Origin of the sequence: Pseudarthrobacter chlorophenolicus, assembly GCF_000962805.1 — a bacterium.
GTDB classification, from domain to species: Bacteria; Actinomycetota; Actinomycetes; order Actinomycetales; family Micrococcaceae; genus Arthrobacter; species Arthrobacter chlorophenolicus_A.
In genome coordinates, this window is sequence record NZ_JZTW01000015.1 from 55,690 (window position 1) to 111,011 (window position 55,322).

Consider the following 55,322-nt stretch of genomic DNA (forward strand, 5'->3'; position numbering starts at 1 on the left):
GTCAAGCGCGTGGCCCTGAACCTGGCGCACGGCACCGTGGCCCTGCTGGACACCTCTGACGACTCCGCGTGGAAGGTGCGCATCGTCCGGGAGATTCCAGCCAGCTGAAGCTGCCCCACCCAGCCTTGGCATTCGAGGCACCACCATTAAGGCGAACGACGCCGGCACATCCCTTGTGGGGCGTGCCGGCGTCGTTCTGTGGTCAACGGAATTTGTCTATCGCCGACCGGTTTTAGGGCCCGCTAGGCGGGGAGCTGGAGTACCTGTCCTTCGAACACCAGGTTGGGGTCCGAGATGGTGTCCAGGTTGGCGTCGGCAAGGTGCTGCCAACCGCCTGCAATACCCAGCTTATCGGCGACGATGCTCAGGGTGTCGCCGGCTTCCAGGGTGTAGGTCTCGCCGCTGAGAGCTACGGAGGTAGCGTGCCGGGCGGGTGCCTGGGCGGCAGGTGCGGCTTCGACGGCCGCGGCCTGGACGGGGGCGGCCTGGACCGGAGCCTGCTGCACTGGTGCCTGCTGGACCGGGGCGCCGCCCCCGCCGTTCAGGCCAAGCTGGGATGAGCAGGAAGGCCACGCGCCCCAGCCCTGGGAGGCCTGGACCCGTTCAGCCACGGCGATCTGCTGTTCGCGGCTGGCGTCTGCCGGAGAACCGGAACCACCGTAGGCCTGCCAGGTGCTGGACGTGAACTGGAGGCCGCCGGAGAATCCGTTGCCCGTGTTGGTGGACCAGTTGCCGCCGCTCTCACACTGGGCCAGCGAGTCCCACGTTGAGGTGGGGGTGGCTGCGTTGGCAGCGCCGGTGGACAGGGCGATGCCCGCTACGGAAAGAGCCGCCACGGTGGCTCCACGGCGCGCAACAGTACGGAAAGAGGATTTATTCATGGTGGTGATGCTCCTGAAGGCCACCCGCGCTGGCTCCGTCCCCGAAGATCGTCGCGCTACTGCCCGCCCCTGACAAATAGAGGTCAACGTCGGTGGCTGCCGCTGGGCAGTTCTGGTGAAGGCAGCACCTGGCATTCATGCGCCCGCCGGACGGGCATGCATTTCACGCTAAAACATAGCCTTGGCGTTATCAAATCGAGATAGGCGCTGACTTTGGGGAACCGGCACCGCCAGTTGCAGGGGCTGTGGACGGCGACGGCGGCCGCCACCCGGGTGCGCGGCTCCCAGGCCCGGGCAGGCGGGAATCCTCATGGGGGATTATCCTGACCGGATGGAAAACTTTGAGGGTGAGCCCGCTGCGCCCGAAACCGGAGTGTCAGAATCCAACGCCGCTGTCCCGGCCCGGCTCCTGCCGGTCGCTGAACTGCACCTGCACATCGAAGGCACCCTGCAGCCTGAATTGATCTTTGCCCTCGCCGAACGCAACGGCATCACCCTCCCGTACGCGGACCTTGACGAGCTGCGCCAGCGGTACGAATTCACGGACCTTCAGTCCTTCCTGGATCTGTACTACGCCAACATGGCCGTACTGCAGACCGAAGAAGACTTCGCGGCCATGACCCACGCCTACCTGGAACGTGCGGCGGCCGCCGGCGTCCGGCACGCCGAGATCATGCTGGACCCGCAGGCCCACCTGTCCCGCGGCATCTCGCTGGAGACCTGCGTCAACGGCGTGGCATCCGTGCTGGCCACCTCGATGGAGGACTTTGGGATGTCCACCATCCTGATTGCCGCCTTCCTGCGTGACCTCCCCGAAGAGTCGGCCCTCGATGTGCTGGACGCCCTGCTGGCCATGGACGCACCGATCGGTGCCATCGGCCTGGATTCTGCGGAGGTGGGCAACCCGCCCGCAAAATTTGAGCGCCTCTATGCCAAAGCCCGCGAAGCGGGACTTCGGCTGACGGCCCACGCAGGCGAGGAGGGCCCGGCGTCGTACGTTGTGGAAGCCCTGGACGTCCTGGGTGTGGAACGCATCGACCACGGCATCCGCTGCATGGACGACACCGACCTGGTGGAGCGCCTGGTGGACGAGCGGATCCCGCTCACGGTCTGCCCCTTGTCCAACGTCCGGCTCCGCACGGTGGATACCTTGGCTGACCACCCGCTGCCGGCCATGCTGGCCGCCGGACTCAATGTGTCCGTGAACTCTGACGATCCCGCCTATTTCGGCGGCTACGTGGATGACAACTTTGCCCAGCTGGAGGCCGTGTTCGAGCTGTCTGAATTCGACAAGGCGAGGCTCGCGGCCAACTCCATCCACTCGTCATTTGCCTCCGAAGAACGCAAGGCAGAACTGCTGGAGGAACTGAACAGCGGGGAGCTGGCGCACTGACCGGGGCCTCGCGCGTCGCGGCTGCCCAATCTCCGGCTAAACTTGGTCCCGCAGGCGGGTCAGGGACGTGCGGGAAAAATCCCGCGCCAGCGCAAGAAATGGTCGAGCAGCCGGCCTTACCCGAGACCGCCGCCTCAGTTGTTGTGACCTGCGCTTCATAGTCAGTCACGACACGCAGAGTTAACCAATTAAAGTCGCGCGATTTAACGGGCACTTGGCAAGATGCTCTCATCGGATCGCTCTCACACTAGGGGAATCATGGCCAAGTCCACCGCAGAAAACACCTTCCTTCGACTCAAGACCGTGCTGGATGTCCTGACCGAAGGCGTGTGGTCCGGTGATTCGCTGAATGCGGGCCAGGTCCTGGCGGAGTCCACCGCACGCGTGCCGTTCAACGAGCACGAGGCCGAGCTGCTCAGCGGCGGGATTCCCCGCGGACACAAGACCCTGACCTCGGCCACCGCCAAGCTGGTCAAGGCCGGCTGGCTGGTCAAGGGCCGCTCGGGCTGGACCATCACCGACGACGGCATGCGCGCCACTGTCGCCTACCCGGATGCAGTCTCCTTCGCTTCCGCGCTCGACGCAGGCACTCCCGTTCCTGCCGACACCCCGGTTCCGGAGGCGCCCGCCGGGTTCGTCCGTCCGGTGTCCGCCGCTGCCGCCACCCTTGAGGTGCCGGCCAAGGATGACGCCAAGACGGCCAAGAAGGCCCCCGCGAAGAAGGCGCCCGCCAAGAAGGCCGCCTCAGTTGTGGAAAAGGCTGCCAAGGCGATCGAAGACGCCGTCGAGCCTGTGGTGAAGGCCGTGCGCAAGAAGGCTCCGGCGAAGGCCGAAGCCGCAGCGCCCGCCGCAGCCGAGCCGTTCGAAGGCCCGGACGTGGAGACCCACCCGCAGCCCGAAGCTGTGGCTGTGGCCGGCGATTTCAACACCATCCTGGGTGCCCCCGAGAACTGGGCACCGCAGTACGACGAGGCCCAGATGGAGTTCGACTTCCTGGACCAGCTGTGGAAGAAGAGTGCCGAACTGCCGGCCGGCCACTACACCTTCAAGATCGCGCTCAACCGTTCGTGGACCGAGAACTACGGCGCATTCGGAACGTTCGATGGCCCCAACCACGAACTGCACCACTCCGGCGGCACCGTGACCATCCGCTACAACCACTCCACGCGAGACATCACCATCAACTAAGCTCCCTTTCCCCAACTGGGTAGCAGCAGATGTCGTTATGAGGGCTCATAACGACATCAGCTGCGACCCAGTTGGGAGGGCGGCTGCCGAGGAGGCCCACCCATGGCACGCCACACGGAACCAACCGCTGACGGGCCGTCGGCTGGCCAGGTGCGCTTGAGCGCCCGCGTGTTCGGCGTGGTGCAGGGTGTCGGCTTCCGGTACCGGACCATGGGCGAAGCCGAGGAGCTGGGCCTGACCGGAGAAGTGAAAAACCTCGCGGACGGTTCGGTAGCCGTGGTTGCCGAAGGCACCGGAGAGCAGGTGGAGAAGCTCCTGGATTGGCTGAACTCGGACCGCGCCCCCGGCCGGGTGGAGCGGGTGGATCACTCCATGTCTGCTGCCCAGGGATCCTTTAGGGACTTCCGGGCACGCTGAGCCCGATAAAAGCGCCCAGTTCCTCCAGCGCGGCAGGCTTGTGCGGCATGTAGTTCGTGAGCTCCGGGGAGCGGACGATGACTGCCCGCCACTGGCCACGTGACACGGCCACGTTGATCCGGTTCCGGTTCAGGATGAATTCGGCACCCCGCGGAGCCTCCGCCACCGCAGAACACGCCATCGATACCAGCACCACCGGTGCTTCCTGGCCCTGGAACTTGTCTACCGTTCCCACTCTGACGTCCGGCAGGCCGGCGTCTGCCAGTTCCTTGCGGATGAGGTGGACCTGGGCGTTGTAGGCGGCCACCACCAGCAGGTCCTGCTGCTCCAGCGGCCGGGCTGCGGCTTCCGGCCCCGGCGTCCATTTAAGGCCCAAGTGCCGGTGTGCCTGCCGGACCACCTCCGAAGCTTCCTCTGCCGAGCTGGTGGAATTGCCGGTGTGCTGTACCAACACAGTCTCAACGCCCGGCGGCACGGTTTCCAGCTCACGCAGGGATGCGGCCGGTGCGGACTGGAGCTTACTTTCGTAGCTGAGTCTCGACACTGCAGCGCACAGGGCCGGATGCATCCGCCAGCTGTCCGCCAGGAAATATCCCAACCGTGCCGGCAGGGTGGCGTGACCGGCCGCCAGCCAGCCGAGGGCGGAATCATCCACCGGCTCCGGATGGGCGCCCTGCGTCACCTGGGGGAGCTGCTGGGGGTCTCCCAGTAACAGGAGCCGCTTCGCTGCGCGGGAAACGGCCAGGGTGTTGGCCAATGAGAACTGTCCGGCCTCATCGATCACCAGGAGGTCCAGGGAACCGGCCGGAACTTCCTTGCCGGTCATGGTCCAGGCCGTACCGCCCACCAGGCCGCCGCCGGCAGACTCCAGCAGCCGTGCGACATCGCCGTCGGCTGTGGCTTTCCACGGAACCTCGTGGGGTGCGGAGAGCTTCTTCGCTACCAGCGACGGGTCCACCCCGCCCTTGTCGATGGCCCGGCACAGCAGGTTCTCCACCACGTTGTGCGACTGGGCCACCACGCCCACCTTCCAGCCTTCGCCGACGAGTTGGCCGATTACGTTCGCGCCAACGTAGGTCTTGCCCGTGCCAGGCGGCCCCTGCACGGCCAGGTAGGACCGGTCCAGGTCCCGCAGGGATGTTGCAATGGCGCCTGCGTAGTCGGCGCCGCCGTCGGCCCCGTACTGCACCTCCGCCGGGCCGGGCAGCGTGCCGAACCGCGGCGGCAGCTTGCGGAGGATGTCCAGGCCGGGTTGGGCCGGCAGTGACGGAACCGACAGACCCACAGCCCTGGCAAGCTCCGCCAGCGCGGCCTCGACGCTTGCCGTCGTCAGCGGCTGGTCCTCGGTGAGGGCGACGGGCAGGTGCGGGTACGCGGCCACCTTGCCGGACTCGCGTTCGGCGATGGTGATCAGGGTGTAGGCAGGATCGTCCGGTGCAGGCACCAGTTCGCTGATGCGGGTCCCAAAGCTGTACGCCCGGGCGCCGGGCGCTGCATCCGGGGCCGCCATGCCCTCCGGCGGCGGGGAATCGTAGAGGCGGCACCAGGTGGAATCCGCGCGGAAGTCCGAACCTTCGGTCATGGTGCCCCGCAGCTTCAACACCCGGGTCCGCATTCGCTCCCGCGGCTTCGCCAGAGCCCAGTCGGAAGAAATCTCGGCAGACTCCACCACGAATACATTGCGCTGATCGGACCAGTTCTCCAGGGGAGCCTCCACCCGGTCGAAGTGCTGCCACCAGAACTGTTTGCGTTCGCGGCGGTGGTATCCGGTGGCGGCAGCCACCATGGCGACGGCCCGTTCATCGTCCGTCCAGGGACGGTTGTCCGGGAGGCCGGTGAGGTACCCGTGAAGCCGGCTTTCCTCCGGGGATTCGTCCTGCGCGTCCCCGCGTCTCGTGGTGGCAGCGCCAGGCTCATCGGCTCCGGACCCCGTTTTCTCCTGTGCTTCTGCCGGAACCTCTCCGGCTTCAGCCTGCGGCTGGATGTCCAGCAGCCAGTCGCGCAGGCGCAGCGTGGAGAGGCAGTCGTACTGGTTGTAGTCGGAAATGGAGGCAAGGACGGCGTCTGCCTCTGCCTGGTGACCGGCGTCGCGGGCGGCGCAGAACGCCGCGTAGGCCACAACGGACGCCCCGGCGTCCTTCACGTCACCGGAGCGCAGGTTGTCACCCATGTACAGCGGTTCCAGCTTCTTGATGGAGTAGGACGCCTCGGAGATGCGCAGCGAATGCTTCACGGTGGCGTAGAGGTCCACCAGGAGGCCCTTCCGCAACCAGTCATCCACGGTGTCTTCACCCGCCTGGTGGGCCAAGGACAGGTTCCGGAGCGCCGTTTTCTCGTAGGCGGCGTAGTGGTAGACGTGCATGTCCGGATACTGCCTGCGGCGGTTCTCCACGTACTCAAGGAAATCCAGGAAGGCTTTCCGTTCCCCGGACCGGGAGTGGGCCCAGAAGGGCCGGAACACCGGATCGCCCCCGGCACCGGCGACGGGGGCTTCGATCACGCCGAACAGGTACTCGATGCCCCAGACCCCTGTTGCCGGGTCCTGCCAGAGCGGATCGCCCTCAAAGTCGAAGAAAATGTCCCCGGCGCTCGGGGCCGGCAGCGTGCTGATGGTGTGCTCCGGCAGGACGCTGTAGGAGACAGTGTGCGGCTCGCCGTCCTTGGTGAACGTCCGGGATCCGGCGGCGGCATCCAGGCCCAGCTGCATCCGTGCCTGGGCGCGGAGCCTGGCCACGGAGTTCTTTGCGTCAGCCGCAGGCATGGCAGCGAGTTCGTCGATGCTGGTGATGCCGGCCGCGTGGAGTTTCCGGCGCTGGACCACCGACATCCCGGCGACCATGAGAAGGTCGCGATGCACCTGGACCTGTTCGGCGCAGTAGTCGCACCGGCCGCAGTGGACGATGCCCGGCTGCTGCCACTGGACGGCCCCGCCAGCCTGCCGGTGTTCGGCAGTGAGCTGGCGGAAGCGCCGGCGCCGTTCGCGGAAAACGGGCAGGAGGTCCGGAAGGGAATGGCTGCTGCGCAACCAGTCGTCGCCCACGCGGGTACCCAACACGAGCGTGACGACGGGGGAGGGGTCCAGCCCCATCCCGAGGAGTTGGTCACCGTAGGCCGCGAGCTGCAGCAGGGCGCCTACTTTGGCGTGCCGGGCGAGCTTGGTGTCCCAGACCTCATACCGGCCCGGCTGCCCGGTTCCGGCGGCCTCGTTGACCAGGAAGTCGGCATAGCCGAGGAACTCGCCGTCGAAGAAGGTGGCCTGGAAGACGACGTCGGCCCCGGAACGGAGCGCGAGCTCGGTTTCGGCGTGCTTTGCCTGGAGCTCCCCGCGGACGGTGTTGCCGCGTTCAAGGGAGTAGACGCCAGCGCCGCGGCTGGCATCCCATTCGCCGTACTTTGCCACCAGGCTGTCCAGGACGGTCTGCTCGTGCCGGTCGCCCAGCTCGCCGGCCCGGACCCGCATCTCGTCGGCAGGGAACTCGGCCTTGGAGGCACGGCCCAGTTTCTCGTCCAGTACGCGGAGGGTGCGGTATTCACACTCGCTGGCAGCTACGAGGTCACTGGCCGAGAACACCAGGTCCGGCGCAGCGCCGGGACCGGCACTGGCATCGGCTTCGAGCAGGAACACGGGGCCTCCCCATTGGACAGCCGGGCCGGAGGACGGTTCCCCAGGCCCTGGTTTGCAGCTGTTTCAAACGTAGCAAGCGGGGCCGACAATCAGTGCTCAGGCGAGTCGGGCAACGCTGCGGCGGGTGGGACGGCGGGCCGAGCCGTCGGAAAAGAGTTCGGGAGTGGCTTCCTGGATCCGCTGCACGTCCTCGAAGACTCCGCGCAGGTGAAGGCGGAGGCAGTTGTCGGCGTCGGGAACGTCATTGGCTTCGAGGGCATTCACCACAGCGGTGTGCTGCTCAATCAGTGTGGCTACCGGCCGGGTTTCCAGCAGGCTCATCCGGCGCGCCCGGTCAAGGTGCGCCTTGGCGGAGTTGACCGCGCTCCAGGCGGATTCATGTCCCGCGAGGCGCAGGAGTTCGCGGTGGAAGTCCTCGTCCAGCCGGAAGAATTCCTCGATGTCACCGCCGGCATCAGCAGCGGACTGGGCCGCAAGGATCTCACGAAGGCCGGCGATCCCGGGCCCGTCCACGATCAGGTCGCGCAAAGACGCGCATTCGATGGCTTCGCGGACAAACTGGGCTTCGGATACCCGGCTGAGGTCCACCAGCGAGACGAAGGAGCCGATCTGCGGAAAGACCTGCACCAGGCCTTCCTCCCGCAAAAGGATCAGGCTCTCGCGGACAGGGGTGCGGCTGACGCCGAGTTCCTGCGCCAGTTCGTTCTCGGACAGGGGCTCGCCAGGGGGCAGTTGCAGCGAGATAATCCGGCGGCGCAGCGTCTCCAGGGTCTGGTCCCTGACCGAAAGCCGGGGCGCTGAGCTTCTCTTGTCCGATGCCATGACCCAAGTTTAGCCTGTTGACACACTAGAATGGTAGTGCTTGTATGGTAGTAGAAATCGAGCCGCTGCCAGCCCGTATCTCCTGGTTTCCGGCGGTTCCCTTCCCTTCCCGGCAGCCGCCAGCTGCCATATCCCCAACTGCTTGACCCCTTCGAACGCATCGCCTGCAAAGGAGCAACAGATGACCGAGAGCATCGCGCCCCCAAACACCAAGAAAGAGTCCCGCTCCACCCGGGACCTGGCCAAGGTGGCCGTGTCCGGATGGCTGGGAACCGCCATGGAGTTCATGGATTTCCAGCTGTACTCCCTGGCCGCGGCCATTGTCTTCAATAAGATCTTCTTCCCCGACGTCAGCCCGGTCATTGGGCTTATCGCCGCCATGGCAACGTACGGCGTGGGATACGTGGCGCGACTGGTGGGTGCCGTGTACTTCGGCCGCATGGGGGACAGGATTGGCCGCAAGAAAGTCCTGTTCATCACTATCGCGCTCATGGGGGCATCCACCACGCTGATCGGCGTGCTGCCCACGTACGCCATGATCGGCATCTGGGCACCCATCCTCTTGGTGGCACTGCGCCTGATCCAGGGCTTCGGAGCCGGCGCTGAAATCGCCGGCGCCACTGTGATGCTGGCCGAATACGCCCCCACCCGTTGTCGCGGCCTGATCTCTTCGCTGGTGAGCCTGGGCACCAACTCGGGAACGCTCGCAGCCTCAGCCCTCTGGGCCATCCTGGTGGCAGTCCTGTCCGAGGAACAGCTGCTGAGCTGGGGCTGGCGCCTCCCGTTCCTGGCCAGCTTCCTGCTGATGATCTTCGCAGTGTGGATCCGCCGGTCCCTCAAGGAAAGCCCGGTCTTCGAGCAGCGCGCCGACGTGGTGGACGGCGTCGCCCTCTCCAAGGACGAAATCGCCGGACAGGACGCCAAACACCAGGCGGCCGCGGCGGCAGCAACCGGGACCAGCACCATCGAGGCCGCACTGCACCAGAAGAAGGGCAAGTCCTTCCTGATCGCCCTCGGCCTCCGCTTTGGCCAGGCCGGCAACTCCGGACTCATCCAGACATTCCTCATCGGTTACCTGGCAACAGTGTTGCTCATGGACAAGACCATCGGCACCACCGCCATCATGTACGGCTCCATCCTCGGCTTCGCCACCATTCCGCTGATTGGCATCCTGGGTGACCGGTTCGGGCGCCGACCCCTGTACCTGGTCCTTAGCTCCCTCACGGCCCTGTTCGCCATCCCCATGATGATGATGGTCACCAGCGGCAACCCCACGCTGGTCATGGTTGCCGTCATCGTCGGCCTGAACCTCGGCGTCCTGAGCCTCTTCTCGATGGAGAGCGTCACCATGGCGGAGTTCTTCGGCGCCCGCACCCGCTTTACCCAGCTGGCCCTGGCCAAGGAAATCGGCGGCATCCTCGCCACCGCCATCGGCCCCATCCTCGCCGCCACGCTCACCGCCGTCACCGGCCACTGGTGGCCGCTGGCCGCGATGCTCATTGGTTACTCGCTGATCACCCTCGTCTCCGCTGCAGTCGGTCCCGAGGTCCGCGGCCGTGACATGGTCCGCCTGGAGGACGCCGTATGAAAGCAGTAGTGGTCCACGGCGCCAACGATCTCCGCATCGACGAACGTCCGGAGCCGGTGGCCGGTCCCGGTGAAGTAGTACTCGACGTCGAATGGGGCGGGATCTGCGGATCCGACCTTTCGTATTGGCGCCACGGAGCCTCCGGGACGGCAGCGCTGAAGTCACCGCTGGTCCTGGGCCACGAGGTGGCCGGACGGATCGCCCAGCTTGGAGCCGGCGTCGAGAACCTGGAAATAGGGCAGCCCGTCACCGTGCACCCGGCCGAACTGGTGGGCGATGGCGTCATGCCCGGCCGCCTCAGCGGACGGACCAACCTCTACCCGCAGATCCGCTACTTCGGCTCGGCGGCGTTCGATCCCCACACGGATGGCGGGTTCAGCGAGCGGAAAGTTGCAAAGGCCTTCCAGGTCCGCCCGCTTCCCGACGGCGTGGACACCCTCCGCGGGGCGCTGGCCGAACCGTTGGCGGTCGCCATGCACGCGGTCAGCCGGGCAGGGAACCTCGAGGGCCGGGACATCCTGGTCAACGGCGCCGGGCCGATCGGTTCCCTCGTGATCGCGGCGGCTAAGTATGCCGGCGCCAGGAACATCATCGCCACGGACATCAACGACGCTTCGCTGCGGATCGCCAAGGCCATGGGCGCCGACGACGTCCTGAACGTCTCCGGCAACAGCCTTCCTGCGGATGTGGAGCTCGTGTTCGAAGCTACAGGCATCCCGGCGGTGCTGGGCGGAGTCCTGCGCGCCACCGCCCGCGGCGGCACCATCGTCCAGGTGGGCAACCTGCCCGGAACGGCCGCCGCCGCAGCCCTGGGGGACCTTGGCACCCGGGAGATCACATGGATCGGCTCCTACCGGTTCGTCGACGAGATCACCGATGCACTGGAAGCCATGGCCAACGGACTGGACGTCTCCCCGGTCATCACCCATAAGTTCGGCATCGACGACGCCGAAACGGCCATGCGGACCGCCGTGGATCCTGCCGCGGACAGCAGCAAGGTCATGCTCCGCCTCAGCTTCAGCTGACCCCCCACCCAACTAAGTAGCAGTAAGTGCTGTTCTGAACCCCCAAAACGGCACTTACTGCGACCTACATTCTCTGCCCCACCAAACTTTTGAAGGACCACCAGTGAAGATCACCGATGCACGGGTTGTGGTTTCGTCGCCCGGACGAAACTACGTGACGCTCGTTATTGAAACCGAGGACGGCATCACCGGCATCGGCGATGCGACCCTCAACGGCCGCGAACTGGCCGTCGCGTCCTACCTCAGCGACCACCTCTGCCCGCTGCTGATCGGCCGAGACGCCCGCCGTATCGAGGACGCCTGGCAGTACTTCTACAAGGGCGCTTACTGGCGCCGCGGCCCGGTGACCATGACCGCGATCGCGGCCATCGACGTCGCGCTCTGGGACATCAAGGGCAAAGCCGCCGGGATGCCCGTCTACGAGTTGCTCGGCGGTGCCGCGCGTGAAGGCGTGATGGTCTACGGCCACGCTAGCGGCACCACCCTGGATGACCTCAGCAAGGACTTCCAGCACCACCTGGATCTCGGCTACAAGGCCATCCGCGCCCAGGCCGCCGTGCCGGGGCTGGATAAGACTTACGGCATCGCCCCGGTGGACGGAAAGCTGTACGAGCCCGCCAGCGGCAACGTGCCGCAGGAAGACACCTGGGAAACCACGTCCTACCTGGACTTCGCACCAAAGATGATGGCCCACGTCCGCGAACAGTTCGGCTACGGTGTCCACGTCCTGCATGATGTCCACCACCGCCTGACCCCCATCGAAGCCGGCCGGCTGGGCGCCTCGCTGGAACAGTACCGGCCGTTCTGGATCGAGGACCCGACGCCGGCCGAGGACCAGTCCGCGTTCCGCCTCATCCGCCAGCACACCACCACGCCCATCGCCGTGGGTGAAGTGTTCAACTCGATCTGGGACTGCCAGCAACTGATCACGGAACGGCTGATCGACTACATCCGCACCTCCGTTTCGCACGCCGGCGGCATCACCCACCTGCGCCGCATCTTCTCCCTCGCAGACCTCTACGGAGTCCGCTCCGGCTCGCACGGCGCCGGTGACCTTTCCCCGGTGTCCTTCGCCGCAGCCCTGCACGTTGACATGTCCATCCCCAACTTCGGGGTCCAGGAATACATGGGCCACCGCGATCCCGCCAACGAAGTCTTCAGCACCTCCTACAGCTTCGCGGACGGCTACATGCACCCCGGGGATGCTCCGGGCCTGGGCGTAGAGTTCAACGAGGAAGCCGCCGCGCGCTTTCCCTTCGACCCCAAATATCTGCCGGTGAACCGGCGCCTCGACGGATCGGTGCACGACTGGTGAACAACATCCACAACACCTTCGACGTGGTGGTGATGGGGGAGATCCTCGTCGAGGTCGCCACCGACCAGCCGTTCGGCCACGGCGTTCCGGCGCAGCTGGGCATCTCGGGTGACGCCCTCAACGTCGCCGCAGCCGCAGCGTCTGCCGGTGCCACGGTGGGGCTGCTGGCAGTCCTCACCGACGACGACCTGGGCCAGGCCATCGCCGCCCGGATCGCCGAGCTGGGCATCTCCACTGACCTCCTGAAGTTCCGCAAGGGACAGCAGGGCGTCTACCTCGTGCACAGCGACCCCCACGGCGAACGCGAGTTCTCTTACGCCCGCAGCGGCAGCGTTGGGTCCACTTTGGGACCGGACGACGTCGAGCCTCACGTTTTCGCCGCGGCCGGGGCCGTGGTGGCGGGCGGCATTGCCTGCGCCATCTCCGCGACGTCCCGCGCCGCCGTCGTCAAAGCCGCCTCACTGGCTAAGCGCTTCGTGTTCGATCCCAACTACCGGCCCCGCCTCACCTCGGTGGAAGACGCCACGGCGGCACTCACTGAACTTGCTCCGCAGGCCTTCCTGGTCACGCCGTCGTTCCCCGGCGAGACGGATGCGCTGCTGGGCGCCGGGACGGCTGAGGAAGCCGCCGCGAAGCTCCGCTCCCTGGGCACCGCCAACGTTGCCGTCACCTGCGGCGCCAAGGGCGTCCAGCTCGAGGCCGACGGCGTCTCCGCCTGGATTCCCGCCATCCCGGCCCCGGCCGTTGTGGACCAGACAGGCGCCGGCGACGCGTTCGTCGGCACGCTCACTGCACGGCTGGTGCTCGGAGACGACTTCCCGACGGCGGCCCGGTACGGCGCCGCCGCATCCTCCCTGGTGGTGGGCGGCAAGGGCGGCACGGGCCTCATTCCCACGTTCGAACAGACCCGTGCGCATGCCGCCGGCAGCCTGGAAGGAACAGCGCCATCGAACGCCTGAGCCTCACCGCCCTGGCAAGCGCCGGCCACAAGGTTGCCCTGGAGCGGGAGAAGCTGCAGCCCGGCATCGTCCACTTGGGCCTCGGTGCCTTCGCCCGTGCCCACACCGCCGTCTTCACCGAGGACGCCATGCTCGCGGCCAACGATCCGCAGTGGGGGATTGTCGGGGTCACCCAGCGTTCGGACGCCGTGGCCCGGCAGCTCGCTCCGCAGGATGGCCTCTTTACGGTGGCCGAACGCGGCGACGGCGCTGCCCCGGCCCGTATCGTCTCTGGCATCGTTGAAGCCATTTCCGGGCGGGACAACCCGGAGCTGGTGGTGGACCGGATCGGCGCCGCTGCCGCGAAGATTGTCACCCTCACCATCACCGAAAAGGGCTACCGGTTCAACCCGCAAACCCGCACCCTCGACCTGGACGACGCGGAGACCATCGCAGACCTCGGCGGCAGGCCGCCGCTGACCGCGATCGGACAGATCACCCGTGGGCTGCAGCAGCGCTGCCGGACCGGAGCGGGACCCGTCACCGTGGTGTCCTGCGACAACCTGCCAGGTAACGGTGAACTGACCGGCACACTGGTCCGGAACTTCGCCGAAGCCCTCCCCGCCCGGGAAAGCGACGACCTGCTGGTCTGGATCGCGGCGAACGTAGCGTTCCCGTCCACCATGGTGGACCGGATGGTGCCCGCCACCACCGATGCCGACCTGGCCGCCGTCGAACGTGAACTGGGCCTGCGGGACGAAGCCGCCGTCGTCGCCGAGCCGTTCAAGCAGTGGGTCATTGAGGACAATTTCGCTGCCGGCAGGCCGCGCTGGGAGGATGCCGGTGCGCTGTTCAGCAACGACGTCGCCGCGTGGGAATCCGCCAAGCTGCGGCTACTGAACGCCAGCCACTCCATGCTCGCCTACCTCGGCCTGGCCGCGGGCAAGGCGACCATCGCAGACGCCGTGGGCGTGGACGCGTTCCGCACCGCTTGCCGGCGCATGATGCTGGAGGAAGCCCTGCCCAGCATCACCCTGCCTGCCGGGCTGGATGGCGGACAGTACTGCGACGAGGTGCTCCGCCGGTTCGCCAACCCCGCACTCGGCCACACCACCGCGAAGGTGGGCAGCGACGGTTCGCAAAAAATCGGACTGCGCCTGCTGGCCACCGTCCGGGGAACGCTCGACGCCGGGCGCGAACCGAAGTGGGCCGCCCTCGCCGTCGCCGCGTGGATGCACCACGTGGCTGGCACCCCGGCGACGGACCTGAACGATCCCTTGGCGAAAGAGCTGCAGGCGGTCCTGCCCGAAGACCGCACTGCGGACACCGTGGTGCCTGCCCTGCTCGGGTTCCGGCCCGTCGTCGAGGCCTACCTGGCCGGGCACGAAGAATTCCGGAACCTGCTCCTGCACTGGTACCGCATCATCGACAACAACAAGGCTTCCGACAGCAGGCTGGCAAGCCTGGGAAATGAGATCAACCATGGCTGACGCATCCGGCGTCCTCGGCGCTTCACCGGTCATCCCGGTAGTCACCATCGACGATCCCCAGGACGCCGTGCCCCTGGCCCGCGCGCTGGTGGACGGCGGCGTGAAGATCATCGAACTCACCCTCCGGACCCCCTCGGCGCTCACCTCCCTGAAGCTCATCGCCGAGGAAGTGCCGGAGATCCTGGTGGGCGCCGGCACCATCCTCACCCCACAGCAGGCCGACGGCGCCGTGACCGCAGGTGCCCAGTTCCTGGTCAGCCCCGGGGTCACCCCCGCCCTGCTCACCGCAATGCTCTCCACCGGCGTTCCTGTCCTGCCCGGGGTGGCAACGGTGGGTGAGGTCCTGGCCGTGCTGGAACAGGGGCTGGACACGATGAAGTTCTTCCCGGCAGGCCCCGCCGGCGGCCCGAAATACCTCGCGGCCATCGGCGCGCCCGTCCCACAGGTGCGGTTCTGCCCCACGGGCGGCATCAGCCTGGCCACCGCGCCGGACTACCTGAAACTGCCCAATGTGGCCTGCGTAGGGGGAAGCTGGCTCACCCCGGCAGACGCCGTCGAAGCCAAGGACTGGGCCCGCATCACGGAACTGGCGGGCGGCGCAGCAGCCCTCCAGCCCTGACCCATCCCAACTAGGTAGCAGTAAGTGCCGTTTTGGACTCCCAAAACGGCACTTCGCGCGACCTAGTTGGGTGACGGGGGTCAGGCTTGCGCGTCTGCACGCACCTGGGCCTTGTCGTGCTCGTCGTGGGCCTTGCGGATCAGGGCCAGGAACTCGGTTTCGTTCCGGACCAGGCGCTTGTACTTCTCCGGGAGTTTGCGGATCTGGTCCTCCTCGCGGACCATCTTGGCGAAGATCTTGTCCCGCTCCGCCATGTCCGTTTCGTAGTTCAGGTCCACGTACTCAGTGGCGTGCCGCCGCGCCCCGGAAACGGCATTCTTGGCCTTGCCCTTGGGGCTGAAGATCGACGCCAGGATGGTGAGCACCAGCACGCCGAGGATCACACTGAGCGACAACCCGGTGCTGACCTCCACCACATTGACGTGCTTGCCGTCGTTGATGAAGGGCAGCGTGTTCTCGTGCAGGGCGTGCAGGATGAGCTTGACGCCGATGAAGCCCAGAATCACGGCCAGGCCATAGGAGAGGAAGATCAGCCGGTCCAGCAGTCCGTCGATCAGGAAGAACAGCTGCCGCAGGCCCATCAGCGAGAACGCAGTGGCGGTGAAGACGATGAACACGTTCTGGGTCAGGCCGAAGATCGCCGGGATGGAGTCCAGGGCAAACAGGATGTCCGTGCCGCCGATGGCCACCATCACCAGCAGCATGGGCGTCAGCACCTTTTTGCCGTTCTCCACGGTGAAGAGCTTGTCGCCGTCGTAATGCTCCGACGCCGGCAGGAACTTCTTGGCGAGCCGGACCACGAAACCTTCGGAGTCGTCGTCGTGGTTGTCCGGCTTGAGCAGGTTGCCGGCCGTGATCAGCAGGATCAGCCCGAAGATGTAGAAGACCCACGCGAAGCTGTTGATCAGTGCTGCGCCCAGGAAGATGAAGGCCGTGCGGGCAATCAGGGAGAAGACAATGCCGAACAGCAGCACCTTCTGCTGGTCCGCGCGCGGCACCTTGAAGCTTGCCATGACGATCAGGAACACGAAGAGGTTGTCCACGGACAGGGCCTTCTCCGTGACGTAGCCGGCGAAGTATTCGGTGCCCATGGTGGGCCCGCCGAAGAGCAGCACACCCAGCCCGAACAGCAGCGCGATGCCCACGTAGATGGCCGACCAGATGGACGATTCCTTCAGCGTGGGGGTGTGCGCCTTGCGGACATGGAAGAAGAAGTCGAAGGCCAGCAGCCCCACGATTCCCGCGATGGTCAGGGTCCAGACATAAAGAGGAACTTCCACGCGGCGGCCTTTCGTTGGAACGTGTCCCTGAAGCTTACTAAGCAGGCTTCAGGAGTTTATGCTCCAGCACGGCCGAACGCGACAGGGTTTTGTAGCCCTCCTGCTCGAACAGCACGGTGATCACGTCGTCCTCGTGCCGCATCACCAGGCCCTGGCCCCACTCCTTGTGGACCACCGCGGACTGCAGCGGAAACGGATCGTCGGCCGCCGCGGGACCCGGCCCGCCGCCGTCGTCCTTCTTCTTTCCCTTCTTGCCGCCCCCGTTTCCGGAGCCGGGCGCCGCGGATTCGTCCGGACGGCGTGCAGCCTCGGCGCAGGCGTCGCAGTTGTTGCACGGCGCCGGCAGGTCCTCGCCGAAATAGTTCAGCAGGAACTGGCGCCGGCACCCGTCCGTCTCGGCGTAGCCGCGCATCATGGTCAGGCGGGACTGCTCCACGCGCTGCCGGGCCTCGGCGCGTTCGACGGCGGCCGCCGCCAACGCGGGCAGCTTGGTTTTGGCGGCGAGGCGTATCCCGCGCTTGCCTGTGGTGACCGAACCCACCTCCTCGAGCTGGTTCACCAAACCCGTAACCCGGCGGGCCGGGAACCCGGTCAGCTCCGCCAGCGACGACTTGGGCACAGGCCCGCCGGCATCCTTGAGGACCTTCAGCACCTTGAGCAACTTCTCCGGATCCGGGGTGCTGGTGCTGAAGAACTTCCGCAGGCCCAGATCCTCGGAACGATACTGCAGCACCGCGGCGGCAGGTTTGCCGTCCCGGCCGCCACGGCCGATTTCCTGGTAGTACGCGTCCAGGGACTCCGGGATGTCTGCGTGCACCACGAAACGGACCGTGGGTTTGTCGATGCCCATGCCGAAAGCCGTGGTGGCCACCACCACGTCCAGCCCGTCCGCCAGGAAAAGTTCGTGGATGCGTTCCCGTTCCGCGGCGGCCAGTCCGGCGTGATAAGCCTCCGCCCTGAGTCCTTCAGCGGCGAGTTTGGCGGCGTACTTTTCGGTGTCCTTGCGGGTGGCGGCGTACACCAGGCCCTGCCCGTCGCGGGCCAGCTCAGCCACCTGGTGGAGGACGGCGCGGCGCTTGTCCCTGTCCTCCTGGTGGCGGACCACGTCCAGGCTGATGTTGTGGCGGTCAAAGCCGTGAACCAGCACCAGCGGGTCCTTCATGCCCAGCCGTTCCACGATTTCGTCCCGTACCGGGGGCGAAGCTGTGGCGGTCAGCGCTGCGGCGGGCGGGTTGCCCAGCCGTTCCCGCACGGCACCCAGGCCCAAGTAGTCGGGCCGGAAGTCGTGGCCCCAGGAGGAGACACAGTGGGCCTCGTCCACCACGAACAGCGAGACCCCCATGCGCGCCAGGCGCTCCACCGTCACGTCCTTGGCCAGCTGCTCCGGCGCCAGGTAGAGGAACGCTGCCGTCCCGGACTCGGCCGCCTCCCACGCGGCCTCCACCTCGGCGTCACTGTGGGATGAGTTGATGGCGACGGCGGCCCCCTCGCCGAGGTCTGTGGCCAGGCCGTCCAGCTGGTCCTCCTGTAGGGCGATCAGCGGTGAAACCACGACGGCGGGATGTCCCGTTGCGTTGTGGAGGTACCGGGCGGCCACCTGGTAGATGGCGGATTTGCCGTAGCCGGTGGGCATTACGGCCAGGACGTCGCGGCCTTCAACCAGCGCGGACATCCCTGCAAGCTGGCCGTCCCGAAGGTCCGGGAGGGAAAAGGACGAAGCCGCAAGGGCGGCAAGGGCAAGATCGTCGGACATGTAAAACGGGCTCCGCACACCAGAAACCAACGGCCGCTTGCTTCAGCCGTGGTGCCCAGCCTACGCCAGCCCGGTGCCGCCGTCGTGCATCCCTTGACTTCAGCGGATGGCTGAACAAGTGTGGAACGAGCGGAAACCGCCGAAGCAGCCGGTGGTGGCCCGGATCGGCGAGGACGCAAGGAGAACCCATCGTGGTGCGCGAGAATCCCAAGGTTGAAGAGCCAGACGAATCCCAGCTTGAAGTCACCGGACATCCCAAGGCCTGGGCCGCCGGCGTTCCGGGTGTGTACCACTCGATGAAGCCGGCGCTGGAGCACATGGGTGTGGAACGGTCCCGGAAGACGCTTTTGGCGCTGAACCAGAAGGACGGGTTCGACTGCATGAGCTGCGCCTGGCCGGATCCGGGCCACCGCAAGATGTTCGAGTTCTGCGAGAACGGGGCCAAGGCCGTCACCTGGGAAGCTACCCCGGTGGTGGTCAGCAGCGATTTCTGGGCCGAACACCCTGTCAGCGAGCTGCGGCGGCGGTCCGAGTACTGGCTGGGAATGCAGGGCCGCCTGACCGAGCCGGTGTACAAGCCGGCGGGGGAGGACCACTACCGCCCGGTCAGCTGGGAACAGGCGTTCGGGATCCTGGCGGACAAGCTGAAGTCCCTGCCCGATCCCAACCAGGCCACTTTCTACACCAGCGGCCGCACCTCCAACGAGGCCGCGTTTCTCTACCAGCTCTTCATCAGGGCTTACGGCACCAACAACCTCCCGGACTGTTCCAACATGTGCCACGAGTCCTCCGGGTGGGGCATGGGCCAGACCATCGGCGTGGGCAAGGCAACGGTCTCGTACAACGACTTCGAAAAAGCCGACCTGATCATCATCATGGGCCAGAACCCGGGCACCAACCATCCGCGCATGCTCACCGCGCTGGAGGAGGCCAAGGAAGCCGGCTGCAAGATCGTGGCCGTCAATCCGCTGCCCGAAGCCGGGCTGATGCGCTACAAGAACCCGCAAAAGGTGAAGGGCATCATCGGCCACGGCACGGATTTGGCGGACCAGTTCCTGCAAGTGCGGATCGGCGGGGACATGGCGCTGCTGCAGGCGGTGTCCAAACGGGTGCTCGACGCCGAGGCCGCCAACCCGGGCACGGTCCTGGACCACGCGTTCCTTGAGGAGCACTGCGAGGGGCTCGAGGAGCTCCGGGCGCACCTGGCGCAGCTCGATGAGGGTGCCGTCCTGGCGGCCACCGGCCTGCGCCCCGAGGAGATCGACGAACTCGCCGCGCGCTACCTTGCGGCGGACCGCGTAATCATCACCTGGGCCATGGGCATCACGCAGCAGAAGAAGGGCGTGGCCACCATCAAGGAGATCATCAACCTGCTCCTGTTGCGCGGCAACATCGGCAAACCGGGCGCCGGAGCTTCCCCCATCCGCGGCCACAGCAACGTCCAGGGCGACCGCACCATGGGCATCTGGGAGCAGATGCCGCCCGCGTTCCTTGACGCGCTGGGCCAGGAGTTCGCGTTCGAGCCGCCGCGGGAGCACGGCCTGGACGCCGTCCAGACCGTCCGCGGAATGCGCGACGGCGGGATCAAGGTTTTCGTGGGCCTCGGCGGCAACTTCGTGGGAGCCATTTCGGACACCGCGGTGGCCGAGGAAGCCATGGAGAACACAGAGCTTTCTGTCCAGATCTCCACCAAGCTCAACCACTCCCACGCGGTCACCGGTGCCGAGGCTCTGATCCTGCCCACCATGGGCCGGACCGAAATCGATCGGCAGGAAAGCGGGCCGCAGTTCGTCTCGGTGGAGGATACGGTCTGCGCGGTGCACGCCTCCCACGGCACCGTGGAACCAGTGGCCCGGGGCCTGCTGTCCGAGGTGGCGATCATCTGCCGCCTGGCCGCCGCCGTGGTGCAGGACCGGAGCTCCGCGGACTGGGCCGGGTTCGAGAAGAACTACGACCTCATCCGCGACCACATCTCCCACGTGGTCAACGGCTGTGAGGACTACAACCGCAAGATCCGGCAGGACGGCGGCTTCATCCTGCCCAACGGCCCGCGCGATTCCCGGACCTTCCACACCCCCACCGGCAAGGCCATGCTCACGGTCAACGAACTCGAACACGTGGACCGGCCCGAGGGCACGCTGATCCTGCAGAGCATGCGCTCGCACGACCAGTTCAACACCACCATCTATGGCAACAACGACCGCTACCGGGGGATCAAGAAGGGCCGCGAGGTGGTGTTCGTGAACCCGGTGGACCTTGCCGAGCTGGGCTTAGAAGACGGCCAGCGCGTGGATATCCACGGCGTGTACGCGGACAACGTGGAGCGGGTGCTGCGGAACTACCGGCTGGTCTCCTACCCATCCGCCAGGGGCTGCGCGGCCGCCTACTACCCGGAGGCAAACGTCCTGGTACCGCTGGACAGCGTGGCAGAGGGCAGCCAGACGCCGGCATCAAAGGCAGTTATCGTGCGCCTCGAGCCGGCGGTTGTGCTGGAAGAGGAACCCACCGCCGGGGGCTAACCGCTGCCAGGCGCCGGGAGTAACACGCCCCTGGCCCGCACGGACGGCCCTGACCCGCACAACCGGCGCGGACCAGCACCGGTTGTGCGGGCCAGGGCCGGTTTTGTGCCTCCGGGGCTGTCCGGCTACTGAGCGGTGTCGGCCCAGCCTTTGCTGGCCGGGCCGCCGTCGTGCCCGTCCTCGCACAGCTGGAACGCCACCTTCGCAGCCTTATCAACGGCGGCTGCCGCGGCGTCCTTGTTGCCTGCGCTGCCGGTGCCGGCGTGCAGCCCGGCGGCGTAGCCCACCATGAATGTGGTGACCGGCGCGGCGGCGTGGATTACCGAATCGGCGGATTTCCGGGCCAGGTCCAGGAGCAGCTCCTGGTCTACCTTGAGGTCGAGGATCTGTAATGCCTGTGCCAGCCGGTGGCTCCACTGGTCCAGGACCTGAGCCTCGTCGTCGTTGACTGCCATGGTTCTCCTTGCGTCAGTTATCGATGGTGGACATGTTGGGGTAGCGGGCGCCAGCCGTGGATCCTGCCGGTGCCAGCCGGTCCAGCAGCTGGAGGTCCTCCTGGCTGAGCTCGACGTCAACGGCGCCCAGGTTCTCGCGAAGCCGCTCGCGTTTCTTCGTTCCGGGAATCGGCACGATGTGCTCACCCTGCGCGAGCAGCCAGGCGAGGGCCAGTTGCCCGGGTGTGCACTGTTTACCCTCGGCGAGTTCACGGACGCGGTCCACCAGCTCAAGGTTCTTGGTGAAGTTATCGCCCTGGAACCGGGGTGAGTGCCTGCGGAAATCGTCCGCTGCGAAATCCTCTTCGCTGCGGATCTGGCCTGTCAGGAAGCCGCGGCCCAGCGGGCTGTAAGGGACGAAGCCAATCCCGAGCTCCTCGAGGACGGGGAACACCTTGGTTTCCGGCTCGCGTTCCCACAGGGAGTACTCGGTCTGCAGTGCCGTGATCGGGTGCACGGCGTGGGCCCTTCGGATGGTCTCGGCGGAGGCCTCGGACAGGCCCAGATGGCGTACCTTGCCGGCCTTCACCAGCTCGGCCATGGCCCCCACGGTCTCCTCGATGGGAACCGTCTTGTCCACCCGGTGCTGGTAGTAGAGGTCGATGTGGTCCACGCCCAGCCGCTCCAGGCTGGCGTCGCAGGCCCGCCGCACGTAGTCCGGGTGGCCGTTGATGCCAACCCACGAACCGTCCTCGCGGCGTTCGTTGCCGAACTTGGTGGCGATCACCACGGCATCGCGGCGGCCGGCGACGGCCCGGCCCACCAGGCGTTCGTTGGTGAAGGGGCCGTACATGTCCGCCGTGTCCAGCAGGGTGCCGCCGGCGTCCAGGAATTCGTGGATGGTGGCAAGCGACTCCTGCTCGTCGCCCTCGCCGTAAAACTCGCTCATGCCCATGCAGCCAAGTCCCAGGGCAGAGACACTTAGTGATCCGATGGTGCGGGTCTTCATTCGGTTCTCCTCAGCGGTAGAACGTGCTCCGCACCCACCGTGGCAGGGGTGCAAAAGCCCTTGGGTGCAGCGTACGCCCCACTGGCAAGTCCCCAGAAGTGTGCCGTCCCAAACATAGGGTCCGTACCCCTAGACCAGCCCAGCGGGCCTGCCTAGACTGGGCGGACCCCCACCCAGGAACCCGCAGCGACTGGCGCTTCCGGCAAGGAAAGAACGTCCCGGCACGAACGTTCCGGAGACCGAACACACGCCGGGGAGCGCACGATTTCGGTCGGGCCGGGTCCCCGCCTGCGGGGTGCATCACCTATCCAACCATCACGGCCGCCGTACCCGGCAGGCCTGACAACAGGAGAACAGATGACAGGGAACAAAGCCGTTGCCTACAAGGAACCCGGCAAGGTCGAGGTAATCGACGTTGACTATCCCACCTTCGAACTCAAGGACGGCCCGGGCGTTAACCCGGCCAACGTGGGACGTGCGGTCAACCACGGGGTGATCCTCAAGACTGTGGCCACCAATATCTGCGGCTCGGACCAGCACATGGTGCGCGGCCGCACCACAGCACCGCCGAACCTGGTGCTGGGGCACGAAATCACCGGTGAAGTGGTGGAGGTGGGCCGCGACGTCGAGTTCATCAAGGTGGGAGATATCTGCTCCGTGCCGTTCAACATCGCCTGCGGTCGGTGCCGGAACTGCAAGGAGCGGAAGACCGGCATTTGCCTGAATGTGAATCCGGACCGTCCAGGCAGCGCCTACGGCTACGTGGACATGGGCGGCTGGGTGGGTGGCCAGGCCAACTACGTGCTGGTGCCGTACGCGGACTGGAACCTGCTCAAGTTCCCGGACCGGGACCAGGCCCTGGAGAAGATGCTCGACCTGACCATGCTTTCGGACATCTTCCCCACGGGATTCCACGGTGCCGTGACCGCCGGGGTGGGCGTCGGCTCCACGGTGTACGTGGCGGGCGCCGGGCCTGTTGGCTTGGCAGCGGCAACCAGCGCGCACTTGCTGGGTGCCGCCGTCGTGATTGTGGGCGACATGAACGCCGACCGCCTGGCCCAGGCCAAGAGCTTTGGCTGCGAGACCGTGGACCTGAGCAAGGGCGGCCCGGCTGAGCAGATCGAACAGATCCTGGGTGTCCCGGAGGTGGACTGCGGCGTGGACGCCGTGGGGTTCGAGGCGCGCGGGCACGGCAGCAACGCGTCAGAGGCGCCGGCCACGGTGCTGAACTCCCTGATGGAGATCACCGCCGCCGGCGGAGCCCTGGGCATCCCGGGGCTCTACGTCACAGGGGATCCGGGCGGCATTGACGAGGCCGCCAAGAAGGGCGCACTGAGCCTGAGCCTCGGCACGGGCTGGGCCAAATCGCTGAGCTTCACCACCGGCCAATGTCCGGTGATGAAGTACAACCGAGGCCTGATGATGGCGATCCTGCATGACAAGGTCCACATCGCCAAGAACGTCAACGCCAAAGCGATCGCCCTGGAGGACGCGCCAAAGGGCTACGCCGAGTTCGACGCCGGCGCCGCCACCAAGTACGTGCTGAACCCGAACGGCTACCTCAGCTAGGAAGGAGTTTCGGACGGCGGGCGGGCGGCTTCCGGGCCGGCCGCCCGCCTTTTGCGGAAATAAGGCCCCCCTGTTGCGGGTTACGCTTCACAGGTCTTGAACTGCAACGAAGGAGATTTCCCTTGAGCGACACCACTGTCCGTCATAACCCCGAGCGTGAACGTTTCGAGATCCTCGTGGCCGGCCACGTCATCGGCAAGGCCGTCTACAAGGAGTACGACGGCGGGGCCTCGCCGCAGCGGATTTTCTACCACACGGTGATCAACGAGGAGTACGGCGGGCAGGGCCTTGCCGGCAAGCTTGCCACGGTGGCGCTGGATGAGACGGCCGAAGCCGGGATCGGCATCGTTCCGGTGTGCCCGTTCATCAAGAAGTTCATCGGCAAGCACCCGGAGTACGTCGGCAGCGCCGTTGCCATTACCCCGGCCCACTTGGAGTTCCTGGATAACGCGCTCGCCGCCCGGACCCGGGGCTGACGGTCCGCTCACCGGATTTCGACGCAGGACGCCGTCCTCGACGCGCAGCTTCGTTGGCGCACCCTGTATCCGCGGTGCACCGGCGAACCTGCGACTCGGGGACGGTTTTGCGTGTCGGGAGCGCTGGGAATCGCGCTGTCGCCACCCGGTGCAGCAGACTGTTACCGTGAGCAACAACCCCCGGACTGGCCTGGCCGTCGCCGGGCTCAGCCTGGGCACGGCACTGAACCCCCTCAACTCCTCCATGATCGCCGTGGCCCTGGTGGTGCTGCGGGCCGACTTCGGACTGGACGTCGCCGCCGTCACCTGGGTGGTGACGTCCTTCTACCTGGCGTCCGCCGCCGGCCAGCCGGTCATGGGCAGGCTGGCGGACAGGTTCGGCCCGCGCCGGATGTTCATGCTGGGCATGGCACTGGTGGCCGTCACCTGCGCGCTGGCTCCACTTGCACCCAACTTCGCTTTGTTGTGTGTGGCCCGGGCCGTGATGGCGCTGGGGACGGCCACCGCCTATCCCAGCGCTGTGGTGATGGTGGGGGCCATCGCGCACCGCGCGAAGGTGGAGTCGGCCCGCCCGCTGGGCCGGCTGCAAATGGCGAACACGTCCGCCGCCGCCGTAGGTCCCGTCGTCGGCGGCCTGCTGGTGAGCCTGGTGGGCTGGGAGGCGCTGTTCCTGATCAACGTGCCCCTCGCCTTGGCGGCACTGCTGATCGTGAAACAGGCGGCCCCGCCGGACGAGGTCCGGGAACGCGGCAGCGTGGCAGAACTGCTCCGAGACTCGGACATCCCCGGGATCCTGGCGTTCGTCGGGGCATTGCTGTTGGTGATGATGGCCGCCCTGAACGTGGCCCCCGGTTACCGCTGGTGGATGCTGGCCGCGGGCACCGCTGTCGCCGCCCTGTTCGCCTGGCGGGAACTGCGGTTTGCCAGGCCGTTCCTGGACCTGCGGCTGCTGGGCCGCAACAGGCCGCTGCTGCTGGTGTACCTGGCTTTCGCCGTGTTCAGCAGCGTCTACTACTTCGTCTTCTTTGGCCTGCCCCAGCTGCTGCAGGAATCCGGCGGGTACGATCCCGGCCTGGTGGGCCTGCTGATGCTCCCGCTCGCGGCCATGTCAGTGGTGGCAACCCCATGGGCCGTGAAAGCCATGGGGCGGTTTGGCGTCCGGCGGGTGCTGTTGGCAGGAGTCCTGGTCCTGACCGTGGCGGCCGCCCTGATGTGGCTCCTGACCGGCACCCTGGCCATCCCGCTGGTGGTGGTGATGACCGCGCTGATGGGCATCCCCTACGGCACCGTCAGCATCGCCACCAACCAGGGCATGTTCGTTTCCACCCGGCCGCAGGACCGGGGTGTGGCGGCAGGCATCTACCAGACGTGCAGGTACGTTGGCGCGATTACCGCCACGGTGATGATCGGGGTGTTTGCGTCCGGCGGGGTGCACCAGGACAGCTGGGCGCGGATGGTGGTGGCCATGCTGGTGCTCTGCGCCGTGACGTTCGGCGTGAGCCTGTTCTGGCGGCAGCGGACGGAATAGCCTGTCCTGATGGGACACATGACGACCATCGGGAACGCCGAAACCTCCGTCCAGGCCTACGTCTGCGAACCGGCCGCCGGCCGTTTCCAGGAAAAGCCGAAGGGCGGCCTGCTGCTGATCTCCGAAATCTGGGGGATGGTGGACCACATCAAAGACGTGGCAGACAGGTTCGCCGCCGAGGGCTATCTGGTGCTGGCACCGGACCTCCTGACCGATATCGGCATGACACCGGGGGTAGCGGCTGAAGTACTGGAGGGGCTCGCCGATCCTGATCCGGAACAGCGCAGCAAAGTCCAGCCGCGGCTCCGCGAGCTGACCTCGCCGCTGCATTCGCCGGAGTTCGCGGAGAAGGCGGTGGCTGCCCTCCGTGCCTGCTTCGACCACCTGGAGGGCGTGCCCGCACTGGCCGGCCGGGTGGCGGTGGCGGGGTTCTGCTTCGGCGGCACCTACAGCTTCACCCTGGCCACCAAGGAGCCGCGGCTGCGGGCCGCCGTGCCCTTTTACGGCACGTGCGACTTCAGCGAGGAAGAACTCGGCCGGATCACCTGCCCCGTCCTGGCCTTTTACGGCGAGGAGGACAGGAACCTGGTGGACAAACTGCCGCTGGTGAAAGCCAGGATGTCCGGCGCCGGGGTGGACTTTGAATCCGTGGTGTACCCGGGAACCGGGCACGCGTTCTTCAACGACAGCACCCCCATCCGGTACGACGCCGATGCTGCCACAGACTCCTGGCAGCGCACCCTGGCGTTCCTGGAGCGGAGCCTCAAAGAATAGGGGTTCCCAGCGCTTTGAGCTGCGCCGTTCCAGCTATGCGTCCTCAGTCGCGGCGCAACCACACCGCGTTGTCCGGCTGCAGCCAGCCCTCCCTCTCAAGCGGGAAGGCGCTGAAGAGTACGACGCCGGCCGGCAGCTTCACCGGACTGCTCCCCATGGCGACGGCCACCAGGAAGCCGGGGCTGCGTTCGCAGAGCAGGAGGTTCCCTTCCCGCACGTGCCAGGTGCCGCCGTCGTCCGCGGTGAACGTGCCGTCCGCCCACAGCTGCCGGCGCAGCGCGATGGCCCGGGTGGCCAGCGCCAGCATGGAGCCGGGGTCCTGCTGCTGCAGTTCGACGGCGTGGCCGCCCCAGGCGTCCGGAACGGGCAGCCACGGGTCCGCCGGACGCGCTGGATCCGCAGGGGGCAGCGAGAATCCGTGGGTCCAAGCAGGGTCTTCGGTCCAGGGGAGCGGGACCCGGGTGCCGTCGCGCGTGATGCCGCCGCGCGCCCACATCGGGTCCACGCGGGAGTCCACCGGAACGTCCACCTCGGGAAGCCCAAGTTCCTGGCCCTGGTACAGGTAGGCCGAACCCGGCAGGCCGAGAAGCGCCACCAGCGCGGCCCGGGCACGCCTGGCACCGGTATCACCGCCACCGAAACGGGTGGCTGAGCGGACGATGTCGTGGTTCTCGAGAGCCCAGGTGGGTGCCGCGCCGTGCAGCTTCCGGGCGTCCTCCAAGTCGGTGCCGGCAGCCGCCCAGGCCACGGGATCCCAGCCCAGTTTCACGAACGCGAAAGCGAAGGCCTGGTGCATCTCGTCCCTGCGGGTGTAGCGGGCGGCCCGGGCAGGCTCCAGGTTGACCTCGCCCACCAGGAGCCGGTGCGGCTGGTACTTTTCCGCCAGCCGCCGCCACCGCCGGTAGACCTCGTGGACGTCCTCCTGGTCCGAGACCAGCGGGTTGGCACGCAATCCGTCCACCACCGCTTCGGCAGACGGGGCGTCCGGCAGGCCGTCGGCCTTGAAGAGCCCGTGGGCGACGTCGATCCGGAGGCCGTCCACGCCTTTGTCGAACCAGAAGCGCAGGACATTTTCGAAGTAGTCGCCCACAGCGGGGTTGCGCCAGTTCCAGTCCGGCTGTCCGGCCGAGAACAGGTGCAGGTACCACTCGGTGTCGCTTTCGGATCCGGGGTTGGCCCGGGACCAGGCGCGGCCGCCGAACACGCTCTGCCAGTTGTTGGGCGGCAGGTCGCTGGTCACGCCAGGGGACGAGCTGCGGCCCTCCACAAAGTGGAACATGTCCCGCTCCGGGCTGCCCGGCCCTGCCGCGAGGGCCCGCTGGAACAGCGGGTGGGCGGAGGAGCAGTGGTTGGGGACGACGTCGAGCAGGACCCGCAGCCCCAGCGCGTGGGCCTGCTCCAGCAGGGCGTCGAAGTCGGCCATGGTGCCGAACAGGGGGTCCACGCCGCAGTAGTCGCTGACGTCGTAGCCCTGGTCCACCTGCGGGGAGGGCTGGAACGGGGTCAGCCAGATTCCGTCCACGCCCAGCGCGGCGATGTACGGCAGCCGCTCCAGCAGCCCGGGGAGGTCGCCCACGCCGTCGCCGTTCCCGTCTGCAAATGACCGCGGATACACCTGATAGATGACGGCGGACTCCCACCAGGAAGCGGTGACCGGAACTGCCTGGCCGGGGCCGCCGTCGTGCGTCATTTGCCGGCCCCCGCCGTGAGGCCCTCGACGATGCGGCGCTGGAACACCAGCACCATGATCACCAGCGGAACAGTGACGATCACGCCGGCGGCCATCTGTTCGCCGAACGGTGCCTGGAATTCGGTGGCGCCGGTGAACTTGGAAATGGCCACGGTGGCGGTCTGGATCTTCGGATCGTTGATCATGGACAGCGCAATGATGAACTCGTTCCAGCTGTGGATGAACGTCAGGATCGCGGTGGTGAAGACGCCCGGCGCGGCGAGGGGAAGCAGGACCTTCCGGAACGCCTGCCACTTGCTGCAGCCGTCGATCATGGCGGCTTCCTCGAGGTCGAACGGCAGCTGCTTCATGAAGGTGGTGAGGTTCCAGACGGCGAGCGGGATGGCGAAGGACAGGTTGGGGATGATCATGGCCTGGTAGGTGTTGATCCAACCAAGGTCGGTGAAGAACCGCAGCAGCGGCACCACCACGGAGATCCCGGGGAACGTGGACGTGGCAATAATAACGCCGAGGATCACGGACTTGAACCGGAACTCCAGCCGCGAGATGGCGTACGCGGCGAAGATGCCCAGCACCAGGGCGGCCACGGTGGTCACTCCCGCCACGATCAGGCTGTTGAGCAGCGCCTGGCCGAACATGGTGGAACCGTCAAACACCTTGGCATAGTTCTCGAGCGAGAAAGGCTGCGGGAGGAGGGTGTTGTCGAAAATGTCAGCGGTGCGGCGCAGGCTGGAGACCACCATCCAGTAGAACGGCGCCAGGCAGTAGACGATGATCAGCGCCAGCCCCGCGTATACGGACCGGGAGCGCCAGCTGCTCTTGGGCTTGCTGGCCCGCGTTCCGGCGCCACCCGCGGCGGGAGTTTCCGCGGCGAGGCCGCGGAGGTCGGTGATGGTCATCGGGTGGCCCCTGTCTTCTCGGTGGTGTCTGCCGCGCGTGCCTTGCGTTTGGCGCCCAGTTGCCGTGCCCCGGTCACGTCGGCGCCCAGGACCTTGACGAACACGATGGCGACGGCGGCGACGTACAGGAACAGGACGACGGCGAACGCTGAGGCGGACCCGTAGCGGAGCTGGTTCGATTCATCCCAGGCGAGCATGGACAGGGTTTCCACGGATTCCTTGCCCGGACCGATCAGGACGAACGGGAGGTCGAACATCCGCAGGGCGTCGAGCATGCGGAACAGCACGGCCACCAGCAGGGTGGGCTTCACGAGCGGCAGGGTGATGGAGCCAAGCTGCCGCCACCAGCCCGCGCCGTCGATCTTTGCGGCCTCGTACACTTCCCCGGGGATGATCTGCATGCCCGCCAGGACCAGCAGCCCGATGAAGGGTGCCGTCTTCCAGACCTCGGCGATGATCACGGCCAGCTTGGACGCGGTGCCCTCGGCGGTCCAGAGGATCTCGCTGCCCAGCAAGGAGTTGGCGATGCCGTCCGACTGGAAGATCCAGCGCCACAGCAGGCCGGACACGGCGGTGGGTACGGCCCAGGGGACCAGGATGCTGGCCCGCAGGAAGGACCGGCCCTTGAAGGCCCGGTTCATGGCCAGCGCCAGGGCAAGGCCAAGGATGGTTTCCAGCAGAACCGTGGTGACGGTAAAGAACGTGGTGTTGCCGAACGCGTTCAGGAACCGCTGGCCGGACTCGCCGGCAAGCAGGTCCGCGTAATTGGCCAGGCCCACGAACGCCTCGCCCTCGGTGACGTAGCCGTCCGCGTCCAGGCCGGACTGTGCCCGGTACAAGGACTGGTGGATGGCCGAGATGAGCGGGTAGGCGATCACCAGGGCCAGGACCAGGAGGGTGGGGGAGAGCAGCAGGGCGGCCATCCGGCCTTCGCCGGGGGTGCGGCCCGGGGACGGCGGGCCGTGGCCGGCCGGTGGTTTGGCCGGGCGGCGGTGGAGTGTTGCGGTGCCGGTCATTTGGCGGTGATCTCTTCGAGCTTGGCCTGCATGGCCCCCAGTGCGGCGTCCGTGTCCTTCTCGCCGGTGAGTGCGGCGTACGCCTCTTCCTGGATGGCTTTGGTGGTGGTGCCGTACTGGACCACCTTGGGGCGGGGCTGGGCGTTCTGCAGGGATTCGAGCAGCGTGGGGAAGAAGGGCCGCTTGGCGACGACGGCGGGGTCCTCGTAGAGGTCGGCGTAGGCGGGTGCGCGGCTGCTCAGTTCCAGGCGCTTCTTGGCCTGTTCCTCGCTGGTGAAGAACTTAATGAACTCCAAAGCGGTGGCCTTGTTGGGCGTGAACGGGGAGACCGCCAGGTTGCGGCCGCCGAGGGTGGAGACGCCGGTGCCGTCAACGCCCGGGATGGAGGTGACGCCGAACTTGCCGGCCACCTTGCTGGAGCCGTCCGTGGCGCTCAGCGAGGAGTAGAGGAACGGCCAGTTGCGCAGGAATACCACTTTGCCGTCCTGGAAGGCGCGGCGGCCCTGCTCTTCGAGGTAGGTGATCGCGTCGGAGGGGAAGAGGCCTTCCTTGAAGCCGTCCACCAGGAGGGACAGCCCTTCCCTGGCCTCTGGGGTGTCCACGGTGGGCTTGCCGTCGGCGTCCACCACGGTGCCGCCCGCGGAGGCCACGGCCTCGGAGAAGTTCACCGTGAGGGCCTCGTTCTTGTCGAACTGGCCGGTGTAGCAGGACATGCCGGCGGCCTCGGGGAGGGCCAGGATCTTTGTGCAGGCGTCCTTCATCTCGTCCCAGGTCTTCGGCGGGGCGGCGATGCCGGCGGCCGTGAGCAGGTCCTGGCGGAAGTAGAACAGGGCGCCGTCGGTGTAGTACGGGGCGCCCACCAAATTGTCCCGGTACGTGGCGGCATCCACCGTGGCCGGGATCATCTTGTCGGTGGGGACGGCGTCCGCCGGCAGGGGCAGGACCCATTTGTTGGCCGCGAACTCTGAGTTCCACACGACGTCCAGGTTCAGGACGCTGAACGTGTCGGACTTGATTTGCGCGTTCTGGATGAGCTGCTGGCGCTGCTGGTCCGCCGAATCCGGCAGTTCGATGAAGGTGACCTTTTCATCCGGGTGGGCGGCGTTCCATTCCTCGATGCTCTTGTTCGCCGCGCCGGAGGAGTCGCGGGAGGAGACGTAGTTGATGGGGCCCTTGCCTTCGAAGGCGGCCGCGCTGGCGCTCGCCTTCGTGCCGGCGCCGGTGCCGCCGCAGCCGGTCAGGCCGATGGCCGCTGCGGTGGCCAGGGCGGTGGTGGTGAGAATTGTCTGCCAGGTGTGGCGGCGCTGCCTCATGGAGTGCTCCTTCAGGGTTGGTGGGGTGTTGCGGAGTGGTTTTGGGGCGCGGAAAGGTACGACGACGGCGGCACGGGGATGTGCCGGGCGTTGCCGGTAGGAGGGGGTGGGGAAAGTGGTGGTGCGGTTCAGGAAGGGGGCGGCGGGGCGGTGGATCCGCGTTCAATCAGCCGGTGCTGCATGATTTTGGGGCCGAGGTCGCGGGCGCGGAGGAGCTTGGAAACGGCTGTGCGGCCCATCTCCTCAAGCGGCTGGCCCATGGTGCTCAGGGGTGGGTGGACGTGCAGCGAGGTGGAGGTGTTGTCGAAGCCCAGGACGGACACATCGTCCGGGACCCGGCGGCCGCGTTTCTGCAGCTCGTTCACCACTGCGGCGCCCATCTCGTCGCTGACGGCGAAGATGGCGGTGAGGGCAGGGTCCTGGGCCAGGAGTCCATCCAGCCCTGCGGCGCCGCTCTCGTAGAAGAAGCTGCCCGTGGCGGTGACCGGCGCGCATTTCGCTTCCTGCATGGCGCGGAGGTAGCCGCGCTTGCGGGGTTCTGCCACAAAGACGGAAGCCGGGTCGCCGGCCAGCAGCCCGATGCGGCGGTGGCCGATCCGGAGCAGGTGGCGGGTGGCGTCGTAGGCGGCCACCTCGTCGTCGATGGCAACGCTGGGGGAGCCGGACTTGTCCCGGATGGCCACGGAAATGACCGGGATGTTGGGGCCCAGCAGTTGGCGGATCTCCTGGGTGATAACCGCGGAGATGAGGATGACGCCGGCGGCCCGGTACGTGCGCAGGGTCCGCAGGTAGCCGGCGATGAAGGCGGACTTGGCTCCGGTGCGGCCCAGCATGACGGCGTAGCCGCGTTCCTGGGCTTCCTGTTCCACGCCCAGCATCACCGTGGAGGCCAGCGCGTCGGACACCATGGGGGCCAGCAGGCCGATCACCGAGGTTTGCCGGGTCTTCAGCCCCCGGGCCAGGTAGTCCGTCTCGTAGCTGAGTTTCCGGACGGCCGCCTCAACGCGTTCGCGTGTTTCGTCGGAGTAGCCCACCAGGCCGTTCACCACGCGGGAAACGGTGGCAGGGGACACCCCGGCCTGCTGTGCCACATCCCTGATGGTGACCACTCGTTCCTCCTTCCCGTGTGCTGGACAGGCAGCTACGCAAACGGTTTACGTAAACGGTTGCGTAATCTGCCTGAACAACACTAAGGCGAAGGCGAACGGAAGCGGATCTGTTTCGTAAACGCCCTACAACCAGGCGGTAACGAAGCCTCCGCGGGACTGGCCTTCAGCGGACCGCGGTGGCTCCGCGCCGCCGTCGTCCGCGGTGGCTTTGGTGGCGGGCGCCGTGGTACCGGCCAGCGAGATCACCCTGCCGTACGCCGTGCAGAGATCCTGCACCGTGTGCTGGGCGCAGCGCCAGCCAGCGGACTCCAGTATGGACACGGGGTCCGGCGGATCGGCGCGGGCCAGCAGGTCGCTCATGGGCAGGCCGGTTTTGAGGCTGAACTCCTGCAGTTGTGCGTCAAGATCGTCGGTCTTCGGCAGCGGCACGGCGCGCTCGATGACGGCCCGCGAACCCGGCGCGGACAATGCCGCCACTTCATCCAGGACGGCATCTTGCCCGGCGGCGTCGAGATAGGGGAGGAGGCCTTCGAGGATCCAGGTGGTGGGCAGCCCAGGGTCGAAGCCGGCGGCGATGAGGCTGTTCCGCCACGGTTGTGAGAGGTCGGCATCGAGCGTGGCACGTTTCGCTCCGGACGCGGCGGACAGGCCGGCCAGCACGCTGTCCTTGAAGGCCAGGACGTTGGAGCTGTCGATTTCGAAAATCCGGGAGTCGGCCGGCCACTGCAGCCGGAACGCCCGGGTGTCCAGGCCCGCTCCCAGGATCACCGTCTGCACCGTGGCGGCGTCCCGGAGGAAGTCGTCGATGAATCGGGTGCGCAGGCCGATGTAGATGGATGCCAGGAGCAATGGCTGCTGCAGGGGCGGTGCGTCCTCGGGGTTGGCGGGCCACTGGGTTGGCATCTCCACGTGCGAGTTGGCGGCCCGCACCAGTTCCGCCGCGAACGGATCCACCACCAGTGGGTCCGGCCGGGACGACTCGACTGCCCTTCCTGCCGCCACGGCCAGGGCCGTCAGCGGGAGCCCGCGGTCCTGGAATTCCGTACCCCCTGCGTTCGCCACGGTGTGCCCTTTCGTCGGTAGTGGCACCATCGTTGCACCGGGACCCCGTGGCGGAAACAGAAACTTCCGAATGTCATCTCAGGGCGGAAAAACCTGCCGAAGCCCAGGCTGGCACCCACGCCGAGCGCCGCCGTCGTGCTTCCCTGCCGTGGATCAGGTGTACATCAGCGAGCCCGGCGTGGTGAGCTTTTCGCCGGTCTCCAACCAGGTCTTCAGGCCGGAAAGGATCATGGGCCAGCCGCCGTAGAGCTGGTCGTTGGCGCCTTCGCGGAGGTCGCTGTGCGTGACGGTGAGGTGGCAGGAATCGCCCACGGGCTCGATCTCCCAGGTGACCTTCGAGGTACCCTCGGCCTTGACGTCCTCGCCCCAGAGCGCCCGCATGGTCTGCACCAGCCGGCGGGGCGGATCGACTTCCAGGTTTTCGCCTTCGCCCAGGATCTGGCCAGCCTTGGGGTTGCCCATTTCGAAGCGGCCGCCGGGCGTCCAGTCCGATTCCAGGGTGTTCCCAAACTGGTACTTGCTGCGGATGTCACTGTCCGTGATGGCTTCCCAGAGCTTCTCGGGCGTGGTCTTGATATAGATCTCGAAGATTTTTTCCATGGGACTTTCCAATCTGGATTTGAGGTCGCTGAGGGCAGCGGCCCATGGTTCTGCGTATTTGCTGACCCAGCGGTCGTGGACCAGGCGGATGGGAACGGGGTTCAGGAAGTGCAGCTTCTCACGACCGCGGCGGCGGGTGACCACCAGGCCTGCGTCCTCCAGGATGCGGAGGTGCTTGGCGATTCCGAACCGGGTCATGCTGAACCGTGATTCAAGTGCGCTCAGGGTCTGGCCGTCCTCGCGGAACAGCTCATCGAGCAGGTCCCGGCGGGTGGGGTCGGAGAGTGCTTTGAACACGTCGTCCATGCACACCATGATAGGTGACCATATAGTCACCTATCAAGGGTCTGGCCATCTTCACTTTGCGAGCCCGGTGCATTCCCGCCCGGTTACCTGCCCGCCCACGCCGGCTCGCGCGGGCAGATCTGTGCAATAGCCGGGGCTGCTGCGTGCCCGGGCCGGATCAGGAGGCAGTAACTGGGCGGGAACGCACGGCTGCGGCTGGAAGTCACGGCCCCAGCGGCAGGAACACCAGGGCCAGCAGGGCCGGGACGGTGGCGGCGAGGGTTCCCGGTAGGCTTTCCCAGCGCCTGGGGTAGTGGCCCTGCAGGTCCGCCAACAGCATTGTGGGCGCCGTAAGCACCATGTTCAGGCAGCAGTAGACCACCAAGGTGTACCCCACCACCGGTTCGCCGATGTTCACCGCCACCAGACCGGCCACTACGCCGAGGGCAATCACCAGGTTCTTGTACCCGGTGGGGATGGCCCACATCATCACGGCCGGCACGTTCTCCGGCGGGGTGCTGAGGAACTTCTGCGCCCACCGGCTGCGCCGCAGCAGGAAACTCTCCACCGGGAAGACGCCGACGTAGATGACCACCGCCAGCACCGCGAAAATTTGGGACATGATGTTCATGCCGGAAGGGTAGGGCCACCGGAACCAGGCAGGCCATCCCCGGATTGGGGGATTCCGCGCGGTGCCGGCGGGCCGGATACTGGACCTATGTGGGAGGAGCGCGCTGAGCGTACCCGGCGTGACATTGCCGCGCTGGCCACGGACGGACTGGACCTGGCCACCCTGTACACCGCCGCCCTGGTGCTGGTGCGCAAGTCGGTGCCGTTCGATCAGGCCTGCTGGGCCGGCGTCGACCCCGAATCCATGGTGATGAACTCCGTGACCAACTGGCGGCCGTGGCCGGTCACTGATGAATACGCTGTCCGGTTCGCGCAGTCCGAATACCAGGGGACCGAACCGAACACGTTCGCCCAGCTCATGCGCCGGCCGCGGACCGTGGCCCGGATTTCGGATGCCCCACACAGCGAGGTGGCCGGCAGCGTCCGGATCAACGACCTGCTCCGGCCGCTGGGACTGGTCCATGAACTGCGCGGCGCGTTCCGTGCGGACCAGTCATGCTGGGGCGTCGGGAGCCTGTTCCGTGAGGGGACTGCGGATTTCAGCGACCGGGAGGTGGAATTCCTTGCGGCGGTGACGGCTGCGCTCGCAGCGGCCACCCGCATCGCTGCCCGCTCGCACCACCGGCTGTGGCAGCAGCCTGACGGGCCGGTGATTGTGCTTGCCGGTGACCGCGGTGAGCTGCGTGCCGCCACCCCGGCTGCGACCACCTGGCTGCACGCGCTGGAGGAGGCGGCCCCCGGCCAGTTCAGTATGGTGCTCTACGCGGTGGTGGCGCAGGCGAAGGCTTCGTCTACCGGGACGGCAAGGACCAGGATGCGCGACGTCGATTCCGGCTGGGTGATCCTGCAGGCCAGCCGCCTCATCACCGGCGACGATCCCCAACAAATGGTGGTGACCGTGGAACCTGCTACCACCCGCCAGTTGCTGGCACTGCTCCTGTCCGCGTACGGGCTCACCCCGCGGGAACAGGAAGTCTGTCTGGAACTGATGGCGGGCAGCGCCGGGGCGGATATTGCCAGCCACCTGTTCATCTCCCCGCACACGGTCCATGACCACCTGAAATCCATCTTCTCCAAGGTAGGTGTGGGCAACCGTGGAGAACTTGTCGCCAGGCTGACCGCCACTGGGTAGCCTTGGGCGCATGCAGAAGATTTCGGTTGAAGCGCTGGCCCGCCAGCAGCTTGAGGCGGCATTGTCATCCTCCAGCGGCCGCGCCGCAGACACCGTCTACGGCGGCCACGAAAAGATCCTCCGCCAGTCCGTGATGGCACTGAAAGCCGGGACGCGGCTCAGCGAACACCAGAACCCCGGCGACGCCACGGTATTTGTGATCCGCGGCTGCGTCCGGCTGCTGGCAGGTGAGGAGTCCTGGCAGGGCAAGGCCGGGGACCTGCTGATTGTCCCGCCCGGCCTGCACAGCCTTGAGGCCGAGGAGGACTCGACCTTCCTTTTCACGGTGGCGAAGTACCGCGCATAGCGATCCGCATAAAGTACGACGGCGCCTGCCGGACTTCCCCCAGCGGAAGTCCGGCAGACGCCGTCGTGCTTGCGCCGTGGAGACTATGCCCGCGGGGCGTAGGCCTTGGGGAGCTTCAGGCCGCGTTCCTCCATGAGGGTGCGCAGGCGGGTGGGGTAGTCGGTAATGATGCCGTCCACGCCCAGATCCATCAGTCGCGCCATGTCCGCCCGCTTGTTCACTGTCCACGGAATGACCGGCACCCCGAGCTCATGGGCTTCGGCGATCATCTCAGGGGTGACGGAGTTGAATGTGGGCGAAATGACGTCGTACCCCTGGGCGGCCGCGGCCTTCGCGAGCGAGCCGTCGTAGTCGTCGATGTCGATACCGCCGAGCACCGGTGCCGCCCCCGGCTTGCCCACCTGCATCCAGGCGTTGCCGCTGGAAAGCGCTACCAAAGTCAGCTCCGGGGCGAGCTCCTTGGTGAGGTTCAGCGAGGACCAGTCGAAGGATTGGATGGTGGTGCGGTCGGCGGCGCCGGAGGCCAGGACCTCCGCCACTACGGCCTTGGTCAGGGCCACCATCCCTACGCCGCCGGGCTGACCGTCCTCCACTTTGGTTTCGACGTTGAAGCGGACCTTCTTGGCGTTGAATTCCTCGGCGAGGCGGTAAACGTCGCGCAGCTCGGCGATCCGGTTGCCCTCGATGACCTCCTGCTCGGGGTAGCCGGGCAGCTGGGTGTAGCCGCAGTCGAGAGTCTTGACCTGGGCCAGGGTCAGTTCGGCCACACGGTCGCCGACGTACGGGAACTCCAGGTCCCCCGCAGTGGCCGGGGCGGTGTCCGCGCATTTGTTTGCCTGGATAGTGTCGTCGTGCCAGACGATGATCTTGCCGTCCTTGGTCAGGTGCGTGTCCAATTCCAAGGTGGTGACGCCGAGCTTGAGGGAGTTCGAGAATGCGGCAAGGGACTCCTCGGTCCACTCGCCACGGCCGCCGCGGTGGGACTGAAGGTCGAAGGAGCCGTTGCGCTCGTTGGATTTGATGGCGGAGCTTGCGGTGCCGGCAGCGTTCGACGACGACACGCCGGCTTCGGAGGCCTGGGTACCTGCGGCGCTGGCCGGGGAAGCGATGGCGGCGGCAAACAGGGCGGCGGTGGCCGCAGCAGTCAGGACTGTGCGCATGGGGATGGTTCCTCCTGGGATGACGGGTGCCGGCGTTCCGGGCCGGGTGACCCGTCAACGCTAGGAGGGCCAGGTTGCGCGCTTGGGGCGGCGGGTTGGAGCGGAGGTTAACAGCGCAAGTCCCGGCCGGCTGCTCCCCATGCTGGGAAGCCAGTGGGGGAGGCCCGATTGAGAAGCACTCAGGCGGGGTCTTCCACCTTGGCGGCCGCCGTGTCACTAGTCGGGTCACTCGACGCGTCCACGGTGGTGTTTCTGGTGTCACCGGGCGTCCGGATCGGCCGCGGCTCCAGCCAGGTCCGTTCCCGGGGTCCCGGCGGATAGGCGTGTTTCTTGCCGGCGATGGTGATCACCAGGGCGGCCAGCACCGGCAGGGCGGCAGCCACGGGGACCAGCAGCGGTCCGCCCACCACCAGTGCCCCCGAGCCGTACAGGGCGCCAACGGTGATGCCCAGCTGGATGGTCAGCACCGTGAGGCCGTTGGCCGCTTCGCTGTACTCGCCGCCGGCGCGGAGGATGGCGGACTGGTTGTAAATACCGATGGCTCCCAGGCCTGCTCCCCAGACGGTCATCAGGACCAGGGCCAGTGGAAGGCTGCCCACCGCGAGGGGCAACAGTGCCATCGAGACGGCGATCGCCGCCGTCGTGACCATCAGGGATCTCCGCGGCCGCGAGTCCACGGTGAGTCCGGCGATCCAGATGCCCAGCAGGCCGGAGGCGCCGAGCACGGTGAGCGCCAGGCTTGTGGCGTACTCGGGCAGGGCGGCTTCACGGATGAACGGCGCGATGTAGGTGAACAGCGCGAAGTGGGCAAGGACCAGCAGCGGCCAGGCCGTGGCCACCGCCTTGACCCCGGGTTCGGCGATGGCGCGCCGGATGGACGGCCGGGCGGTATCGGAAATCCGCTGAACGCGGGGCAGCAGGAAGAACGCCAGGACAGTGAGGAGCAGCCCAAATCCGGCAAGGACCAGGAACGCCGACCGCCAGCCGAGCAGCCCGCCGAGGGCCGTGCCCACCGGCGCGCCGATGGCCAGGCCCAGGCTGTTGCCGCTGAAGACGATGGCCAGCGCCTTGCCCACCTGGTTCGCCGGAACCACACGGGTCACGAACGGCGCCATGGTGGTCCAGAGCAGCCCGTGGGCCAGGCCGCCCACCATCCTGGCGATCATCGCCGTCGTGAAATCCGGGGATAGCCCCACCCATGCGTTGCTGGCCGCGAACGTCAGAACCAGCCCCACGAGCAGGGTGTGCCGGGGGATCCGTGCCAGCAGCCGGGCAACCGGCACCACCGTGACCACGATGACGGCAGCGTATGCCGCGGCGAGGTATCCCGCCACGGGTTCGGACACGTTCAGGCCCGCGCTGATCTGCGGCAGCAGGCCGGACGGAAGGAGTTCGGTGGTGATGGCGGTGAACGCAATTGTGGCCAGGACCAGCAGGGCGGCGTAGGGAAAACGGGCAGGGGCGGGCACGGAAGTCGCGGAGGACATGGGGGAGCGGATCCATTCAAGGGGGAGAGGTGGAATGCGGCTCGCTGGCCGGACAATTCCTGCCTTAAATTTACAGGATCCGGGGTCCCGGAATCGACATGATGACGGCTTCGGAATCGCGTCCGAAGGGTGGTCACGGCAGCCCTCCCCGGGCGGCAAGACAGTACGTTGATAGGACCGTCATGGCGGCTACCCGCAGTGGCGCCGTGGCGGCCTGTTCAGGGCTGCCTGCGGACTCCTATGCTGGGTCCATGTCTACGTATGAGGTCCACCGCAGCGCGGTCATCCCTGCCGCCCCGGAAGATATCTTTCCCCTGGTCAACAGCTTCCGCGAGTGGGGAGCGTGGTCCCCGTGGGAGAAGGTGGACCCCGGCATGAGCCGCCGCTACTACGGCCCGGCGTCGGGTGCCGGCGCGGGCTATGAATGGAGCGGCAACCGGAAGGCCGGCAGCGGCACCATGGAGATTGTCGAGTCGGCGCCGTCCAGCACCATCAGCATCCGCCTCCAGTTCACCAAGCCGTTCAAGGCCCTGAACCCCACCACTTTCACGTTCACGCCCGTCCCCGGCGGCACCGAAGTTACGTGGAAGATGACCGGCGAAAACAAGGGCGCAGCGAAGATTTTCGCCATGTTCATCAACATGGACAAGATGGTGGGCTCGGACTTTGAACGCGGCCTCACCTCCCTCGCCTCGGCCGTGGCGGCAAAGAAGCAGAGCTAAGGCCTTTTGTGGGCACCGTTGATGACGCGCTCGCGGAATTGCCCGAGCCCAGCCGGAGCTGCCTTCAGCACGTTGTGGCGGTGGCTCGATCCGTGGCGCCGGAGGCCACCGAAGGCGTGAGTTACGGGATGCCCGCGCTCAAGCTCGACGGCAAGCCGCTGGTGGGGGTGGTGGCCGCAGCCAAGCATCTGTCCATCTTCCCGTTCTCGCCGGCGGTTGTGGAAGCTGTGGCCCACAGCCTGGGCGGATACTCGCTGTCCAAGGGCACCATACGGTTCACCGCGGAGCGGCCCCTGCCGGACGCCGTGGTGGAAGAGATCGTCCGACGCCGGATGGCTGAGATCCGGCTATAACCGCATAACCGGCCCTGGACCGCATAACCGGTGCTGGGCGGCACCGGTTATGCGGGCGAGGGCCGGTCGTACTGATCGCTCGGGTGCCGGGCCGGCGCTGCCCCGGACTATTCCAGGTTCAGGTAAGCAGCATCTGGACGGTGTTGCGCAGGGTGGAAGCCACCAGGTGGTCGTCCAGTTCCGATACCTTGTCGCAGAAGATCTCCGGGCAATAGAAGCCGTCAAAGCCGGTGGCTTTGCAGGCATCCACCCATTCCTGCAACGGGATGTCGCCAGCTCCAGTCCAGACATTGCGCGAAATTGACTGGTCGGGGACTTCGCCGGCGGGCACGTGCAGGCCGTCGCAGACGTGGACGGCAGCAATCATGTCCCCGGGCAGCGCCGCGACGTCCTCCGGGGTGTCGCCGGCGGCCCAGAAATGCCAGAAGTCGACACACATTTTCACGTTGGGCCGCTGGATGGAGTCGAAGATCTGCAGTGCCTGGCTGACCCGGTTCACGGGGGACCACGCCAGTGGCTCCAGGTAGAGGCCCACGCCGTAGTCTGCTGCGATGTCCGCCGCCAAAGCCACCCGCTTCGTCGTTTCGGCCAGAGCGTCCGGTCCGTCCAGGCCCAGGGCGCCGCGGAACCGCAGGTCTCCGGGAAGGAGCGTGCCGGCACGGAACTCCTTCACCACGCGGACGTCAACCGGGCCGGTACACATCTGCACGTAGGGTGAGCCGAGCACTTGGGCTACCTCTGCCAGCCGGGCGGCGTCGCGGATGAAATCCTCGTGGGGCGCTTCCTGAAGGGCGCCCACACCGGAGACCGGGAAGCCGTCCAGTGCCGGCAACAGATCGTGGGCCGTGAAGCCGGCGTCCAGGAAACGGAACAGCTTGGGCGTCTGGAGCTCAACAGCGTCAAACCCCGCTGCTTTCGCCACGGCGATGTCCCGCAAGGTGGTGCCGTGGAACGCGGCGGTGGAGTTCATGGAGATTTTCATGCGGGTCCTTTGAGCCGATTAACATCACTGTTAGAGCGCTCTAATTTAGCGCATTTGAAACTTTGTCATGACAAATGCGGCAGTGTCAACGGAGGGGCACTGGGAATACGCTGCGTCGGGGCAAGCCCCTGCCGTCGGCCTGTCCGGGCGCCTACGCTGGCCCCATGGCTGATACTTTTGCGTCCCTCGTGGACATGTTCAAGAATGTGGGCGTCACCAGGGCCTACGGCACGCCCGTGAATGTGGGGGGCCAGGAGGTCATTCCGGTGGCGCTGGTGTCGTTCGGCTTCGGCGGCGGCAGCGAGCCAGGCGACGGCGCATCCGGCGGTGGCGGCGGCGGAATGGTGATACCGGTGGGCGTCTACACCACCGTCAACGGTCAGACGGTCTTCCAGCCGAACACCCTTGCCTTGTTCGCCTGCCTGGTGCCGCTGGTGGCGGTCACCGGAACCGCGGTGAGGCGCGCCATTGCCGCGGCCCGGAAATAGTGCTGCAGCCCGCCGTCGTTCTCTTCCGCCATCCGTCTGGACGGGTGCCGGCGTCGGGCATTCCATGGCACGCGCCGGACCGGATATTTCCCTATTTCGCTCTGGCCAAAGCAGTTCCATAATGGCCTCATAGGCTTCGGGGACCCTCTCCGCCAATGAGACCTGTGACGGCCGGGCGCAGGAGAGTCCCAGGTGGCAGCCCCGGTGTCGGCGCAGCGGGCGGTCACGCGGCCCGCCAGATCTCCGGCAGGGACCTCTCGGACCGTTAACGGGGGAGAGCACCGCCATCGCAAGATTGCACCAAGGAGATTTGTCATGCTCAAGGATTCGCAGGTCATGGCAGTATTGCCTGCCAAGGACATCGACCGGGCACGGGAGTTCTACCGCGACAAGCTGGGACTCGAACCCAGCCAGACCATCGAAGGCGATAACCTCATCTACCAGTGCGGCAACGGCACCGGTTTCCTGCTCTACCAGACGGACAATGCCGGCACGGCGAAGAACACCCAGATGGGCTGGGGCGTGGCGGATGTAGAGAAGGAAGTGGAGGAACTGCGCGGCCGCGGCGTGGTTTTCGAGGACTACGACATGCCCGGGCTTAAGACAGAGAACGGCATCGCCACCATGGAAGGCATGGGCCAAGGGGCTTGGTTCCTCGACAGCGAGGGCAACATCCTCAACATCTCATCGATGCCGATGTAGCCCACCGGTCCACCACACAGCAACGCACGACGCCGGCCGCCGCCTCCCGCGGTACCCCCCACCCCGGGTGCCGGGCGGGCGGAAGGCCGGCGCCGCCGTCGTGCGCGTCCTTCCGGCAGGTTTCCCTGCGGGTCAGCCGGTGATGATCTGTTCCCGCAGGATGTCCGCGTGGCCGCAGTGCTGCGCGATCTCCCGGATCATGTGCAGGTACACCCAGCGCAGGGGGAGCGGGCCGCGGCGGTTGCCCCTGACCACGTCATCAAGGTCAAGGCCTGATGCCGCCTGCCGGGATGCCTCGCACGCCTGGCGGTAGGCGTTCCGGATACTGGCAATACTGTCCTGACGGTCGAGGATGAAGGATTCGTCCGGGGTGGCCGGAATGCCGATTTCGGCGCGGGAGCGGCCGGTGATGGCTTCATCAAACCAGACCCTCTCAACGAAGGTTGCGTGCTTCACCAGCCCCAGCAGTGTGGTCCTGGACGGCACCAGGGACCGGCGGGCCTGCTCTTCCGTGAGGCCATCCAGGCAGGCTTCCAACATGGCGCGGTGCTGGTCCAGGAACGCCTCGAACTGTGCGCGGGCGGGCTGGTCGATGACGTCGTCGGGCGTCAGGGAGGAGACTGCAGGCATGGCTGCAGTATGCCACGGTCTTCCGGGATGCCGTGGCCGGCGCGGCAAGCCCCCCCTATAACCGGCCCCCAGCCGCATAACCGGTGGTGGGGAGCGCCGGTTATGCGGCTTCGGGCCGGTAGTGTTCCGGGGAAGTGACCCAGGGGCACGGTGGTCAGGCTGCGGCTTCGCGCTTGCCGCTGAACGCGATGCGGACGGCCCTGCGGAGGCTGAGCTTGCTCCGGCGGCTGACCACAATCACGGCGGCCAGCCCGGTCAGCAGGACCACCAGGCCACCCACCGCCACGGACCAGCGGGCACCGAATTCGCTGCCGATCCAGCCGATCAGCGGTGAACCCACAGCCGTTCCGCCCTGCAGGATCGCCAGGTAGAGGGCCAGCACCCGGCCGCGGAACTGCGGTTCCACGGAGAGCTGGATGCTGGTGTTGCAGCTGTTCAGGAACGTGATGGACGCCAGGCCCACCGGAATCAGCACGGCGGTGTAGAGCCAGAACGACGGCGCCACGCTGGCTACCAGCGTGAAGATTCCCAGGCCCAGGGCGCCGCCCAGCAGGAACCTCAGCCGGGGCCGCGCGCGCCGGGCGGCCAGCAGGGCTCCGGCCAGGGTGCCGACGGCCATGATGGAGCCGAGCAGGCCGAACTCGCCCGGCCCGGCGTGGAATTCGGTGGTGGCCATGAGGGCGTTTGTGATGGGGAAGTTCATACCAAATGCGCCGAGGACCCCCACCAGGACCATGATCAGGACGAGGTCCGGCCGCTGCTTCACATACCGCATGCCCTCCGTCACCTGGTGTTTGCCGCGCTCTGCCCGAACAGTGGGCACAAGCTCGGAGGTGCGGATCAGGAACAGGGACCAGATCACTGCGGCGTAGCTGGCGGCGTTGAGCAGGAACACCGGCCCGGTGCCCACCCAGGCGATCAGGACGCCGGCGACGGCCGGACCCGTGAGGCGGGCGGTGTTGAAGGACGCTGAGTTCAGGGCTACGGCATTGGAGATGTTGTCCTGGCCCACCAGCTCCGACACAAAGGACTGCCGCGCCGGGGCGTCAATAGCACTGGCAATGCCCAGGCATAACGCGGCGAGGTAGGCATGCCACAGCTGGGCCGTACCCGTGACCACCAGAAGGCCGATGGCCAGGCCGGTGATGCCCATGGCCAGCTGGGTCCACAGCAGGATGACGCGTTTGCGGTAGCGGTCTGCCAGGACTCCGCCGTAGGGGCCCAGCAGCAGCATCGGCAGGAACTGCAGGCCGGTGGTGATGCCAACGGCGGCGCCGTCATGGTTGGTCAGGACGGTGAGCACCAGCCAGTCCTGGGCGATGCGCTGCATCCAAGTGCCCACGTTGGAGACCAGGGCACCCCCGGCCCAAATCCGGTAGTTGCGGTTTTCGAGGGCGCGGAACATCTGGCTCATTTGCCGCTCATTTCCTGCATGATGCGTGCGGCCCGGCTGAGGATGTCCCGGTCTTCCGCGCTCAGGCCGGCCACGCGCTGTGCCAGCCAGGCGGTGCGCTGTTCCCTGGCCTCAGCGAGAACCTCCCTGCCGGCATCGGTGATGTCGATTCGGACCTGCCGGCCGTCGTCGGGATGCTGGGTCCTGGTGACGAAGCCCTGCTCGGCAAGGGCATTGACGATGCGCGTCATGGACGGGGCCTGCACGTGCTCGCGGTCCGCGAGCTCGCGGAGGGTCCGGGCGCCGTCACCGTGCAGGACGGCGAGGACGGTGTACTGGCCGGGGGTGATGACTTCACCGGTGGCCTCGACGCGGAGCCGGCGCGAGGTGCGCATCACGGCGGTGCGGAGGTCGATGGCTAGGGTGTCCGGTGTGATTTGCGGAGTTTCTTTGGTGCTGGTTTCGGTGGGGGCCATATGGGCGGGTGCGCCTCCTGGAGCGGTCGGCTCATCATTTGCTTAGCACTGCTAATTAGTTCTGCTAACTATCATCCTCCTTTTCGTTGCTGGCGGCAACCGTTTTTGCTGTGGTTCTGCTAACGTCCGCCACGGCCCGCGGGAATTGGCACAATGGTCAGCGTGACTGGGCGCAGAACTGACCGAATCCGTAAACCTCAGCAGGCCTGGAAATGGGTGCTAAACCTGGTGGTCACCGTCCTGGTGGTCCTGCTCGGACCCGTCATGTTCGTCGTCGGAAATTCCATGATCGGCGCCGACGAGGAACTGGAACGCACCGGAGTCCATGCTGCGGGCACCATCGTGCACTTCGACGATGTCACCAAGGCATCCCAGCGCAGGATCAAGGTGGAGTTCTACGCCGGCGACGCCTCCGTCCATGCCACCTTCGCGGCTGTGGATCACGACCAGCACCCCGTGGTGGGCGGTGAGGTGAAGGTGGTCTATGCGGAGCAGGATCCCGGCCGGGCTATCGTGCTCGGCTACGAAAGCGACGGCGTCTGGTTCCGTGGGGCCGGCACCATGCTGATCCTGATCTTTGGCGGGCTGGGTGTTGTGCTGGTTTTCGTGTTCCTGCGGCGCTATTTCAAGAAGGCCGCCCGGAAGCCGGTTGTCTGAGAGTACGGCCGCTCTGGCCGCTCCTCCGTGACAAGCGTAGGCTCGGGTCCACCATGACCGAACAGCAGCCCTATGAAGTGATCCGCCGCTATCCACACTTCGAGCTGCGCCGCTACCCGGACTATGTCGTTGCCGAAGTGGCGGTAGCAGCGGACTTCGACCGGGCGGGGAACGTGGCCTTCCGCCGCCTCTTCAACTACATCAGCGGGAACAACAGGGGCGGTGCCAAGCTGGCCATGACGGCGCCTGTTGTCCAAGAGGCCGGGCAGTCCCAAAAGCTGGCGATGACCGCGCCGGTCATCCAGAGCGGCCCGCTCTCCGGGGGCGGCGGATCTGCGGAGTACGTGGTGGGTTTCGTCCTGCCGGCCGGGCTGACGGCTGAAACGGCTCCGGTCCCCACCGATCCAACCGTGAAGATTCGGGCGGTGCCCGGCTCGCTGGCCGCGGTGCTGCGATTTTCCGGCCGCGGCTCCGAGGCAAACTTCGAGCGCAGCAACAACGGACTTCAGGCGGCGCTCGGTCTCGCTGGACTCACGCCCGTGGGGGCACCCCGGTTCGCCCGGTTTGATCCGCCTTTCAAGCCGTGGTTTCTCCGGCGCAACGAAGTGGTCCAGGATGTGCTGCAAGCGGACGGGACCTGACGGCGGGTCCTGACTAGGCTGGGGCCATGGATTATGTGCTGCGCCAGGCCACCCCGGATGACGCCGAGAACGTCGTGCTGATGCATACCGCCGCGCACGAGGAAAGCTACGGGCACCTGCTGTCGCCCGGCTTCTTCGCTGAACGGCGACGGTCCGTCCCAGAACGCGTGGCCCGCCGTCGGCCGTATCTTGACGTTCCGCACCCGCGGATCCTCGCCGAGGACGCCAACGGTGAAATTGTGGGCCTGGCCGATGCCGGGCCGCCGCGCCATGAGGATGCGCCGTTTCCCTTGGAGCTCTACTCCATATTCGTCCTGGCCAGGGCGCAGGGAACCGGACTGGGAACAGCTCTGCTGGCCGCCGCTCTCGGCGACGCTCCGGCATACCTTTGGGTGCTTGAGGACAACCAGAAGGCGCAGGCTTTCTACCGCCGTCAGGGTTTTACGTTCGACGGCGGACGCGGCCACCTTCCGCCCGAATGGGAGAGTGTGCCGGAATTGCGGATGGTCCGGGGACTGCCGGAGATCTCCTAGCCCGCAGGTTCCGTCACCAGCAGGTCTCCCACTTCGCAGTCCAACGCAGTGCAGACTGCGGCGAGGGTGGAGAACCTGATGGCCTTGGCGCGGTCATTCTTCAGGACCGAGAGGTTCACCAGGCTGACGCCCACCCGTTTGCTGAGCTCGGTCAGCGTCATGCCGCGATGCTCCAGCAATTCATCAAGCCTGCAGTGAATGCCCGTGGTTTCCTCCGCCGGCATCAGACCAGGCCCTCGGTGTCTTTCTGCAGGCGGCCGCCGAACTGGAAGACGCCGGCGATGAGGATCAGCGCGATTCCGGCCACTATGGGCAGGAGGCTGATGTTGCCTTCGAAGATGACGCTGCCGGGCTCACGCCCCGGGTTCAGGCCGACCGCATCAGCCAGTCGGGTCCTCGCCAGCTGATCCAGCACTTGGCCCGCAGTGCCGGCAAGGGCAAGGGCGGCCCCACAGGCGCCGATGATCCATACCGATCCCCTGGTGAACAACGTCTGGCTCCGCAGCCGGAACGCCAGCAGGAACAACATGGCCAGGACCGCCAGGACGCCAACCTGGGTCAGCGCACCCGCCCACGCCAGTTGCCCGGCTTCGGCCCCGGGGAGGACTGGAATAGTCGCCTCGACGGCGGAGAAGCTGGCTTCCGCGCCCAGCTCCAGGCCTGACGCTTTCCGGGTGGGCTCCACGGGCAGCGTCAGCGTGGCTGGCCCGGAAAAGAGGCCCGCCATGCTGATGACGGACACGACGCTCGAGCCGGCCGCGATCACGGCCGCGCCGACCATCAGCACCAGGGCATCCGTCCTGGACACTACCTCGCGCTTGATGTCCCTGGACGGGCGTCCGGTGTGCTTGGCCAGCTTCATGTTTCCCCCAAGAGTTATCGAATTTCGTTATTAACGATATTCGATAATCTAGCTGGAGTGCCAGCTGTCGGTCAATCCTCCGCGGCTGTTGGCGGCTACGCTGTGTGCGCCTCCCTGACGGCCGGCGGAGTCGCTCCCTGGAGCACCCAGCGGTTGCCGTCCGGATCGGCGAAGTGGGCAAAGAGCACGCCGCCCATGTCCTGGACCTCGCTGACATCAGCACCGCGGTCTACGAGTTCGGCACGAAGGGCTGGCAGGTCGGGAGCCACGAGCTGAAGGCCCTCCAGGCTGCCCGGCTCCATGGCGGTCATCCCGGTGCCGATGACTACTGACGTAGGCGAGCCCGGAGGAGTCAGCTGCACAACGCGCATTCCCGGGAAGTGCTCCACATCGTGGTCCAGCACGAAGCCCAGCTTTTCGGTGTAAAACGCTTTGGCCCGGTCAACGTCGGACACGGGAACCTGGACAACTTCAAGGCGCATCTCCATGCGGGCCACTCTACCGTCGCGCCAGTGCTTTCGCGGGGGAATTTTATGAAGGCTGTGCGCGGGAAACTTGCAAATGTTAACGCCGATTATTGGAGTGCTAAGGACTTTCCTCAAGATCGAATCAAGGCTGGCGCAATGTTGCCCGAGCATTGGCTGACAGGCCGCATTTGGGCCCGCCCCCGGAATAGGCTCAGCGACGACGACTTTGTCGGGCTTAGCAGCAGGCCCGGCAAGTGCGGGGCCGCAATGAATTGGGCCCTCAAAAATGGGGGAAAATGTCCGAGTATCCGACCCTTCCGGGGTCATTTCCGTCTGCGCCGGCACCAAAACCGCCGCAGAAACCCCGCGCTTCAACATTCATTGTTGGCGCCCTTACCGCATTGTTTATGCTGCTTGGCGCTTTGAGCGGCGGCGTGGGCGGCGCGCTGATCTTCCTGGCCATTTCTGTAGCTCTGACAGGCCTTTACGTTCTGGTCACGGGCCGGCGCTCGTGGGCCTGGCTGCCTGCACGACGCAGGGCCGGCGCCGTTGCCCTTGGCACAGCATTCGCCCTCCTGTTGGCCGGCGGTTTCGCCCTGCCGCGTTCCACTTCGTCGGACCTTGAGGCGGCCGCGGCGGCGGGCACGGCGAAGGAAGCGCCCTCGACGGCGAGCGCCGTACCTTCGGCGGCAGCATCGCCGTCGTCCGCCCCCACTCCGCCGGCATCGCCGCAAGCCAGCGGTGAGCCCCTGGACCCGGACACGCCGTACGCTCTGGCGTCCGGCGTGGCGGCCGCGGCGCCGAACGCCCAGCCGGCCTTCGCCACGAAGGCGATCGACCTGCTGGCAACCCTCGCCGTCAAGGGCAGGGCGCCGAAGACAGGTTACGACCGCACACTGTTCGGGCAGGCCTGGCTGGACGTGGACCGCAACGGCTGCGATACCCGCAATGACATCCTCAAGCGGGACCTGACCGGCGTCGCTTACGTGAACAGCGTGCCCTGCAAGGTGAAGTCGGGAACGCTGGCAGATCCCTACACGGGCACCACCATCAGCTTCGTCCGAGGTTCCACCACCAGCACGGCGGTGCAGATCGACCACGTGGTGGCCCTCAGCGACGCCTGGCAGAAGGGTGGCCAGCAGTTGAGCAGCGAGCAGCGCACTGCGTTCGCCAACGATCCGCTGAACCTGCAGGCTACGGACGGTCCCACGAACATCAGGAAGGGCGACGGCGACGCCGCCACCTGGCTGCCGCCGAACAAGGGCTTCCGGTGCGACTACGTTGCCCGGCAGATTTCCGTGAAAGCTACCTACTCGCTGTGGGTGACCCAGGCAGAGCATGACGCCATGGCCCGGATCCTGGCGGACTGCACCGGGCAGCTGGCACCTACTAACCAGCAGGCGCCCATTGTGGCTGAACCTGCGCCCGCTGCGCCGGCACCCGCCGCCGTGCAGCCTGCGCCCGTTGCACCCGCTCCTGCTGCACCGGCTGCTCCCGCCCCGGCCCCGGTGGCCCCGGCTCCCGCCGCTCCTGCTCCTGCACCTGCCGCGCCTGCGCCCGTTGCACCCGCCCCGGCTGCTGCCTACTACCCGAACTGTGCTGCCGCGCGGGCCGCCGGAGCTGCACCGCTGTACGCCGGGCAGGCCGGATACCGCTCGGCCCTGGACCGGGATTCAGACGGCATCGCCTGCGAATAGTCCCTCTTCGTTTCCGGCTTTTGACTTCATCCGCATCACCAACAACATCGCATTCCTAGGGGGAATCATGAACAACCTGTACGCTGCTGCCCGCCCCAAGGCCGGACAGCTGAAGAAATCGCTGGCCATGGCCGTGCTGGCAGGGCTTTTGCTGACCGGCTGCGGCGGCAAACAGGCGGCAGTGGAGCCGGCCTCGGCTGCCACTCCTGCAGCGAGCGCAACTGCCGAAGCCGCCGTCGCCGTTCCGGGCGTCGTGGGTATGACGCTGGACAAGGCGACAAAGCAGCTCGAGGACCTCGGGTTCAAGGTTGAGGCCGTGGACAGCGTTGACGGCAAAACCATCATGGTGAAGGCGAACTGGCAAGTGCTGACCCAGGACCCCGCCAGCGGTACCAAAGCGGCCAAGGGTTCCACTGTCCGTCTGGGGGTGAAGTCGCTCGAGAAGATCGCAGAGGAAAAGGCTGCAGCGGAGAAGGCAGCCGCAGACAAGGCTGCTGCCGAAGCTGCCGCGGCCGCGAAGGCTGCTGCCGACAAAGCCGCGGCGGACCAGGCAGCCCAAGCAGCTGCTGCGCAGGCCGCAGCTGATCAGGCCGCGCGTGACAAGGCCGCTGCAGACCAGGCCGCAGCCCAAGCGGCTCAGCAAGCCGCAGCGCAGGCGGCCCAGCAGGCTGCGCAACAGGCACAGCAGGCGCCCGTTGTGCCCGCGGCACCGGCCTCCGCCTATTACGCCAACTGTGCTGCTGCCAAGGCCGCAGGTGCCGCACCCGTCCGAGCGGGCTCACCCGGCTACGGACGGCACCTTGACCGCGACGGAGACGGCATCGGCTGCGAGAAGTAACCACGCCCTTCCTCCGGAGCCGTTGCTCTTCGGCCTGAGTCCCGACAGTAACCGGTGCAATCGGGGGACGCCCGGAGTATCTTGTGGTGCATGCGCAGCAACGTAGCGGGCGGAAGCAACTACAGACGGATACTTGCGGGACTGGAGACGGCGGGACCCCTGGACGCGGTGGTGGACAGGGCTGAACCGGTGGCCAAGCACCTCATGACTGACCGCCGGGTCAGGTCCGCCGTCCTGGGGGAAACAACAGGAATTCCCCTGCACGGCATCCTTACCGACCTGCCGTTCGGGGCCTGGTGGATGGCCATTTTCCTGGACTTCTTCAAGGACGACGGCTCCCGCCAGGCCGCCAAACGGCTCGTCGCACTGGGCGTGGTGGCCGCCGTACCCACCGCCCTCACCGGTTGGGCACACTGGACCACCAAGGACCGGCCCATCCAGCGGGTCGGCGTCGTGCATGCCGCAGTGAACGCCGCCGCCGCCGTCGTCTACCTGGCCTCGTGGACGGCACGCCAACGCGGCTGGCACAAATTGGGCATACGGCTGGCACGGGCCGGAGCGGTCCTGCTGCTGGTCAGCGGGTTCCTGGGCGGGCACCTGAGCAGCGGACGCACCGCCAGTAAAGGGCAGTAACCACCGGGGGGCGCGAAAAGCAGATGCCGTGGAAACCCGAATAACGGGTGTCCACGGCATTACTGCGTCTCCGGGTGCCGGGTGGCCGAAGGAGCCGGTCAGTGCTCGGACATCTCCGGCATCAGCCCCAGCTGAGACAGGAACTCCACCTGGTCGAAGTAGAAGCGGTGCTCTGTGATTTCGCCGTCCTTAACGGTGGCGATGTCGCAGCTCTTCATCCTCAGCTGCTTACCGGTGGCCGGGAGGTTGTTCCCGGACGGGTGGGGCAGCGGACCGGTGTTGGTTCCGATGATGGTGCCTTCGTCGATGGCGACGTTCCCTGATTCATGCCGGGCGGCGTGTTCGTAGTGGACATCCGGCATGGCATCCCAGAACTGGAAGAGGTAGGCGGTGATGGCGTCCCGTCCCCGGAGCTCGCCCCTGTCCGGGGTGTAGGCCACAGCGTCGGCGGCGTAGCATCCGGCCAGCGTGTCCTTGTCTTTTTGGTCCATGGCCGTGGTTAAGCGATCCATGACTTCGCGTGCCTGTCCCATATCGACCTCCATTTTTGGGCGGCCTTCCGGAAGCGGAGGCCGCTTCGTGGACTGGCTTCTGCTGCTGTAGGAGCCGCTTTAATTCCACCGCCGCCGCGACCCCCGGTCAACGGCTGGGACTACCCAACAGCGGCCGGTGAATCGCCCCTCTGGCGTGCAGTCACATTCCGTTCGGGGCTGCCGCGCAAAGCCGGATCCACGTGGGCGCGCTAGTCTTGCCACACCACGCCGGAACGCGTGACCTGGGAGCAGCGGGCAGGGTTGTAATGAGCTGACCGACCCGCCCGCGAGCCGAGGAAGCCGATGCACCAGGACCACCAGACAGCACCGCCGCGGCCGCGGCGCAAGAAGACCCGGCACCCCCGGTTTGCGGTAGGGGACAGGGTGCACTTCGCCGAAGGGACCACCACCGGCACGGGCACTGTGGACGCCGTCACCTCCGACTACGCGATCGTCTGGGTATGGACGGATGAGGGCCAGGGCCGCCGCATGTTCCTGCAGGGCTGCGGCAGCATTGTCTCGTCGGTGGCGGCCGAAGAACTGGACGACGCCGGCGCCTGAGCAGGTGCCGGCGCTGCGGACGCCTTGATGCGCGGCCCGTCACGCGGAATGATGGCGCGCATGGTTACCTTCACCGGATCCGATGACCTGCGCGGTGCCGCGTTCTCCGACGTGAGCCTCCGCGGGGCGCGGTTCGTCCGGAGCAGCCTCTCCGGCGTCGTGATGCGCGGCGTGGAGATTGACGGCGCGGACATCGACTCGCCCTGGCTGTTGGAGGACGACAGGTCCCTGTACGTGAACGGCGTGAACGTGGCTCCGCTGATCGATGCTGAGCTCAACCGGCGGTTCCCCGGCAGGGAGCTTCGGCGCGCCGCAGATCCTGCCGGCCTCCGTGACGCCTGGGACCGGCTGCAGGAAACGTGGGCCGCCACCACCCAGCGCGTGGCGCAGATGCCGCCAGGAGCCGAGGACGTCTCGGTCGACGGCGAGTGGTCATTCGCGCAGACACTGCGGCATTTGGTGATGGCCACGGACAAATGGCTGCGCGGGCCGGTCCTGGGCATCGACAAGCCGTACCACCCGGCCGGCGAACCGAACGCCGAGTACGAGACGGACGGACTGGACATGTCCGTCTTCCAGAAAACCAAGCCCTCCTACGGCGAAGTGCTCGAGGTTCGGGCCGGTCGCGTGGACATGGTGCGGGACTTCATCTCCGGCGCCACCGCCGAGGAGCTTCAGGCGACGCATCCCGCACCGGACGAACCGCGCTTCACCGTCACCACCCTCGACTGCCTGCACGTCATCCTGCACGAGGAATGGGAACACCACCGGTTCGCGGTCCGCGACCTTGACGCGATCGCAGCGGAAGCGCCGGGCCGCGATTGAGCAGCACGGTTAGACAGCAGGCCTGAGCACCAAAACCCGACATCGCGGGCAGCACGCGGATTACGCTTCGTGCGCTCCCTTGGCTGCGGGCTGGCGCCTTGAGACGAGCACCGGGCCTTTGGCATGGTGAAGGATGGCGTGCGCGGTGGAACCGATGCTGCCCTTGATCACTCCTTGTCCTTTGGTCCCGACGACGGTTAGGCGGGCGGCCTCGGCAGCGTGCAGGACGGCGCGGGGTACCGATGTGTCGGTGAGGAGCTGCTTCTCCACAGTGAGTTCAGGGGCGAGCTCCCGGGCATTTGCGACGGCGGCGTCGAGGAGTGCCTCCGCTGCGGCGCCGGGGTCCACAGGATCGCGGACCAGCCGATAACCGGACGGAACCGTTTGGACATGAGCGATGACGAGCCGGGTACCCTCTGCCGCAGCCGCGCTGCAGGCATCTTCAAGTGCCGGTGAACTCAAATCGTCGACAGCCACCAGCACGGGGCCGCCCGGATCGCCGCCTTCCCGGATCACGGCAACTGGACACGGCGCCGTAGCTGCCAGTTCCAGGCTCACGGAACCGACCAGCAGTCCCATGAACCCTCCCAGCCCGCGGCTTCCCACCACCAGCAATTCCTGGTCCGCCGCGATTTTGGGAAGTTGCACTGCGGGGCTGCCGGACACCAGGCTGGTCCGGACGTCGACGCCCGGGGAGGCCTGCTTCGCGTGCCCAACACCCTCTTCCAGCGTGATTTCGGCCGCCCGCTGCAGCCCGCTGTCCGCGATCCCGGGAACCGGGCCAAGGTTCTTCGTCAACAGCGGCCACAGCGTGCAGTGCACCAGGTGCAGCGGAACCCTCCGCAGGGCCGCCTCCCGCGCCGCCCACCGGACTGCAAGAGCCGCCGGCCCAGAACCGTCATAGCCCACCACGATCGATGTGGATTCCACAATGCCCCCGTTCTCCGGTACCGGCCGCCACTCCGATGTGGGGTCCGGGTTGTTCGCCTATGCCGATCCTAGGACAGGCCGGCTCGGGGACCAGTGCCAATGTCCCCTACGGCGGGGCACTTTCATGCTGAACGACCAACTACAGCGACCGGACCAGCGACCGTCCTACGGTCAGGCCGGTGAAGAGGCAGCCGCCCAGGAACGTCCCCTCCAAGGCGTTGTAGCCGTGGGCGCCTCCGCCGCCGAACCCGGCCGCTTCCCCGGCGGCGTAGAGGCCCGGAACAGGGGAGCCGTCCTGGCCCAGCGCCTGCCCGGAGAGTTTGGTCTGGATCCCGCCGAGGCTCTTGCGGGTGACCACGTGCAAACGGACAGCGATGAGTGGGCCCGCGGCAGGATCGAGGATCCGGTGCGGCTTGACGGTGCGGAAGAGCCGGTCGCCCAGGAAGCGGCGGCTGTTGCGGATGCCCGCCACCTGCGCGTCTTTGGAATAGGGGTTCCGCACTTCGGCGTCCCGTTCTTCGATTTGCCGCCGAAGCTGCGCGTAGTCCAGCAAGGCCTCGGCGGTGAGCCCGTTCATGCCACGGACCAGGTCCGCCAGGTTGCCGGCCACCACGAAGTCGGCGCCGCGCTCCTTGAAGGCCTCGATGGGACCCGGTGCACCCTTGCCCAGGCGGCTGCGGAGCAGAAGTTTGAGGTCGCGGCCGGTGATGTCCGGGTTTTGTTCGGACCCGGAGAGGGCGAACTCCTTCTCGATGATCCGCTGGTTGAGGATGAACCACGAATGGCTGTGCTGCTGGATGTCCGGGGTGGTGCGCAGCAGCCGGAGGGTGCCCAGGGTGTCGTAGCCCGGGAGCCCGGGTGCGGGCAGCCGGCGGCCCAGCGCATCGAACCACAGGGACGACGGTCCGGGCAGGATCCGGATGGCGTGGTCCGGCCAGATGGGGTCCCAGTTCCGGATGCCCTCGGTGTAATGCCACATGCGGTCGCGGTTGACCAGCCGCACCCCGGATCCCTCCGCGATGTCCAG

At 66.8% G+C, this 55,322-nt stretch carries 56 protein-coding genes (2 of these 56 only partly in view); 29 read left to right on the forward strand and 27 right to left on the reverse strand.

Going from position 1 to position 55,322, the window contains the following annotated elements:
- Positions 1-108: the end of a hypothetical protein gene (locus UC32_RS15005; protein ID WP_015936212.1), read on the forward strand. Its footprint begins 474 nt before the window's first position; only the last 108 of its 582 coding nucleotides appear in the window; its start codon lies beyond the left edge, outside the window; it ends in the stop codon at positions 106-108.
- A gap of 134 nt (positions 109-242) precedes the next feature.
- Here the strand turns inward: UC32_RS15005 and UC32_RS15010 are convergent, their stop codons facing one another.
- Entirely contained in the window at positions 243-881 is a 639-nt protein-coding gene (locus UC32_RS15010) for a LysM peptidoglycan-binding domain-containing protein (RefSeq protein ID WP_045732051.1), read from the reverse strand.
- 331 nt (positions 882-1,212) lie between these two features.
- Between UC32_RS15010 and UC32_RS15015 the strand changes: the two genes are divergently transcribed.
- From UC32_RS15015 to UC32_RS15025, 3 genes are all read left to right on the forward strand, one after another.
- Positions 1,213-2,274, forward strand: coding sequence for an adenosine deaminase (locus tag UC32_RS15015; RefSeq protein WP_200896397.1), 1,062 nt, complete (start codon positions 1,213-1,215; stop codon positions 2,272-2,274).
- A 258-nt stretch (positions 2,275-2,532) separates the two neighbouring features.
- Complete coding sequence (locus UC32_RS15020) at positions 2,533-3,462, forward strand: pullulanase X25 domain-containing protein (protein ID WP_045731994.1); 930 nt, start codon at positions 2,533-2,535, stop codon at positions 3,460-3,462.
- 102 nt (positions 3,463-3,564) lie between these two features.
- Complete coding sequence (locus UC32_RS15025; RefSeq protein WP_045731995.1) at positions 3,565-3,879, forward strand: acylphosphatase; 315 nt, start codon at positions 3,565-3,567, stop codon at positions 3,877-3,879.
- Here the strand turns inward: UC32_RS15025 and UC32_RS15030 are convergent.
- Together UC32_RS15030 and UC32_RS15035 are read right to left on the reverse strand one after the other, a co-directional pair.
- Complete coding sequence (locus tag UC32_RS15030; protein WP_045731996.1) at positions 3,857-7,504, reverse strand: TM0106 family RecB-like putative nuclease; 3,648 nt, start codon at positions 7,502-7,504, stop codon at positions 3,857-3,859. The two genes, UC32_RS15025 and UC32_RS15030, sit on opposite strands and share 23 nt — an antisense overlap.
- Before the next feature lie 96 nt (positions 7,505-7,600).
- The gene (locus UC32_RS15035) at positions 7,601-8,326 is read right to left on the reverse strand and encodes a GntR family transcriptional regulator (protein WP_045731997.1); all 726 of its coding nucleotides are present in this window, start codon (positions 8,324-8,326) and stop codon (positions 7,601-7,603) included.
- 181 nt (positions 8,327-8,507) lie between these two features.
- On the opposite strand from UC32_RS15035, the gene UC32_RS15040 reads away from it, so the two are divergent.
- From UC32_RS15040 to eda, 6 genes are all read left to right on the forward strand, one after another.
- A complete protein-coding gene (locus tag UC32_RS15040) occupies positions 8,508-9,914 on the forward strand; it encodes an MFS transporter (protein WP_045731998.1) in 1,407 nt (468 codons plus the stop codon).
- Positions 9,911-10,939 carry an L-idonate 5-dehydrogenase gene (locus UC32_RS15045; protein ID WP_045731999.1) on the forward strand — a complete coding sequence of 343 codons (1,029 nt, stop codon included), beginning with the start codon at positions 9,911-9,913 and terminating at the stop codon, positions 10,937-10,939. Before UC32_RS15040 ends, UC32_RS15045 begins: the two co-directional genes overlap by 4 nt.
- Positions 10,940-11,042: 103 nt before the next feature.
- On the forward strand, positions 11,043-12,254 hold the full coding sequence (gene manD, locus UC32_RS15050; RefSeq protein WP_045732000.1) for a D-mannonate dehydratase ManD: 1,212 nt from the start codon (positions 11,043-11,045) through the stop codon (positions 12,252-12,254).
- A gap of 32 nt (positions 12,255-12,286) precedes the next feature.
- Positions 12,287-13,213 (forward strand): PfkB family carbohydrate kinase, encoded by a 927-nt coding sequence (locus tag UC32_RS15055; protein ID WP_045732053.1) that lies wholly within the window; start codon positions 12,287-12,289, stop codon positions 13,211-13,213.
- Between the two features lie 74 nt (positions 13,214-13,287).
- Positions 13,288-14,682 carry a mannitol dehydrogenase family protein gene (locus UC32_RS15060; RefSeq protein ID WP_235423680.1) on the forward strand — a complete coding sequence of 465 codons (1,395 nt, stop codon included), beginning with the start codon at positions 13,288-13,290 and terminating at the stop codon, positions 14,680-14,682.
- Positions 14,675-15,301 carry a bifunctional 4-hydroxy-2-oxoglutarate aldolase/2-dehydro-3-deoxy-phosphogluconate aldolase gene (gene eda / locus UC32_RS15065; protein WP_045732002.1) on the forward strand — a complete coding sequence of 209 codons (627 nt, stop codon included), beginning with the start codon at positions 14,675-14,677 and terminating at the stop codon, positions 15,299-15,301. Before UC32_RS15060 ends, eda begins: the two co-directional genes overlap by 8 nt.
- 80 nt (positions 15,302-15,381) lie before the next feature.
- Here the strand turns inward: eda and UC32_RS15070 are convergent, their stop codons facing one another.
- Positions 15,382-16,581: a TerC family protein gene (locus UC32_RS15070; protein WP_045732003.1), complete on the reverse strand. Its 1,200-nt coding sequence runs from the start codon at positions 16,579-16,581 to the stop codon at positions 15,382-15,384.
- Between the two features lie 37 nt (positions 16,582-16,618).
- Positions 16,619-18,334, reverse strand: coding sequence for a RecQ family ATP-dependent DNA helicase (locus UC32_RS15075; RefSeq protein WP_045732004.1), 1,716 nt, complete (start codon positions 18,332-18,334; stop codon positions 16,619-16,621).
- A gap of 191 nt (positions 18,335-18,525) precedes the next feature.
- On the opposite strand from UC32_RS15075, the gene UC32_RS15080 reads away from it, so the two are divergent.
- Positions 18,526-20,853 (forward strand): FdhF/YdeP family oxidoreductase, encoded by a 2,328-nt coding sequence (locus UC32_RS15080; RefSeq protein WP_045732005.1) that lies wholly within the window; start codon positions 18,526-18,528, stop codon positions 20,851-20,853.
- A 125-nt stretch (positions 20,854-20,978) separates the two neighbouring features.
- On the opposite strand, the gene UC32_RS15085 is transcribed toward UC32_RS15080, so the two are convergent.
- Positions 20,979-21,308, reverse strand: a complete 330-nt coding sequence (locus tag UC32_RS15085) for a DUF6457 domain-containing protein (protein ID WP_015936228.1) — start codon at positions 21,306-21,308, stop codon at positions 20,979-20,981.
- Positions 21,309-21,321: 13 nt separating this feature from the next.
- Positions 21,322-22,296, reverse strand: a complete 975-nt coding sequence (locus UC32_RS15090) for an aldo/keto reductase (protein WP_045732006.1) — start codon at positions 22,294-22,296, stop codon at positions 21,322-21,324.
- 357 nt (positions 22,297-22,653) lie between these two features.
- Between UC32_RS15090 and fdhA the strand changes: the two genes are divergently transcribed.
- The 4 genes from fdhA to UC32_RS15110 all read left to right on the forward strand — a co-directional run bounded on the left by fdhA (position 22,654) and on the right by UC32_RS15110 (position 26,643).
- A complete protein-coding gene (gene fdhA, locus UC32_RS15095; protein ID WP_045732007.1) occupies positions 22,654-23,865 on the forward strand; it encodes a formaldehyde dehydrogenase, glutathione-independent in 1,212 nt (403 codons plus the stop codon).
- Between the two features lie 122 nt (positions 23,866-23,987).
- Positions 23,988-24,341 carry a GNAT family N-acetyltransferase gene (locus tag UC32_RS15100; protein WP_045732008.1) on the forward strand — a complete coding sequence of 118 codons (354 nt, stop codon included), beginning with the start codon at positions 23,988-23,990 and terminating at the stop codon, positions 24,339-24,341.
- Between the two features lie 166 nt (positions 24,342-24,507).
- Positions 24,508-25,869, forward strand: a complete 1,362-nt coding sequence (locus UC32_RS15105; protein WP_045732009.1) for an MFS transporter — start codon at positions 24,508-24,510, stop codon at positions 25,867-25,869.
- Between the two features lie 9 nt (positions 25,870-25,878).
- Positions 25,879-26,643 carry a dienelactone hydrolase family protein gene (locus UC32_RS15110; RefSeq protein ID WP_045732010.1) on the forward strand — a complete coding sequence of 255 codons (765 nt, stop codon included), beginning with the start codon at positions 25,879-25,881 and terminating at the stop codon, positions 26,641-26,643.
- A 43-nt stretch (positions 26,644-26,686) separates the two neighbouring features.
- On the opposite strand, the gene UC32_RS15115 is transcribed toward UC32_RS15110, so the two are convergent.
- The 8 genes from UC32_RS15115 to UC32_RS15150 all read right to left on the reverse strand — a co-directional run bounded on the left by UC32_RS15115 (position 26,687) and on the right by UC32_RS15150 (position 35,248).
- Positions 26,687-28,333 (reverse strand): alpha-amylase family glycosyl hydrolase, encoded by a 1,647-nt coding sequence (locus UC32_RS15115; RefSeq protein ID WP_045732011.1) that lies wholly within the window; start codon positions 28,331-28,333, stop codon positions 26,687-26,689.
- The gene (locus UC32_RS15120) at positions 28,330-29,232 is read right to left on the reverse strand and encodes a carbohydrate ABC transporter permease (protein WP_082072148.1); all 903 of its coding nucleotides are present in this window, start codon (positions 29,230-29,232) and stop codon (positions 28,330-28,332) included. The genes UC32_RS15115 and UC32_RS15120 overlap by 4 nt, the downstream gene beginning before the upstream one ends.
- Entirely contained in the window at positions 29,229-30,248 is a 1,020-nt protein-coding gene (locus tag UC32_RS15125) for a carbohydrate ABC transporter permease (RefSeq protein WP_235423681.1), read from the reverse strand. Before UC32_RS15125 ends, UC32_RS15120 begins: the two co-directional genes overlap by 4 nt.
- Entirely contained in the window at positions 30,245-31,561 is a 1,317-nt protein-coding gene (locus tag UC32_RS15130; RefSeq protein WP_045732012.1) for an ABC transporter substrate-binding protein, read from the reverse strand. The genes UC32_RS15125 and UC32_RS15130 overlap by 4 nt, the downstream gene beginning before the upstream one ends.
- A 128-nt stretch (positions 31,562-31,689) precedes the next feature.
- Positions 31,690-32,670 carry a LacI family DNA-binding transcriptional regulator gene (locus UC32_RS15135; RefSeq protein WP_045732013.1) on the reverse strand — a complete coding sequence of 327 codons (981 nt, stop codon included), beginning with the start codon at positions 32,668-32,670 and terminating at the stop codon, positions 31,690-31,692.
- A gap of 123 nt (positions 32,671-32,793) precedes the next feature.
- Positions 32,794-33,732, reverse strand: a complete 939-nt coding sequence (locus UC32_RS15140; protein ID WP_082072149.1) for an SAM-dependent methyltransferase — start codon at positions 33,730-33,732, stop codon at positions 32,794-32,796.
- A 153-nt stretch (positions 33,733-33,885) separates the two neighbouring features.
- A complete protein-coding gene (locus UC32_RS15145; RefSeq protein WP_045732056.1) occupies positions 33,886-34,638 on the reverse strand; it encodes an ArsR/SmtB family transcription factor in 753 nt (250 codons plus the stop codon).
- 202 nt (positions 34,639-34,840) lie between these two features.
- Complete coding sequence (locus UC32_RS15150; RefSeq protein WP_045732015.1) at positions 34,841-35,248, reverse strand: DUF1304 family protein; 408 nt, start codon at positions 35,246-35,248, stop codon at positions 34,841-34,843.
- Between the two features lie 87 nt (positions 35,249-35,335).
- Here UC32_RS15150 and UC32_RS15155 point away from each other — a divergent pair, with 87 nt between their 5' ends.
- Both UC32_RS15155 and UC32_RS15160 read left to right on the forward strand, forming a co-directional pair.
- A complete protein-coding gene (locus tag UC32_RS15155; RefSeq protein ID WP_045732016.1) occupies positions 35,336-36,379 on the forward strand; it encodes a helix-turn-helix transcriptional regulator in 1,044 nt (347 codons plus the stop codon).
- 10 nt (positions 36,380-36,389) lie between these two features.
- On the forward strand, positions 36,390-36,725 hold the full coding sequence (locus UC32_RS15160; RefSeq protein WP_045732017.1) for a cupin domain-containing protein: 336 nt from the start codon (positions 36,390-36,392) through the stop codon (positions 36,723-36,725).
- An 83-nt stretch (positions 36,726-36,808) separates the two neighbouring features.
- Here UC32_RS15160 and UC32_RS15165 read toward each other — a convergent pair whose 3' ends face one another.
- Complete coding sequence (locus UC32_RS15165) at positions 36,809-37,885, reverse strand: glycerophosphodiester phosphodiesterase family protein (RefSeq protein ID WP_052690599.1); 1,077 nt, start codon at positions 37,883-37,885, stop codon at positions 36,809-36,811.
- Between the two features lie 179 nt (positions 37,886-38,064).
- Complete coding sequence (locus tag UC32_RS15170) at positions 38,065-39,372, reverse strand: MFS transporter (protein ID WP_045732019.1); 1,308 nt, start codon at positions 39,370-39,372, stop codon at positions 38,065-38,067.
- A gap of 251 nt (positions 39,373-39,623) precedes the next feature.
- On the opposite strand from UC32_RS15170, the gene UC32_RS15175 reads away from it, so the two are divergent.
- A complete protein-coding gene (locus tag UC32_RS15175) occupies positions 39,624-40,094 on the forward strand; it encodes an SRPBCC family protein (protein WP_045732057.1) in 471 nt (156 codons plus the stop codon).
- An 8-nt stretch (positions 40,095-40,102) separates the two neighbouring features.
- Entirely contained in the window at positions 40,103-40,447 is a 345-nt protein-coding gene (locus UC32_RS15180; RefSeq protein ID WP_045732020.1) for an iron chaperone, read from the forward strand.
- 118 nt (positions 40,448-40,565) lie between these two features.
- Here the strand turns inward: UC32_RS15180 and UC32_RS15185 are convergent, their stop codons facing one another.
- The gene (locus tag UC32_RS15185; RefSeq protein ID WP_045732021.1) at positions 40,566-41,429 is read right to left on the reverse strand and encodes a sugar phosphate isomerase/epimerase family protein; all 864 of its coding nucleotides are present in this window, start codon (positions 41,427-41,429) and stop codon (positions 40,566-40,568) included.
- 164 nt (positions 41,430-41,593) lie between these two features.
- Here UC32_RS15185 and UC32_RS15190 point away from each other — a divergent pair, with 164 nt between their 5' ends.
- Complete coding sequence (locus tag UC32_RS15190; protein WP_045732022.1) at positions 41,594-41,917, forward strand: hypothetical protein; 324 nt, start codon at positions 41,594-41,596, stop codon at positions 41,915-41,917.
- A gap of 315 nt (positions 41,918-42,232) precedes the next feature.
- Entirely contained in the window at positions 42,233-42,619 is a 387-nt protein-coding gene (locus UC32_RS15195) for a VOC family protein (protein WP_045732023.1), read from the forward strand.
- Between the two features lie 132 nt (positions 42,620-42,751).
- Here the strand turns inward: UC32_RS15195 and UC32_RS15200 are convergent, their stop codons facing one another.
- From UC32_RS15200 to UC32_RS15210, 3 genes are all read right to left on the reverse strand, one after another.
- Positions 42,752-43,249, reverse strand: a complete 498-nt coding sequence (locus UC32_RS15200; protein WP_045732024.1) for a DinB family protein — start codon at positions 43,247-43,249, stop codon at positions 42,752-42,754.
- A gap of 154 nt (positions 43,250-43,403) precedes the next feature.
- The gene (locus UC32_RS15205) at positions 43,404-44,663 is read right to left on the reverse strand and encodes an MFS transporter (protein WP_045732025.1); all 1,260 of its coding nucleotides are present in this window, start codon (positions 44,661-44,663) and stop codon (positions 43,404-43,406) included.
- On the reverse strand, positions 44,660-45,118 hold the full coding sequence (locus UC32_RS15210; protein ID WP_045732026.1) for a MarR family winged helix-turn-helix transcriptional regulator: 459 nt from the start codon (positions 45,116-45,118) through the stop codon (positions 44,660-44,662). Before UC32_RS15210 ends, UC32_RS15205 begins: the two co-directional genes overlap by 4 nt.
- 162 nt (positions 45,119-45,280) lie before the next feature.
- On the opposite strand from UC32_RS15210, the gene UC32_RS15215 reads away from it, so the two are divergent.
- The 3 genes from UC32_RS15215 to UC32_RS15225 are packed head-to-tail and all read left to right on the forward strand — an operon-like array spanning position 45,281 to position 46,949.
- Entirely contained in the window at positions 45,281-45,775 is a 495-nt protein-coding gene (locus UC32_RS15215; protein WP_045732058.1) for a DUF3592 domain-containing protein, read from the forward strand.
- A gap of 53 nt (positions 45,776-45,828) precedes the next feature.
- Positions 45,829-46,416: an SOUL family heme-binding protein gene (locus UC32_RS15220; protein WP_045732027.1), complete on the forward strand. Its 588-nt coding sequence runs from the start codon at positions 45,829-45,831 to the stop codon at positions 46,414-46,416.
- Positions 46,417-46,442: 26 nt separating this feature from the next.
- Complete coding sequence (locus UC32_RS15225) at positions 46,443-46,949, forward strand: GNAT family N-acetyltransferase (protein WP_045732028.1); 507 nt, start codon at positions 46,443-46,445, stop codon at positions 46,947-46,949.
- Here UC32_RS15225 and UC32_RS15230 read toward each other — a convergent pair.
- The 3 genes from UC32_RS15230 to UC32_RS15240 form a co-directional block, all read right to left on the reverse strand.
- Entirely contained in the window at positions 46,946-47,173 is a 228-nt protein-coding gene (locus tag UC32_RS15230; protein ID WP_200896398.1) for a helix-turn-helix domain-containing protein, read from the reverse strand. The two genes, UC32_RS15225 and UC32_RS15230, sit on opposite strands and share 4 nt — an antisense overlap.
- Entirely contained in the window at positions 47,173-47,811 is a 639-nt protein-coding gene (locus UC32_RS15235) for a hypothetical protein (protein ID WP_045732030.1), read from the reverse strand. The genes UC32_RS15230 and UC32_RS15235 overlap by 1 nt, the downstream gene beginning before the upstream one ends.
- A 95-nt stretch (positions 47,812-47,906) precedes the next feature.
- Positions 47,907-48,299, reverse strand: coding sequence for a VOC family protein (locus UC32_RS15240; protein ID WP_045732059.1), 393 nt, complete (start codon positions 48,297-48,299; stop codon positions 47,907-47,909).
- A 386-nt stretch (positions 48,300-48,685) separates the two neighbouring features.
- On the opposite strand from UC32_RS15240, the gene UC32_RS15245 reads away from it, so the two are divergent.
- The 3 genes from UC32_RS15245 to UC32_RS15255 all read left to right on the forward strand — a co-directional run bounded on the left by UC32_RS15245 (position 48,686) and on the right by UC32_RS15255 (position 51,446).
- Complete coding sequence (locus UC32_RS15245) at positions 48,686-49,975, forward strand: GmrSD restriction endonuclease domain-containing protein (protein WP_235423682.1); 1,290 nt, start codon at positions 48,686-48,688, stop codon at positions 49,973-49,975.
- 67 nt (positions 49,976-50,042) lie between these two features.
- The gene (locus UC32_RS15250; protein WP_082072150.1) at positions 50,043-50,813 is read left to right on the forward strand and encodes an excalibur calcium-binding domain-containing protein; all 771 of its coding nucleotides are present in this window, start codon (positions 50,043-50,045) and stop codon (positions 50,811-50,813) included.
- 90 nt (positions 50,814-50,903) lie between these two features.
- Positions 50,904-51,446 carry a DUF2231 domain-containing protein gene (locus tag UC32_RS15255; protein ID WP_045732032.1) on the forward strand — a complete coding sequence of 181 codons (543 nt, stop codon included), beginning with the start codon at positions 50,904-50,906 and terminating at the stop codon, positions 51,444-51,446.
- Positions 51,447-51,544: 98 nt separating this feature from the next.
- Here the strand turns inward: UC32_RS15255 and UC32_RS15260 are convergent, their stop codons facing one another.
- Entirely contained in the window at positions 51,545-51,979 is a 435-nt protein-coding gene (locus UC32_RS15260) for an ester cyclase (protein WP_045732033.1), read from the reverse strand.
- Positions 51,980-52,282: 303 nt separating this feature from the next.
- On the opposite strand from UC32_RS15260, the gene UC32_RS15265 reads away from it, so the two are divergent.
- Positions 52,283-52,540, forward strand: coding sequence for a hypothetical protein (locus UC32_RS15265; protein WP_045732034.1), 258 nt, complete (start codon positions 52,283-52,285; stop codon positions 52,538-52,540).
- A 60-nt stretch (positions 52,541-52,600) separates the two neighbouring features.
- Complete coding sequence (locus UC32_RS15270) at positions 52,601-53,365, forward strand: DinB family protein (protein ID WP_045732035.1); 765 nt, start codon at positions 52,601-52,603, stop codon at positions 53,363-53,365.
- A 60-nt stretch (positions 53,366-53,425) separates the two neighbouring features.
- On the opposite strand, the gene UC32_RS15275 is transcribed toward UC32_RS15270, so the two are convergent.
- Positions 53,426-54,295, reverse strand: coding sequence for a universal stress protein (locus tag UC32_RS15275; RefSeq protein WP_082072155.1), 870 nt, complete (start codon positions 54,293-54,295; stop codon positions 53,426-53,428).
- A 139-nt stretch (positions 54,296-54,434) separates the two neighbouring features.
- Positions 54,435-55,322: the 3' portion of an FAD-binding dehydrogenase gene (locus tag UC32_RS15280; protein ID WP_045732037.1), read on the reverse strand. Its footprint extends 789 nt past the window's final position; 888 of the gene's 1,677 nt are visible here — the last part of the coding sequence; its start codon lies beyond the right edge, outside the window — the gene reads right to left on this strand; it ends in the stop codon at positions 54,435-54,437.

Coding starts and splice junctions, on each gene's coding strand:
- UC32_RS15240 (WP_045732059.1), bottom strand. CDS start 48,299: ATGGAGATGCGCCTTGAAGTTGTCCAGGTTCCCGTGTCCGACGTTGAC.
- UC32_RS15160 (WP_045732017.1), top strand. CDS start 36,390: ATGCAGAAGATTTCGGTTGAAGCGCTGGCCCGCCAGCAGCTTGAGGCG.
- UC32_RS15225 (WP_045732028.1), top strand. CDS start 46,443: ATGGATTATGTGCTGCGCCAGGCCACCCCGGATGACGCCGAGAACGTC.
- UC32_RS15170 (WP_045732019.1), bottom strand. CDS start 39,372: ATGTCCTCCGCGACTTCCGTGCCCGCCCCTGCCCGTTTTCCCTACGCC.
- UC32_RS15175 (WP_045732057.1), top strand. CDS start 39,624: ATGTCTACGTATGAGGTCCACCGCAGCGCGGTCATCCCTGCCGCCCCG.
- UC32_RS15195 (WP_045732023.1), top strand. CDS start 42,233: ATGCTCAAGGATTCGCAGGTCATGGCAGTATTGCCTGCCAAGGACATC.
- UC32_RS15155 (WP_045732016.1), top strand. CDS start 35,336: ATGTGGGAGGAGCGCGCTGAGCGTACCCGGCGTGACATTGCCGCGCTG.
- UC32_RS15115 (WP_045732011.1), bottom strand. CDS start 28,333: ATGACGCACGACGGCGGCCCCGGCCAGGCAGTTCCGGTCACCGCTTCC.
- UC32_RS15015 (WP_200896397.1), top strand. CDS start 1,213: ATGGAAAACTTTGAGGGTGAGCCCGCTGCGCCCGAAACCGGAGTGTCA.
- UC32_RS15255 (WP_045732032.1), top strand. CDS start 50,904: ATGCGCAGCAACGTAGCGGGCGGAAGCAACTACAGACGGATACTTGCG.
- UC32_RS15265 (WP_045732034.1), top strand. CDS start 52,283: ATGCACCAGGACCACCAGACAGCACCGCCGCGGCCGCGGCGCAAGAAG.
- fdhA (WP_045732007.1), top strand. CDS start 22,654: ATGACAGGGAACAAAGCCGTTGCCTACAAGGAACCCGGCAAGGTCGAG.
- UC32_RS15025 (WP_045731995.1), top strand. CDS start 3,565: ATGGCACGCCACACGGAACCAACCGCTGACGGGCCGTCGGCTGGCCAG.
- UC32_RS15085 (WP_015936228.1), bottom strand. CDS start 21,308: ATGGCAGTCAACGACGACGAGGCTCAGGTCCTGGACCAGTGGAGCCAC.
- UC32_RS15010 (WP_045732051.1), bottom strand. CDS start 881: ATGAATAAATCCTCTTTCCGTACTGTTGCGCGCCGTGGAGCCACCGTG.
- UC32_RS15200 (WP_045732024.1), bottom strand. CDS start 43,249: ATGCCTGCAGTCTCCTCCCTGACGCCCGACGACGTCATCGACCAGCCC.
- UC32_RS15040 (WP_045731998.1), top strand. CDS start 8,508: ATGACCGAGAGCATCGCGCCCCCAAACACCAAGAAAGAGTCCCGCTCC.
- UC32_RS15110 (WP_045732010.1), top strand. CDS start 25,879: ATGGGACACATGACGACCATCGGGAACGCCGAAACCTCCGTCCAGGCC.
- UC32_RS15055 (WP_045732053.1), top strand. CDS start 12,287: ATGGGGGAGATCCTCGTCGAGGTCGCCACCGACCAGCCGTTCGGCCAC.
- UC32_RS15220 (WP_045732027.1), top strand. CDS start 45,829: ATGACCGAACAGCAGCCCTATGAAGTGATCCGCCGCTATCCACACTTC.
- UC32_RS15075 (WP_045732004.1), bottom strand. CDS start 18,334: ATGTCCGACGATCTTGCCCTTGCCGCCCTTGCGGCTTCGTCCTTTTCC.
- UC32_RS15205 (WP_045732025.1), bottom strand. CDS start 44,663: ATGAGCCAGATGTTCCGCGCCCTCGAAAACCGCAACTACCGGATTTGG.
- eda (WP_045732002.1), top strand. CDS start 14,675: ATGGCTGACGCATCCGGCGTCCTCGGCGCTTCACCGGTCATCCCGGTA.
- UC32_RS15145 (WP_045732056.1), bottom strand. CDS start 34,638: ATGGACGACGTGTTCAAAGCACTCTCCGACCCCACCCGCCGGGACCTG.
- UC32_RS15250 (WP_082072150.1), top strand. CDS start 50,043: ATGAACAACCTGTACGCTGCTGCCCGCCCCAAGGCCGGACAGCTGAAG.
- UC32_RS15260 (WP_045732033.1), bottom strand. CDS start 51,979: ATGGGACAGGCACGCGAAGTCATGGATCGCTTAACCACGGCCATGGAC.
- UC32_RS15150 (WP_045732015.1), bottom strand. CDS start 35,248: ATGAACATCATGTCCCAAATTTTCGCGGTGCTGGCGGTGGTCATCTAC.
- UC32_RS15165 (WP_052690599.1), bottom strand. CDS start 37,885: ATGCGCACAGTCCTGACTGCTGCGGCCACCGCCGCCCTGTTTGCCGCC.
- UC32_RS15235 (WP_045732030.1), bottom strand. CDS start 47,811: ATGAAGCTGGCCAAGCACACCGGACGCCCGTCCAGGGACATCAAGCGC.
- UC32_RS15230 (WP_200896398.1), bottom strand. CDS start 47,173: ATGCCGGCGGAGGAAACCACGGGCATTCACTGCAGGCTTGATGAATTG.
- UC32_RS15045 (WP_045731999.1), top strand. CDS start 9,911: ATGAAAGCAGTAGTGGTCCACGGCGCCAACGATCTCCGCATCGACGAA.
- UC32_RS15120 (WP_082072148.1), bottom strand. CDS start 29,232: ATGACCATCACCGACCTCCGCGGCCTCGCCGCGGAAACTCCCGCCGCG.
- UC32_RS15125 (WP_235423681.1), bottom strand. CDS start 30,248: ATGACCGGCACCGCAACACTCCACCGCCGCCCGGCCAAACCACCGGCC.
- UC32_RS15130 (WP_045732012.1), bottom strand. CDS start 31,561: ATGAGGCAGCGCCGCCACACCTGGCAGACAATTCTCACCACCACCGCC.
- UC32_RS15090 (WP_045732006.1), bottom strand. CDS start 22,296: ATGAAGACCCGCACCATCGGATCACTAAGTGTCTCTGCCCTGGGACTT.
- UC32_RS15190 (WP_045732022.1), top strand. CDS start 41,594: ATGGCTGATACTTTTGCGTCCCTCGTGGACATGTTCAAGAATGTGGGC.
- UC32_RS15245 (WP_235423682.1), top strand. CDS start 48,686: ATGCTGCTTGGCGCTTTGAGCGGCGGCGTGGGCGGCGCGCTGATCTTC.
- UC32_RS15035 (WP_045731997.1), bottom strand. CDS start 8,326: ATGGCATCGGACAAGAGAAGCTCAGCGCCCCGGCTTTCGGTCAGGGAC.
- UC32_RS15210 (WP_045732026.1), bottom strand. CDS start 45,118: ATGGCCCCCACCGAAACCAGCACCAAAGAAACTCCGCAAATCACACCG.
- UC32_RS15185 (WP_045732021.1), bottom strand. CDS start 41,429: ATGAAAATCTCCATGAACTCCACCGCCGCGTTCCACGGCACCACCTTG.
- UC32_RS15270 (WP_045732035.1), top strand. CDS start 52,601: ATGGTTACCTTCACCGGATCCGATGACCTGCGCGGTGCCGCGTTCTCC.
- UC32_RS15020 (WP_045731994.1), top strand. CDS start 2,533: ATGGCCAAGTCCACCGCAGAAAACACCTTCCTTCGACTCAAGACCGTG.